General features: G+C 64.4%; 51 protein-coding genes, 1 tRNA gene and 1 pseudogene (2 of these 53 running past the window's edge). 33 read left to right on the top strand and 20 right to left on the bottom strand.

Annotated elements, in window-relative coordinates:
* The 9 genes from E8F06_RS24305 to E8F06_RS24265 form a co-directional block, all read left to right on the top strand.
* Positions 1-559 carry the 3' end of an aromatic ring-hydroxylating dioxygenase subunit alpha gene (locus E8F06_RS24305; RefSeq protein ID WP_280371894.1) on the top strand. The gene continues 653 nt to the left of window position 1, outside the view, so the window shows 559 of its 1,212 coding nt (coding positions 654-1,212); its start codon lies beyond the left edge, outside the window; the stop codon is at positions 557-559.
* A gap of 93 nt (positions 560-652) precedes the next feature.
* Positions 653-1,582 (top strand): DMT family transporter, encoded by a 930-nt coding sequence (locus E8F06_RS24300; RefSeq protein ID WP_280371838.1) that lies wholly within the window; start codon positions 653-655, stop codon positions 1,580-1,582.
* 242 nt (positions 1,583-1,824) lie between these two features.
* Positions 1,825-2,997, top strand: coding sequence for a glycine betaine/L-proline ABC transporter ATP-binding protein (locus E8F06_RS24295; protein ID WP_280371836.1), 1,173 nt, complete (start codon positions 1,825-1,827; stop codon positions 2,995-2,997).
* 51 nt (positions 2,998-3,048) lie between these two features.
* Positions 3,049-4,002 carry a glycine betaine/L-proline ABC transporter permease ProW gene (gene proW / locus E8F06_RS24290; RefSeq protein WP_280371834.1) on the top strand — a complete coding sequence of 318 codons (954 nt, stop codon included), beginning with the start codon at positions 3,049-3,051 and terminating at the stop codon, positions 4,000-4,002.
* A gap of 55 nt (positions 4,003-4,057) precedes the next feature.
* Positions 4,058-5,086, top strand: a complete 1,029-nt coding sequence (gene proX / locus E8F06_RS24285; protein WP_280371832.1) for a glycine betaine/L-proline ABC transporter substrate-binding protein ProX — start codon at positions 4,058-4,060, stop codon at positions 5,084-5,086.
* A 73-nt stretch (positions 5,087-5,159) separates the two neighbouring features.
* Complete coding sequence (locus tag E8F06_RS24280; protein ID WP_280371830.1) at positions 5,160-6,512, top strand: MmgE/PrpD family protein; 1,353 nt, start codon at positions 5,160-5,162, stop codon at positions 6,510-6,512.
* A gap of 72 nt (positions 6,513-6,584) precedes the next feature.
* The gene (locus E8F06_RS24275; RefSeq protein WP_280371828.1) at positions 6,585-7,622 is read left to right on the top strand and encodes a GlxA family transcriptional regulator; all 1,038 of its coding nucleotides are present in this window, start codon (positions 6,585-6,587) and stop codon (positions 7,620-7,622) included.
* 224 nt (positions 7,623-7,846) lie between these two features.
* The gene (locus E8F06_RS24270) at positions 7,847-9,523 is read left to right on the top strand and encodes an MFS transporter (RefSeq protein ID WP_280371826.1); all 1,677 of its coding nucleotides are present in this window, start codon (positions 7,847-7,849) and stop codon (positions 9,521-9,523) included.
* 137 nt (positions 9,524-9,660) lie between these two features.
* A tRNA-Leu gene (locus E8F06_RS24265) sits at positions 9,661-9,746 on the top strand.
* Between the two features lie 486 nt (positions 9,747-10,232).
* Here E8F06_RS24265 and E8F06_RS24260 read toward each other — a convergent pair.
* The 3 genes from E8F06_RS24260 to E8F06_RS24250 all read right to left on the bottom strand — a co-directional run bounded on the left by E8F06_RS24260 (position 10,233) and on the right by E8F06_RS24250 (position 12,334).
* A complete protein-coding gene (locus E8F06_RS24260) occupies positions 10,233-10,706 on the bottom strand; it encodes a hypothetical protein (RefSeq protein ID WP_280371825.1) in 474 nt (157 codons plus the stop codon).
* A gap of 379 nt (positions 10,707-11,085) precedes the next feature.
* Entirely contained in the window at positions 11,086-11,814 is a 729-nt protein-coding gene (locus E8F06_RS24255; protein ID WP_280371823.1) for a DUF3800 domain-containing protein, read from the bottom strand.
* Between the two features lies 1 nt (position 11,815).
* Positions 11,816-12,334, bottom strand: coding sequence for a hypothetical protein (locus E8F06_RS24250; RefSeq protein ID WP_280371821.1), 519 nt, complete (start codon positions 12,332-12,334; stop codon positions 11,816-11,818).
* A 799-nt stretch (positions 12,335-13,133) separates the two neighbouring features.
* Between E8F06_RS24250 and E8F06_RS24245 the strand changes: the two genes are divergently transcribed.
* The 3 genes from E8F06_RS24245 (at position 13,134) to galU (ending at position 15,777) form a co-directional block, all read left to right on the top strand.
* Positions 13,134-13,418, top strand: coding sequence for a hypothetical protein (locus E8F06_RS24245; protein WP_280371819.1), 285 nt, complete (start codon positions 13,134-13,136; stop codon positions 13,416-13,418).
* Between the two features lie 110 nt (positions 13,419-13,528).
* Positions 13,529-14,890: a UDP-glucose/GDP-mannose dehydrogenase family protein gene (locus E8F06_RS24240; protein WP_280371817.1), complete on the top strand. Its 1,362-nt coding sequence runs from the start codon at positions 13,529-13,531 to the stop codon at positions 14,888-14,890.
* Positions 14,891-14,937: 47 nt separating this feature from the next.
* Positions 14,938-15,777: a UTP--glucose-1-phosphate uridylyltransferase GalU gene (gene galU, locus E8F06_RS24235; RefSeq protein WP_028628025.1), complete on the top strand. Its 840-nt coding sequence runs from the start codon at positions 14,938-14,940 to the stop codon at positions 15,775-15,777.
* Between the two features lie 179 nt (positions 15,778-15,956).
* Here the strand turns inward: galU and E8F06_RS24230 are convergent, their stop codons facing one another.
* Positions 15,957-16,379 carry a VOC family protein gene (locus E8F06_RS24230; protein WP_280371815.1) on the bottom strand — a complete coding sequence of 141 codons (423 nt, stop codon included), beginning with the start codon at positions 16,377-16,379 and terminating at the stop codon, positions 15,957-15,959.
* Positions 16,380-16,475: 96 nt separating this feature from the next.
* On the opposite strand from E8F06_RS24230, the gene gorA reads away from it, so the two are divergent.
* The 6 genes from gorA to E8F06_RS24200 all read left to right on the top strand — a co-directional run bounded on the left by gorA (position 16,476) and on the right by E8F06_RS24200 (position 22,729).
* Positions 16,476-17,834 (top strand): glutathione-disulfide reductase, encoded by a 1,359-nt coding sequence (gene gorA, locus E8F06_RS24225; protein ID WP_280371813.1) that lies wholly within the window; start codon positions 16,476-16,478, stop codon positions 17,832-17,834.
* Between the two features lie 6 nt (positions 17,835-17,840).
* Positions 17,841-18,464, top strand: coding sequence for a trimeric intracellular cation channel family protein (locus tag E8F06_RS24220; protein ID WP_280371811.1), 624 nt, complete (start codon positions 17,841-17,843; stop codon positions 18,462-18,464).
* Between the two features lie 205 nt (positions 18,465-18,669).
* The gene (locus E8F06_RS24215; protein WP_280371809.1) at positions 18,670-19,476 is read left to right on the top strand and encodes a dienelactone hydrolase family protein; all 807 of its coding nucleotides are present in this window, start codon (positions 18,670-18,672) and stop codon (positions 19,474-19,476) included.
* Positions 19,477-19,526: 50 nt separating this feature from the next.
* A complete protein-coding gene (locus E8F06_RS24210; protein ID WP_280371807.1) occupies positions 19,527-20,918 on the top strand; it encodes an aldehyde dehydrogenase family protein in 1,392 nt (463 codons plus the stop codon).
* A gap of 8 nt (positions 20,919-20,926) precedes the next feature.
* Entirely contained in the window at positions 20,927-22,096 is a 1,170-nt protein-coding gene (locus E8F06_RS24205) for an iron-containing alcohol dehydrogenase (RefSeq protein WP_280371805.1), read from the top strand.
* 174 nt (positions 22,097-22,270) lie between these two features.
* Positions 22,271-22,729: a GFA family protein gene (locus tag E8F06_RS24200; protein WP_280371803.1), complete on the top strand. Its 459-nt coding sequence runs from the start codon at positions 22,271-22,273 to the stop codon at positions 22,727-22,729.
* Positions 22,730-22,744: 15 nt separating this feature from the next.
* Here E8F06_RS24200 and E8F06_RS24195 read toward each other — a convergent pair whose 3' ends face one another.
* The gene (locus tag E8F06_RS24195) at positions 22,745-23,620 is read right to left on the bottom strand and encodes a LysR family transcriptional regulator (protein WP_280371801.1); all 876 of its coding nucleotides are present in this window, start codon (positions 23,618-23,620) and stop codon (positions 22,745-22,747) included.
* A gap of 94 nt (positions 23,621-23,714) precedes the next feature.
* Here E8F06_RS24195 and E8F06_RS24190 point away from each other — a divergent pair, with 94 nt between their 5' ends.
* The 8 genes from E8F06_RS24190 (at position 23,715) to pcaC (ending at position 31,270) form a co-directional block, all read left to right on the top strand.
* A complete protein-coding gene (locus E8F06_RS24190; protein WP_280371799.1) occupies positions 23,715-24,764 on the top strand; it encodes a nitronate monooxygenase in 1,050 nt (349 codons plus the stop codon).
* 228 nt (positions 24,765-24,992) lie between these two features.
* Positions 24,993-25,493 carry a VOC family protein gene (locus E8F06_RS24185; RefSeq protein WP_280371796.1) on the top strand — a complete coding sequence of 167 codons (501 nt, stop codon included), beginning with the start codon at positions 24,993-24,995 and terminating at the stop codon, positions 25,491-25,493.
* Positions 25,494-25,648: 155 nt separating this feature from the next.
* Positions 25,649-26,497, top strand: a complete 849-nt coding sequence (locus tag E8F06_RS24180; RefSeq protein ID WP_077526576.1) for a CoA transferase subunit A — start codon at positions 25,649-25,651, stop codon at positions 26,495-26,497.
* Positions 26,497-27,279: a CoA-transferase subunit beta gene (locus E8F06_RS24175; RefSeq protein ID WP_280371795.1), complete on the top strand. Its 783-nt coding sequence runs from the start codon at positions 26,497-26,499 to the stop codon at positions 27,277-27,279. The genes E8F06_RS24180 and E8F06_RS24175 overlap by 1 nt, the downstream gene beginning before the upstream one ends.
* Complete coding sequence (gene pcaF, locus E8F06_RS24170) at positions 27,276-28,481, top strand: 3-oxoadipyl-CoA thiolase (RefSeq protein ID WP_280371793.1); 1,206 nt, start codon at positions 27,276-27,278, stop codon at positions 28,479-28,481. The genes E8F06_RS24175 and pcaF overlap by 4 nt, the downstream gene beginning before the upstream one ends.
* A gap of 162 nt (positions 28,482-28,643) precedes the next feature.
* Positions 28,644-30,005 (top strand): 3-carboxy-cis,cis-muconate cycloisomerase, encoded by a 1,362-nt coding sequence (locus E8F06_RS24165; protein WP_280371792.1) that lies wholly within the window; start codon positions 28,644-28,646, stop codon positions 30,003-30,005.
* Between the two features lie 9 nt (positions 30,006-30,014).
* Complete coding sequence (gene pcaD / locus E8F06_RS24160; protein ID WP_280371790.1) at positions 30,015-30,803, top strand: 3-oxoadipate enol-lactonase; 789 nt, start codon at positions 30,015-30,017, stop codon at positions 30,801-30,803.
* Positions 30,804-30,874: 71 nt separating this feature from the next.
* Entirely contained in the window at positions 30,875-31,270 is a 396-nt protein-coding gene (gene pcaC, locus E8F06_RS24155; RefSeq protein ID WP_028628006.1) for a 4-carboxymuconolactone decarboxylase, read from the top strand.
* Positions 31,271-31,904: 634 nt separating this feature from the next.
* On the opposite strand, the gene E8F06_RS24150 is transcribed toward pcaC, so the two are convergent.
* The 4 genes from E8F06_RS24150 to E8F06_RS24135 form a co-directional block, all read right to left on the bottom strand.
* Positions 31,905-32,729, bottom strand: a complete 825-nt coding sequence (locus E8F06_RS24150; RefSeq protein WP_280371788.1) for an aldo/keto reductase — start codon at positions 32,727-32,729, stop codon at positions 31,905-31,907.
* 10 nt (positions 32,730-32,739) lie between these two features.
* On the bottom strand, positions 32,740-34,461 hold the full coding sequence (locus E8F06_RS24145) for an FAD-dependent oxidoreductase (RefSeq protein WP_280371787.1): 1,722 nt from the start codon (positions 34,459-34,461) through the stop codon (positions 32,740-32,742).
* A gap of 193 nt (positions 34,462-34,654) precedes the next feature.
* Complete coding sequence (locus E8F06_RS24140; protein WP_280371785.1) at positions 34,655-35,923, bottom strand: OprD family porin; 1,269 nt, start codon at positions 35,921-35,923, stop codon at positions 34,655-34,657.
* A 96-nt stretch (positions 35,924-36,019) separates the two neighbouring features.
* Positions 36,020-36,190 (bottom strand): hypothetical protein, encoded by a 171-nt coding sequence (locus E8F06_RS24135; protein ID WP_280371783.1) that lies wholly within the window; start codon positions 36,188-36,190, stop codon positions 36,020-36,022.
* A gap of 276 nt (positions 36,191-36,466) precedes the next feature.
* Here E8F06_RS24135 and E8F06_RS24130 point away from each other — a divergent pair, with 276 nt between their 5' ends.
* The 3 genes and pseudogenes from E8F06_RS24130 (at position 36,467) to E8F06_RS24120 (ending at position 39,228) form a co-directional block, all read left to right on the top strand.
* Entirely contained in the window at positions 36,467-37,243 is a 777-nt protein-coding gene (locus E8F06_RS24130; protein WP_280371780.1) for an IclR family transcriptional regulator, read from the top strand.
* Positions 37,244-37,482: 239 nt separating this feature from the next.
* Positions 37,483-38,298 (top strand): sugar phosphate isomerase/epimerase, encoded by an 816-nt coding sequence (locus tag E8F06_RS24125; protein ID WP_280371778.1) that lies wholly within the window; start codon positions 37,483-37,485, stop codon positions 38,296-38,298.
* A 52-nt stretch (positions 38,299-38,350) separates the two neighbouring features.
* Positions 38,351-39,228 (top strand): annotated as a pseudogene (locus tag E8F06_RS24120) (DMT family transporter).
* Positions 39,229-39,774: 546 nt separating this feature from the next.
* Here E8F06_RS24120 and E8F06_RS24115 read toward each other — a convergent pair.
* Positions 39,775-41,151 carry an MFS transporter gene (locus tag E8F06_RS24115; protein WP_280371776.1) on the bottom strand — a complete coding sequence of 459 codons (1,377 nt, stop codon included), beginning with the start codon at positions 41,149-41,151 and terminating at the stop codon, positions 39,775-39,777.
* Positions 41,152-41,827: 676 nt separating this feature from the next.
* Here E8F06_RS24115 and quiC point away from each other — a divergent pair.
* Both quiC and E8F06_RS24105 read left to right on the top strand, forming a co-directional pair.
* The gene (quiC, locus tag E8F06_RS24110) at positions 41,828-43,738 is read left to right on the top strand and encodes a 3-dehydroshikimate dehydratase QuiC (protein ID WP_280371773.1); all 1,911 of its coding nucleotides are present in this window, start codon (positions 41,828-41,830) and stop codon (positions 43,736-43,738) included.
* Positions 43,739-43,834: 96 nt separating this feature from the next.
* On the top strand, positions 43,835-44,503 hold the full coding sequence (locus tag E8F06_RS24105) for a TetR family transcriptional regulator (protein ID WP_280371772.1): 669 nt from the start codon (positions 43,835-43,837) through the stop codon (positions 44,501-44,503).
* Here the strand turns inward: E8F06_RS24105 and E8F06_RS24100 are convergent.
* Genes E8F06_RS24100 through E8F06_RS24085 form a run of 4 tightly spaced genes read right to left on the bottom strand, consistent with a single transcriptional unit; the run spans position 44,445 to position 49,050 of the window.
* Positions 44,445-46,184: an FAD-dependent oxidoreductase gene (locus E8F06_RS24100; protein WP_280371770.1), complete on the bottom strand. Its 1,740-nt coding sequence runs from the start codon at positions 46,182-46,184 to the stop codon at positions 44,445-44,447. The two genes, E8F06_RS24105 and E8F06_RS24100, sit on opposite strands and share 59 nt — an antisense overlap.
* On the bottom strand, positions 46,181-46,501 hold the full coding sequence (locus tag E8F06_RS24095) for an NIPSNAP family protein (protein WP_280371768.1): 321 nt from the start codon (positions 46,499-46,501) through the stop codon (positions 46,181-46,183). The genes E8F06_RS24100 and E8F06_RS24095 overlap by 4 nt, the downstream gene beginning before the upstream one ends.
* A gap of 10 nt (positions 46,502-46,511) precedes the next feature.
* Positions 46,512-48,230 carry an FAD-binding protein gene (locus E8F06_RS24090; RefSeq protein WP_280371766.1) on the bottom strand — a complete coding sequence of 573 codons (1,719 nt, stop codon included), beginning with the start codon at positions 48,228-48,230 and terminating at the stop codon, positions 46,512-46,514.
* Positions 48,231-48,240: 10 nt separating this feature from the next.
* Positions 48,241-49,050: a shikimate dehydrogenase gene (locus tag E8F06_RS24085; RefSeq protein ID WP_280371764.1), complete on the bottom strand. Its 810-nt coding sequence runs from the start codon at positions 49,048-49,050 to the stop codon at positions 48,241-48,243.
* A 142-nt stretch (positions 49,051-49,192) separates the two neighbouring features.
* Here E8F06_RS24085 and E8F06_RS24080 point away from each other — a divergent pair, with 142 nt between their 5' ends.
* The gene (locus tag E8F06_RS24080) at positions 49,193-49,963 is read left to right on the top strand and encodes an IclR family transcriptional regulator C-terminal domain-containing protein (protein WP_280371763.1); all 771 of its coding nucleotides are present in this window, start codon (positions 49,193-49,195) and stop codon (positions 49,961-49,963) included.
* Between the two features lie 253 nt (positions 49,964-50,216).
* Here E8F06_RS24080 and E8F06_RS24075 read toward each other — a convergent pair whose 3' ends face one another.
* On the bottom strand, positions 50,217-51,074 hold the full coding sequence (locus E8F06_RS24075; protein WP_280371761.1) for a shikimate dehydrogenase: 858 nt from the start codon (positions 51,072-51,074) through the stop codon (positions 50,217-50,219).
* 5 nt (positions 51,075-51,079) lie between these two features.
* Positions 51,080-51,523 carry a type II 3-dehydroquinate dehydratase gene (gene aroQ / locus E8F06_RS24070; RefSeq protein WP_280371760.1) on the bottom strand — a complete coding sequence of 148 codons (444 nt, stop codon included), beginning with the start codon at positions 51,521-51,523 and terminating at the stop codon, positions 51,080-51,082.
* A gap of 242 nt (positions 51,524-51,765) precedes the next feature.
* On the opposite strand from aroQ, the gene E8F06_RS24065 reads away from it, so the two are divergent.
* Positions 51,766-52,566, top strand: a complete 801-nt coding sequence (locus E8F06_RS24065) for an aminoglycoside phosphotransferase family protein (protein ID WP_280371758.1) — start codon at positions 51,766-51,768, stop codon at positions 52,564-52,566.
* A 161-nt stretch (positions 52,567-52,727) separates the two neighbouring features.
* Here E8F06_RS24065 and E8F06_RS24060 read toward each other — a convergent pair whose 3' ends face one another.
* The 4 genes in view from E8F06_RS24060 to E8F06_RS24045 are tightly spaced (at most 23 nt apart) and all read right to left on the bottom strand, a layout consistent with a single transcriptional unit that may run on beyond the window.
* On the bottom strand, positions 52,728-53,699 hold the full coding sequence (locus tag E8F06_RS24060; RefSeq protein WP_280371756.1) for a methyl-accepting chemotaxis protein: 972 nt from the start codon (positions 53,697-53,699) through the stop codon (positions 52,728-52,730).
* Positions 53,700-53,722: 23 nt separating this feature from the next.
* Positions 53,723-54,622, bottom strand: coding sequence for a cation transporter (locus tag E8F06_RS24055; protein ID WP_280371754.1), 900 nt, complete (start codon positions 54,620-54,622; stop codon positions 53,723-53,725).
* A 15-nt stretch (positions 54,623-54,637) separates the two neighbouring features.
* Entirely contained in the window at positions 54,638-55,591 is a 954-nt protein-coding gene (locus tag E8F06_RS24050; protein ID WP_280371752.1) for a PDR/VanB family oxidoreductase, read from the bottom strand.
* Positions 55,588-56,580, bottom strand: partial view of a Rieske 2Fe-2S domain-containing protein gene (locus E8F06_RS24045; protein ID WP_179058877.1) — the 3' portion only. The gene runs 24 nt beyond the window's last position; only the last 993 of its 1,017 coding nucleotides appear in the window; its start codon lies off the right edge, out of view; it ends in the stop codon at positions 55,588-55,590. The genes E8F06_RS24050 and E8F06_RS24045 overlap by 4 nt, the downstream gene beginning before the upstream one ends.

The raw sequence follows: 56,580 nt of genomic DNA, 5'->3' as shown, positions 1-56,580 counted from the left end.
CCTGTCCGTGGCCGGCGTCGGTGGGGCGGAGGACCCGGAACTGGCGGCGCACTGGGATCGCTGCGAGGCGGCGGGCCTGCCCAGCCGGCTGGTGATGGACGAGGCCGGGCAGTACCGCATGACGCGCATTCCGCTCTCGACCGGTGCCGTCAGCTACACCATGGACGGCAAGCCTGCGGTGGCCAGACGCCTGGATCGCAGTGGCGAGGAGGACATCGGCGCGCTCCTGTACTTCAACTATCCGTCCACCTGGAACCACTTCCTGGGCGACCACGCGCTGAGTTTCCGCGTGCTGCCACAAGGGCCAAACGAAACCCTGGTCACCACCAAATGGCTGGTGCCCAAGGACGCCCAGGAAGGCATCGACTACGACATCGAGCGTCTGACCCGTGTCTGGATCGCCACCAACGACCAGGACCGACGCCTGGTGGAAGGCGCCCAGGCCGGCGTCAGTTCGCCCGCCTATGAGCCCGGCCCTTACTCGGAGATCGCGGAAAACGGCGTCTGCCAGTTCGTGGACTGGTACTGCACGACCATGATCAGCCGACTGGCCGACTGAGCCTTCATTCACCTTCGATCCAGCCTCGTCTCACCGATCCGGTGAGGCGGGGCTTTCGTCTGTCTGGATGGCCCTGCGGCCAAGGACCCGGTAATGCATTCGCTGAACTTCCTTTCTCGCCTCGACGGCCATGCCAGGGGCTTCTGCCTGGTGCTGCTGGCTGCGTTCTGCTACGGCCTGCAGCCGCTCTTCGCCCAATACGCCTACGCCGGTGGCGCCGACCCGGTGGGGTTGCTGCTGGCGCGCTTCACGCTGGCTGCGGTGGTACTGCTGGCGATCCTGCGCTGGCGGGGAATCGGCCTGCCGAAAGGGCGGCTGGTGTGGCAGAACCTGTTGCTGGGCTTCGGCTATGGACTGGCGGCGCTGGGTTACTACAGCGCCTGCCATTCCACCTCGGTCAGCCTGGCGATCATCCTGGTGTACACCTTCCCGGCGTTCGTCACGGTGGTGTCCATCGCCTGTCTGGGCGAGCGGCTCAGCGTGCTCAAGCTGGCAAGCCTGGCGCTTGCACTGGGGGGCGTGCTGATGGCCACCGGGCTCAGCATGTCGAGCGTGTCGGCAGGCGCCCTGTGGGCGTTGTTCGCCGCAATCTGTTACGGCGCCTCGATCATCTACGGCACCCACCGGATCACTCATGAGAACCCGTTGGCATCCGCCGCCATGCTGCTTCTGGGCTGCGCCCTGACCTTCGCCGTGGCCGCGCTGCTGCAAGGCGCCTCCCTGCCTTCGACGGCTTCGGCCTGGTGGGCGACCCTGGGCCTGGCCGTATTCGCCACGCTGGTGCCGGTGGCGGCATTCCTTGCCGGGTCCCCGCGCATAGGCCCGTCCACGGCGGCCACGCTCTCGACCGTGGAGCCGGTCGTGGCCGTGACCATTGCTGTGCTGCTCATGGGCGAGCCGTTCACCTACGCCATGTTCCTGGGTGGGGTGATGGTGATGCTTGCGGCGGTATTCCTGGCCCGCCAGGGGAGTGCGGAGCGGGAGCTGGCGCCCATGCAGGGCAGCGTCAGTCCCGACCAATAACATCAAGTTATGGTTTAGGGCGAACAAATGTCGTTGGACGCTGCGATAGCTAAATCCTAATTTGAAGTTGCAACGCGGCATCACATTTCGATGTCGTTTTTATGAAGCAGGAGTTTCTGCGCGCCGGTTTGCCAAAGTGATATTGCGACAGGATTCCGGCCTTTTTTCTCTGCACTTGTCATGGGCTGTTTAGTGACAGTGCGAAGTTCGTAATTGGTTATAAGCATAAGAATGAGGGTTGTATGAACCAGGCCGATGAGATTCTTTCGGTAAAGAACATCTTCAAGGTATTCGGACCCCATCCGGACATCGCCATGGAGATGTTGCGCAAAGGCGCCGACAAGAACGAAATATTTCGCAAGACGGGTCATGTGGTCGGCGTGTTCGACGCCAGCTTCTCGGTCAAGCGCGGTGAGATCTTCGTGATCATGGGATTGTCCGGCTCGGGCAAGTCCACCATGGTGCGGCTGTTCAACCGCCTGATCGAACCCACCTCGGGCAGCATCCATCTGAACGGACGCGAAATTACCGGCCTTTCCGACAAGGCGCTGCTCGATGTGCGTCGCAAGGAAATGGGCATGGTGTTCCAGTCCTTCGCGCTGATGCCGCACATGAGCGTTCTGGAAAACACCGCCTTCGGCCTGGAAATCTCCGGCGTCAGCGAGCGTGAGCGCCACGCCCGTGCCAGCGAAGCGCTCCGCCAGGTGGGTTTGGCTGGCCACGAGCACAGCTACCCGCACCAGCTGTCCGGTGGCATGCAGCAGCGTGTCGGCCTGGCCCGCGCGCTGGCGAACGACCCCGCCATCCTGCTTATGGACGAAGCCTTCTCCGCGCTCGACCCGCTGATTCGCAGCGAGATGCAGGGCGAGCTGATACGCCTTCAGGCGGAGCAGCAGCGCACCATCATCTTCATCTCCCACGACATCGAGGAAGCCATCCGCATCGGCCATCGCATCGCGATCATGGAAGGCGGCCGGGTGGTGCAGATCGGCACTCCGCAGGAGCTGCTGAACCAGCCCGCCAACGAGTACGTCGAGACCTTCTTCAAGGGCTTCGACAGCTCCCGGGTACTCAAGGCCGGCGACGTGGCCCAGCTGGATCCGGCGATGGTCTGCCGCGTGAACGGCAAGGCCCCGCACTTCCAGGCAGGGGTGCCCTACGGCTACCTGATCGACGAGCGCGACCAGTTGCTGGCCGTGGTTGGTGCGGACGAGGCGGGCGGTGTGTCCATCAGCCAGCCGGACGAGCAGTTCAGCCTGCACAAGCAGAACCCCGTCTACACCGACACGCCGCTTCATGACGTGCTGGATATCGTTGCGGCACTGCCTTACCCCGTGCCGGTCCTGGATCGCAGCGGTGCTCTGAAGGGCACCATTTCCAAGAATCTGCTGCTGCACACCCTGAGCCGCCACTGAGCGCGCCACGGACCACACAGCAGCCGCAACTTCGGAGAGTAGGTAGCCAGCATGTCAGAGTTCAGTCTTCTCGATCCTTTCCAGAGCGCAAACATTCCACTGGGTGACTGGGTGGAAACCACCCTGAATTTCCTGGTGCACAATTTCCGCGATGTATTCCGTGCCATCCGTTGGCCCATCGACCAGGTGCTCAATGGCATCGAGTACGTCCTGCAGAGCATCCCGCCGACGATCGGCATCATCCTGTCCTCCTTGCTTGGCTGGCAGTTGGCCGGCAAGCGCATGGCACTGCTTTGCTTCGTCACCCTGACCTTGCTCGGCCTGATCGGCGTCTGGTCGGAGTCCATGACCACCCTGGCGCTGGTGCTGACCTCGGTGTTCTTCTGCGCCGTGATCGGAATCCCGCTGGGTATTCTCTGCGCGCGCAGCGACCACATGGAGCGAGTGGTGCGGCCTGTGCTCGACGCCATGCAGACCCTGCCGGCATTCGTCTACCTGGTGCCCGTGGTAATGCTGTTCGGCATCGGCGACGTGCCGGGCGTGCTGGTGACCATCGTGTTCGCCCTGCCACCGCTGGTGCGCCTGACCAACCTGGGCATCCGCCAGGTGCCCGAAGACAAGATCGAGGCCGCCCGCGCCTTTGGCTGCACCCCACGGCAGATGCTGACCCGCGTGCAATTGCCGCTGGCCACCTCGACCATCATGGCCGGAATGAACCAGACCCTGATGCTGTCACTGTCGATGGTGGTGATCGCCTCGATGATCTCGGTTGGCGGCCTTGGACAGATGGTCCTGCGCGGCATCGGTCGCCTGGACATGGGGCTGGCCACCGTCGGCGGGGTAGGGCTGGTGTTGCTGGCCATTTTCCTCGACCGCCTGACCCAGGCCATGGGGGCGCGCACGAGCGCCGACCCGAGCCTGCGCTGGTACCACACTGGCCCCGTTGGCGCGCTGCTGCGTCTGTGCGGAGCCGGGCAAGCCTCCGGGCGGCGCAAGACTGCCTGAGCCGACTGATTCGATCTGCCGAACCCGACAACAAGCCACAAAAAGGTACGAGACGATGCATCGATCCAAGTTCTCCCGCAGCCTCCTGCAATGCGCCACCGCCCTGTCCCTGACGGTCGCCGCCCTGAGTGCCAGCGCTTCGGCCGACAAGCCCGGCGAGGGCGTCGAAGTCACGCCGATCTTCCCCTCCATCGCCGAAGAGCGCTTCCGCGGCGAGGTGGCGATGGAAGGCCTGCGTGAACTGGGCTACGACGTCCAGGAGCCGAAGGAAACCGAGTACGGCGTGATGATGGTGGCCCTGGCCAATGGCGATGCCGATTTCACCGTGCACCTGTGGGAAAAGCTGCACGACAAGTTCTACCAGCAGGCCGGCGGTGACGAGGTGATGGTCAAGACCGGCGACATCCTGCCGGGTGTCAGCCAGGGCTACCTGATCGATAAGAAAACCGCGGACCAATACAACATCAAGTACATCACCGACCTGAAAAAACCGGAGATCGCCAAGCTGTTCGACACCGATGGCGACGGCAAGGCCGATCTGACGGGCTGCAACCCGGGCTGGGGTTGCGAGTTGGTCATCTCCCACCACATGACGGCGTATGACCTGGACAAGAGCGTGCACGTCAACCAGGGCTCGTACTTCGCCCTGATGGCCGACACCATCACCCGCTACAAGGAAGGCAAGCCGATTCTGTACTTCACCTGGGTGCCGCAGTGGATCGCCAGCGTGCTGGTCGAGAACACGGACGTGGTCTGGCTGGAAGTGCCGAAGACCGACCTGCCGGATGGCAACAACGACGTGGACACCATGTACAAGGGCAAGAACCTCGGGTTTGCCGTGGACAAGGTCGTGGCCGTGCTGAACAAGGACTTCGCCGAGAAGAATCCGGCGGCTGTGAAGTTCCTCTCGCTGGTGCAGATCAGCACCGACGACGAGAGCGCACAGAACCTGAAGATGCAGCAGGGCGAGAAGAAGCCCGCCGACATCCAGCGTCATGCCAAGGAGTGGGTCACCGCGCACCGCCAGCAGTTCGATACCTGGATCCAGGCTTCCCGCGCCGCCGCCGCCCAGGCGTCCAAGTAACACAGGCAGCGGGTGCCCCGTAGCGGGCACCCCATTCCTTCAACCCGACAGAACCCGATTGTGGAGTGTCCACATGTCGCTCTATTCGTTCGTCCGTGATTTCCGTTTCAGTCAGGCGCCGTCCCACACCCGGGAACTGCTGCAGACCTGTCTGCTGGATATCCTCGGCGTCGCCGCCGGCGCCCGCGACAACCACACCAGCCAGGCACTCAAGCATTACGCCCTGGAGCACTATCCGGCCACGCGGCTCGCCAGCCGCCTGCTCTTCGACGGGCGCGCGGTCCATCCGTTGGGGGCCGCCTGGGCAGGGGGCTTCAGCGTGGACAGCCTGGATGCCCATGAAGGTCACTTCACCTCCAAGGGCCATGCCGGGGCGACCGTGGTGCCGGCCTTGCTGGCATTGGCCGATGCCTGCCGGGAACAGGGCAGGGCCATCAGCGGGGAAGAGCTGCTCAGCGCCATCTGCATCGGCTACGAGACCGCCCTGCGTGCTGGCGCCGCGCTGATGGCGACCGCACCCGAATATCACGCGTCCGGCGCGTTCTCCGGGATAGGTGTCGTCTGCGGTGGCGCACGCCTGCTGGGCCTCGATGAGGAGCGCTTCCGCCATGCCCTGGGCATTGCCGAATACTTCGGTCCGCGCTGCCCGATGATGCGCCTGGTGGACTATCCCTCGATGCTGCGCGATGCCCATGGGGCAGGGGCCTTCGCCGGCGTGAATGCCCTGCTGCTGGCAGAGGCCGGCGTTACCGGTGCACCGGCCGTATCCGTGGAAGCGACGGCAGTGGCCAGCCACTGGTGCAACCTGGGCGAGCGTTGGGAAATCGACGCCCAGTACTTCAAGCCCTGGCCTGTTTGCCGCTGGGCCCAGCCGGCCCTGACCGCCATGACCGCGCTGATGGCCGAGCATCCGCAAATCCGTGGCCAGAACGTCGAGCTGATCCAGGTGCAGACCTTCCATGAATCCATGCGCCTGCAGGGGCATACGCCGGCCAACGCCGACGAGGCCCAGTACGCGCTGGCGTTCCCGCTGGCGGCCCTGGTGGTGCGCGGCCAGGTCGGCCCGCTGGAAGTGACGGGCGACGCCATCCATGCGCCCGATATCCTGGCGGTCAGCCAACGCATTGAAATTGTCGAAAGCGACGAACTCTCCGCGCGTTTCCCCAACGAAATCCTTTCGCGCGTCCTGGTATGGCTCAAGGATGGGCAGACGTTCAGCAGCCCCATCACCGCGGCCAAGGGCGACCCGGAAACAGCCATGAGCCGGGCGGAGTTCCTGGCGAAGTTCGACCTGCTGGCGGGCATCAGCCTGGGGGTGGAGTCGCGGCGGGCTATCGAAGAGGCGGTTGCGGCACTGCCCGGCAGCCCGGACTGTGCGAAGCTGTTTGCGCTGCTGTTCGGCGCAACGGCCGTCAGCGCCTCGTAGGAAGGGCCTCAGCCCACCGGAGCCTGGAATCGGGCTCCGGCGGCAACCCGCAGAACTGCTGTGAGTCGAGCGATGAGAACGTCATTCGAAAGTGTCTTGAAGAGCAAGAACCTGGCCCACCTGGACAGGGCCAGTCGTGCTGGGCTGACGGTGCCGGTTCGCCGTGTGTCCTTCATCCTGCGCGAGCACTTTTCGATGATGGCGTTCACCGGCGCGGTGGATGCGCTGGTCACCGCCAACCTGATGAGTTCGATGCCGGTGTTCGAGGTTCAGGTGGTCGGCGGCGAGAACAACCTGGTGCTGAGCGACCTCGGGATCGCCATCGCTACCGACTGCCCCCTGGCCGAGCTGGACGAAAGGCAGCAGGACATCATCGTCGTGTGTGGCGGATTCCGAGTCCGCCTCGAAACCGATCCCCTCCTGCGGACCAAACTGCGCCATGCCGATGCGGCGGGTTCCGTGCTTGGCGGTCTCTGGAACGGCTGTTACTTCCTGGCTGACGCGGGCGTGCTGGATGGCCATGACTGTGCATTCCACCCGGATGGCCGGGCCATGATGTCGGAGCTCTTTCCTAAGGTGACGGTGACCAGCCATTCCCACGTGCTGGACCGCAAACGGATCAGCTGTGCCGGTGCCAACAGTTCGCTCGACATGATGCTCGAAGTGGTCAAGCACAGCGCGGGTCAGGAACTCGTGGACGCGGTCGAGGAGGTGCTGGGTTGCGACAAAATGCGGGAAATCGTTGACGTCTCGGTGGTTTCGATCGACTTCGATCCGACTCTGCCCAGAACCCTCAAGCTCGCGTTGGAGCTGATGCACAGCAACATCGAAGACCCCATCGAGATCAACGAGATCGCCCGCTACGCGCGCATCTCCCGTCGGCACCTGGAGCGCTTGTTCCGGCGCCATGTGAAGGCGACGCCCCCACGCTACTACCTGGAACTGCGGCTCACCCACGCGCGCCAGTTGCTGCAGCACACCAACAAGTCCCTGATCGAGATCGCCGTCGCCAGCGGCTTCGCCACGCTGCCGCACTTCCACCGCTGTTTCCGCGAGAAATTCGACATTTCACCGGGGCAGTTCCGCACGCGTACTCACTTCAAGGTCTGATCCGGCCGCTGCCAACAACCCCCAGCCCGTCATGATCCATGATGGCAAGTGGATATCCCTGCACGGGCGATTATTCTTTAATGGAAACTTGCAGCGATAAGCGTGGGTCAACCGTTCAACGTGCTTCGCGCAGGCTGTGATCCGATCACTTCAGCCCCCTGGGGCCTGGGTACGGTAACGGTAGTCATGTACTCCGGCCTTGAATAACAAGACGGAGAATACTCATGGCGGTAATCGTCGGTACATCCGCGGGGAGTGCGCCCAACCGCGGGATAACCAAAGAGGAGCGGAAGGTCATTTTCGCTTCCTCCCTGGGCACCGTTTTCGAGTGGTACGACTTCTACCTATACGGTTCTCTCGCCGCGATCATCGCAAAGCACTTCTTCGTCGGCGTCAACGAGACCACTTCCTTCATCTTCGCTCTGCTGGCCTTCGCCGCGGGCTTCGCCGTTCGCCCCTTCGGCGCCATCGTGTTCGGCCGACTGGGCGACATGATCGGGCGCAAGTACACCTTCCTCATCACCATCGTGATCATGGGTATCTCCACCGCCGTGGTGGGCTTCTTGCCCGGCTACGCGACCATCGGCGTCGCGGCGCCGATCATCCTGATCAGCCTGCGCCTGCTGCAAGGCCTGGCGCTGGGTGGTGAATACGGCGGCGCGGCGACCTACGTGGCCGAGCATGCGCCGCCAGGCAAGCGCGGCTTCTTCACCTCGTGGATCCAGACCACCGCGACCCTCGGCCTGTTCCTCTCGCTGCTGGTGATCCTCACCTGTCGCACCGTGCTCGGCACCGAAGCGTTCGAGGCCTGGGGCTGGCGGATTCCGTTCCTGCTGTCGATCCTGCTGCTGATCGTCTCGGTCTACATCCGCCTGCAGCTCAACGAGTCGCCGGTGTTCAAGAAAATGAAGGCCGAAGGCAAGGCCTGCAAGGCGCCGCTGACCGAATCCTTCGCCCGCTGGGACAACCTCAAGGTGGTGATCATGTCCCTGCTCGGCGGCACCGCCGGCCAGGCCGTGGTCTGGTACACCGGCCAGTTCTACGCGCTGTTCTTCCTGCTGCAGACGCTGAAGATCGACGCGCAGACGGCAAACCTGCTGATTGCCGGTTCGCTGCTGCTTGGTACGCCGTTCTTCATCCTCTTCGGCAGCCTCTCCGACAAGATCGGCCGCAAGAAGATCGTCATGGCCGGCTGCATCCTCGCGGCCTTGACCTATTTCCCGATCTTCAAGGGCCTAACCGAGTACGGTAACCCTGACGTGTTCGTCGCCCAGGAGCTGAACCCGGTCGTCGTCATGGCCGACCCTGACCAGTGCTCGTTCCAGTTCGACCCGGTAGGCAAGGCCAAATTCACCAGTTCCTGCGACCTCGCCAAGAGCCTGCTGGCGAAGAAAGCCATCCCCTACGAGAACGAACGGGCCGAGCCAGGCGCCCTGGCGCAGATTCGGATCGGCGAAAAGGTGATTGCGAGCTTTGACGGCACCGGCATGCCAGCGGCCGACTTCAAGACGCAGAACGAGGCCTTCACCGCCACCCTCGGCACCGCCCTGAAAGAAGCCGGTTATCCGGAGAAAGCCGACCCGGCCAAGACCAATTACCTGATGGTGCTGCTGCTCCTGACCATCCTGGTGATCTACGTGACCATGGTTTACGGGCCGATCGCCGCCTGGCTCGTGGAACTCTTCCCGGCGCGCATCCGCTACACCTCCATGTCGTTGCCGTATCACATCGGCAACGGCTGGTTTGGCGGCTTCCTGCCCACGGTGGCGTTTGCCATGGTGGCGGCTACGGGGGACATCTACTACGGGCTGTGGTACCCGATCGTCATCGCCGTGATGACGGCCATTCTTGGCACTTTCCTGTTGCCGGAAACCAAGGATCGGGAAATCCACCAAGCATAGAGCCAGCTTCCGCCCCCTCCCGCACGGGAGGGGGCGATCCTCCTGCGTGGTGATAACTGGTCATGGTTTGTCGCCTAAGTGATTGATTCGAAATTTTATTTCGGCTTAAATCAGCGCCCTGCACCAATGCCCCTCCAGCCCGGATGGCGAAATCGGTATACGCAGAGCACTTAAAATGCTTCGCCCTTTGGGCTTGCGGGTTCGAGTCCCGCTCCGGGCACCATTCAACAGTTTTCGTGGGCCTCTAGAAGTCTACGAAAGCCTTCTAGGACGGCACTTTAAGCCGTCCTTGTCGTTTCTGTTCGTCTCCCCATCTCTGTGCGTATTCCTGTTTTAGGAATACGAATCGAGGTACGCCGATTCGGCAAGGAGAACGTATTCCCATGGCGTGCACTGTAACGCCCCTGACGGATCCCAAGTGCGAGGCCGCCAAGCCTCGGGACAGAAATTACAAACTGTTCGACGTTGGCAGGTCCTGGAGAATGAAAAGTCCCGCTCGGTGGCGGGGCTACTTAGTGCAGTCTCGATACGAGATAGATCCCCAACGCTAGAGCAGCGATGATCGCTGCGCTGCCGGTCGCGAGGCACAGCCCGAACCAGTAGCTGCTCCGGCCAGGGAATCGACCGCGCGACAGAACTCCGAATATTCGGTGTCCGAGGCGATAGCACAGGTCATTGACGAAGAGATCGATCAGAGCATCAAGCATGCTCACCCCTTGGGTTGGTTGAATTCACCAGCAGCCCACTTCTGCTCGAACTCACGCTTGGCGCGCAGCTTGTGGTTCTGGCACTCGACCATGTGAGAGTCACTTTGCCAGTTGTCGCAGCCACGCATTGGCTTGTAGAAGCTCTCCCAGGCGGCGTCGTGCTGGCGCTGCTCATCGATACGAGCGCGCTGGGCTTCCACTGCCCGCCGTGAATCTGCGGCGGCCTGGCGTTTGGCTTCTTCTGACGACATGGTCTGGCGATGTTGGCGCTGTAGAGCCGGTTGGGCACGAGCAGCAACCTGCTGGGCCTGCTGTTCCTGCCGCTTTTGAAGAGCGGCTTGAGTGTGCGCAATCTGCCGCTGGCCCATCTGTTCGATGATCGCCACGCGTGCGTAGTAGACAACAAGGGCGGTGATGATGGTGCCAACCAGGCCAAGGGCCCAGGTCTGGAAAGTGAGGGGGCGGCGTCGTGCCATGAAGGTGCTCCATGCATTGGTGGCGCAATGCTATCCAGTGCAATGGCGGGAGGGAAGGGCAGCCAGAAACGAGAAAGCCCGCACTCGGCGGGCTTTCCTCAGGGGCAGAGTAGGGCAGGGCGCCGAGCTGGCGCTATCGGACGGTTCCGGTGCTCCAGTTGGAAAGAGCAGAAATGAGAAGCCCCGCTCGATGGCGGAATGTGTAGGGATTCACTCGGAAGGGTGAAATTGATTGCATTGTGGCACTATTCAAAGGAAAGGAATCTTGCTTTAATCCGCTCAAGCAGCTTGCAGATGCAGGCAAGATAAATGGGTTGCGACTACGCGGCCGGCGCTAGGCCTCTGAGACATTGACTCAGGGGCCTTTCGCTTTTTGGGGCTATGGAAAAACCTTGCGTCCGTACTTGCCTAGCTTGGGCTTCAGGATGTCGTATGCGCGGTTCGCTTGGTCTGGGCGCAGCACTGACAGACCGATCGGACGTGCCGTCAGGTCAGCCACCTGCAGGCCCTCTGAATTGGTCTTCTTGTCAGCGATCACGATCTTGAACGGATAGACTCTTTGTCCCCAATTGGCGCCATCACAAACGCGCCTGAACGCCAGTTCCAGTTCCTTATCTTCCTTCGAGCCCCGCGCTTCAAAGATAAAGTGCGTGTCCCTCTTTTCTTGCCCGCAGGCCGACAGAAATTTGTAGATCCGCTCTAGCCCGAACTGCATGGCCAAGTGATAAGGGTGCTCAGGCTCGGCGTAGCGCTGCTTATGGAGCTTCTTGTCGATAATGATGGCGAAGATCGAGAAATCCGTCTCAGCCATTATCTGCGACAGTTGCTCCAGAAGATGTTCGCGCGCCTCTTTGCCGAGTTGGGCGAAGGCTCCTTTTTTGCGAACGATTTCCGCCTCGTGAAAGATCACTAGGTCGTGTCCGAACAGGTCGAACTTCAGCGCTCTCACCCTGGGCGTGAGTCGTTCGATGTATTCCGCTTTGCGAATAACGCAGAAAGTGAGGGCGAAGATCGGATAGGTCTCGTCAATCGACGTGAGGCTGTGGTCGCCGCTTTCATCGACAAAAACGATCCACTCGCTGTGGTTCTCGAACGCCCCAGCTCTCATCTCACTGCCCCACAATCTCCCGGTACCGCCGCTGATACTCCTCGTAGCTCAGGCTGCCCTGTCGCTGCTGAAGTTGCTGAAGTTGCTGCTCCTGCGCACTGTAAGAGGGCGCAGGAGCCTGGGCGCCTTGGGCAGGGGCCGGCCGGTAGCCCTGATCGGCCACGCCACCACAGCCTGGCAGGGCTCGGTCCAGGATCAGGTTGCCTTCCACGTTGAGCTTCACGTAGCCGACTAGGAAGATGAAGAACTCCTGATCGATCACCACGTTGGACAGGCCAACAGCGCAGCGCTCTTTTTCAACTGCGCGGTCGATGGCTTCCTTAATGTTCGGTTCGCCCAGGGGGAGAAGCACGACGGCGATCGTGTCTGTGCCTTCGACGCGCCGGCCGGTTTCGAGCGCGGTCGAGTTCATATTGAAGTTCTTGGTGCTGGCGACAGTCAGGTCGGCGATACGGTTGGTGCAGCCAGTCATGGTAAGGGCCGCGGTCAGCGAGAGCAGAGCGAGGGAAATGGCGCGCACGGCGACCTCCTTGTCAGAAAATTCGCGGCATTCTGCCATTACCGGGAGAAGCAGGACTAGACAGATATAGATCCCAAGGGCACTTCCAGATTTAGGAATACGTTTAGGGATACGGAGTGGTAGGTGACTAATAGTGAAGTCAGTAAATGTGCGGACTTCAGATGGTAAGTTCTAGCCTCGCTCATGAACCATTAAAATCAAGCGCTTGTGAGCCATTGTTCGAGTAGATTCGTGATCTGCGCGATTGCTCGGGCGCGCCCGGCCCTCAAGCAGTCGAGAGGCTGAGTGCGTTCGGTTCCAGCTTGTCTTTTCGCTGAAAGAAATCGGTCTAAAAATGCGCTGGCCGTGGCGAAGGGCTTTGCTAGCCTCAATATCAGTAGGTGGATACGCAGACTGATGCGCAAGCGGATAGCGAGGAAACGTGGGGCGCGCTCCGAAGGGTACACGGTTAGAAAGATTTCCCCGATGAAATCCAGCCCTTACGCCGTGTGAAGCAGAAGAGTGACTTGCTTCTGTCAGATTCCCGATAAACCTCGTAAGCCGGAAACCAGCACCGGCCACCTACTACGAATTCCAGGCCCGCCATGTGCGGGCCTGTTCGTATCTGTCGATTTCTCGGCCACAACCCTTCCTATATGATCGCCAGGCCCACGTCGTCGAGCATTTGGCCTGACCGAACCTTTGACGCCCGTGAGCTGACTAACGCTGGAGTTGCGATGGAGCCTGATGGGCTGTTCATCGCGTAATTTCGGCTAGCTTTAGGGGAACCTGAATGGATCAGGTGAAAGAGAGGTATCGAATGGAATCGAAAGAGCAGCACCTGGTGCGATTGCTCAGCCTGACCACCCGGAGCCTCACGCATCTCACGGCGGCAATGAGCGAAATGTCGTTCGAGATGATGCGCAGCGAGGACCCATCGGTGAAGAGCGCGGGAAGGCGCATGATCGACCACCTGGCCGCCATCGGCGCCGGATTGGACCAGCACTGGGAAGCACTGGCCGTCTACAGCGACCAACCCATTCACCACGAGGGCAACGAAGCCCTGGTGGAGCTGGAACTGAACGAGCTCCCGCAGGAATCCTGACCGGACGGCCCGATCGGGCCGTCGCTGTTTCTCCGTACTGTCATGTCACTGTCACGGCACTGCCACGTGCCTTGGATGGAATCCGCCTATTACTGGCGGAGGGGCTCTCCATGCGGCTATGCGTGATTGGTGCGGGTTATGTGGGTTTGGTGACGGCTACCTGCTTTGCCGAAATGGGCAACCAGGTGAGCTGTGTAGAGCGTGATCCCTTCCGCCTGGCGCGCCTTTCCCGGGGCCAGGTACCCATCTACGAACCCGGCCTGGAGCCCATGCTTCAGTCCCATCTCGCCAGCGGCCAGCTGAGTTTCACCGCGAATATAGAAGAGGGCGTGCACCAGGCGGACGTCATCTTCATCGCCGTCGGCACCCCCAGCGGCGAAGACGGCTCGGCCGACCTCTCCCATGTGCTGGGCGTGGCCGACGAGCTGGGCGCCAGCCTCAGGCGCCCCTGCCTGGTGGTCGACAAGTCCACGGTGCCGGTGGGTACGGCGGAGCGCGTCGCCCAACGCATCCATGACGGTCTTGCCGCGCGCGGTCTGGGCTTCAAGGTCCAGGTCGCGAGCAATCCGGAGTTCCTCAAGGAAGGCTCGGCCATCGACGACTTCATGCGCCCAGACCGGGTCATCATCGGCTGTGACGACGCGGAAGCCACTGAACACCTGCGCCGCCTCTATGCGCCATTCCTGCGCAATCACGAACGGGTGCTGGCCATGAGCGTGCGTGCGGCCGAGTTCACCAAGTACGCCTCCAACGCCTTCCTCGCCACCAAGATTTCCTTCATGAACGAGATGGCCGGCATCTGCGCGCGGCTGGGCGTGGACATCGAGGACGTGCGCCGCGGCGTGGGCAGCGACAAGCGCATTGGCACCCATTTCATCTATGCGGGCTGCGGCTACGGCGGCTCCTGCTTCCCGAAGGACGTACGCGCGCTGATCCGCACTGCCGAGCAGGAGGGCATGGAGCCCGGCATCCTGCGCGCCGTGGAGGCCCGCAACGCGTTGCAGAAGACGCTGCTGTTCCAGGCACTGCGCGATCATTTCAGCGGCTTCCTGCAGGGCAGGGTGGTGGCGCTCTGGGGGCTGGCATTCAAGCCGGGTACCGATGATCTGCGCGAAGCCCCCAGCCTGGTGCTGCTGGATGCTTTGCTGCAGGCCGGCGCACGGGTCCAGGCCCATGACCCGGTGGCCAATGCGGGCGTGGCTGCGCGTTATCCGAAGGCGGTCGAATCCGGCCAGTTGCGTCTGGTGGATTCCCCCTACGATGCGGCGTCAGGCGCTGACGCGCTGGTGCTGGTCACCGAATGGAAGCAGTTCCGCCAACCGAACTTCGAGCGGATTCGCGGTCTTATGCGCATGCCCGTGATCTTTGATGGACGCAACCTCTACGAGCCGGCGCAGCTGGTCGAAGCGGGGTTCCTCTATCGGGGCATAGGACGGCCCGCAAGCGGCCATTGTAAGGCGAGTGCCGCGTGATTAGACTGCGCGGCAATTCGCCATAACACCCACCCCAAAGGATCGAAATGATCAAGAAATGCCTGTTTCCCGCCGCCGGTTACGGTACCCGCTTCCTGCCGGCCACCAAGGCGATGCCCAAGGAAATGCTGCCAGTGGTCAACAAGCCACTGATCCAGTACGGCGTTGAAGAGGCCCTGGACGCTGGCCTCAGCGAGATCTCCATCGTTACAGGCCGCGGCAAGCGCGCCCTGGAAGACCATTTCGACATCAGCTACGAGCTGGAGCACCAGATCAAGGGCACCGACAAGGAGAAATACCTGGTCGGCATCCGTCGCCTGATCGACGAGTGCAGCTTCTCCTATACCCGTCAGGTGGAAATGAAGGGTCTGGGCCACGCCATCCTCAGCGGCCGCCCGCTGATCGGCGACGAGCCCTTTGCCGTGGTCCTGGCGGACGACCTGTGCTTGAACCTGGAAGGCGATGGCGTGCTGACCCAGATGGTCAAGCTGTACAACCAGTTCCGCTGCTCCATCGTCGCCATCCAGGAAGTACCGCGCGAAGAAACCTCCAAGTACGGCGTGATCGCCGGCGAGATGATCCGCGACGACATCTTCCGCGTGAACAGCATGGTGGAAAAACCGAAGCCGGAAGATGCCCCGTCCAACCTGGCGATCATCGGCCGCTACATCCTGACCCCGGACATCTTCGATCTGATCGAGCAGACCGAGCCGGGCAAGGGCGGCGAAATCCAGATCACCGACGCCCTGATGAAACAGGCGCAGGACGGCTGCGTGCTGGCCTACAAGTTCAAGGGCAAGCGCTTTGACTGCGGTGGTGCGGAAGGCTACATCGAAGCGACCAACTACTGCTTCGAGAACCTGTACAAGACCGGCAAGGCCTACTGATCGGGCCAAACCCGTGAAAAGGCCGCCTTCGGGCGGCCTTTTTCATTTGTGGCACAAGGTGTTCGCTTTTTCCTGTGGGGGCGAATTCATTCGCTGAGGGCAGCCTAGCTGCCCCTTTTAAATGTTGAAGGGCGAACCTGCGGTCCGCATAGCGATTGAAATCGCCCCTACAACTGCCCCTACGGAATCGGCATCGCCTCCGACCCCGGCCCGAGCGGCTGGCCATAGCTGAACTCCACATAGTTTCCCGCCGGGTCGCGCAGGCCGCAGTAGTAGCCCACGGGATAGGGCTCGTCCCGGGGCGGCCAGATCAGGCAGCCTGCCGTCTCGGCCTGGGCGGCGATGGCGTCGACCCGTTCACGGCTGTCCACGGCGAAGCCGAAGTGGCTGTAGTCGTCCGCGGCGAGGTGGCGGTCGTGGCCCCCGGGCATGATCACGAAAATGAACTGGTGTTCCTTGCCGGGCTCGGCCATCCACACGATCTTCGAACCCTTGGCGGCACGCTCGTGGATGACGCGCATCCCGCAGAAGTCCGCATAGAAGCGAACGCAGGGTTCGAGCTCCGGTACATGAAGGGCCACATGGGTGAGGGTGGGGCGCATGGGGAATCTCCTTCTCGATGCCTCAAGAATAGGCCCGGCAACTGGTCAGAGACAGATCTTCCGGTATGCTGGCGGCTTGATTTATGGAGACTTGCCATGGCTTACGACTTCGACCTCTTCGTCATAGGTGCCGGTTCCGGCGGTGTGCGTGCGGCGCGCTTTGCGGCCGGCTTCGGAGCCCGCGTGGCCGTCGCCGAGAGCCGCTACCTGGGCGGCACCTGCGTCAACGTCGGCTGCGTGCCGAAGAAGCTGCTGGTCTACGGCGCCCACTTCGCTGAAGACTTCGAGCAGGCCAAGGGATTCGGCTGGAGCCTCGATGAAGCCGGTTTCGACTGGCCCACCCTGATCGCCAACAAGAACCGCGAAATCCACCGCCTCAATGGCATCTACCGCAACTTGCTGGTCAACAGCGGCGTCACCCTGCTGGAAGGCCACGCACGGCTTGTGGACCCGCACACCGTGGAAGTCGCCGGTCAGCGTTGCACCGCAAAGAACATCCTCATCGCCACCGGCGGCTGGCCGCAGATCCCGGATATTCCGGGGCGCGAATTCGCCATCAGCTCCAACGAAGCCTTCTTCCTCGAACAGTTGCCCAAGCGCGTGCTGGTGGTGGGCGGTGGCTACATCGCCGTCGAGTTCGCCTCCATCTTCCACGGCATGGGCGCCCAGACCACGCTGCTCTATCGTCGCGAGCTGTTCCTGCGCGGCTTCGATGACGCCGTGCGCACGCACCTGCGTGATGAGCTGGGCAAGAAGGGCATGAACCTGCAGTTCAACGCCGATATCGCCAGTATCGAGAAACAGCCAGACGGCAGCCTGCTGGCCACCCTGCGGGATGGCCGCCACCTGGAAACCGATTGCGTGTTCTACGCCACCGGTCGCCGCCCGATGCTCGACGACCTGGGCCTGGAAACGACCGGCGTCGAGCTGGACGAGCGTGGCTTCGTCAAGGTGGACGAGCAGTTCCAGACCACCGAACCGTCCATCCTCGCCCTGGGCGATGTGATCGGCCGCGTGCAGCTCACGCCAGTCGCCCTGGCCGAAGGCATGGCCGTCGCCCGCCGCCTGTTCAAGCCGGAGGAATACCGTCCGGTGGACTATCAGCACATTCCCACCGCCGTGTTCAGCCTGCCCAACATCGGTACGGTCGGCCTGACCGAGCAGCAGGCGCGCGCCAGCGGTCACAAGGTGAAGATTTTCGAGAGCCGCTTCCGGCCCATGAAACTGACCCTGACCGAGAACCAGGAACGCACCCTGATGAAGCTGGTGGTGGACGCCGAAACCGACCGCGTCCTCGGCTGCCACATGGTCGGGCCGGATGCCGGCGAGATCGTCCAGGGCCTGGCCGTGGCGATCAAGGCCGGCGCCACGAAGCGCATGTTCGACGACACCATCGGCGTGCATCCCACCGCCGCCGAAGAGTTCGTCACCATGCGTACCCCGGTGGGTGCCTGATCCCGAATGGAGAAACTCTTCTACCTTTCAGACCTGTTCGGCGTAGCGGTCTTCGCCATCACCGGCGCCCTGATGGCCGGGCGCAAATCCATGGACCTGTTCGGCGTGCTGGTGATCGCCATCATCACTGCGCTGGGCGGCGGCACGCTGCGTGATGTCATCCTCGGCAACCACCCGGTGAGCTGGATCAGGGACGACACCTACATCCTGGTCGCCTCCCTGGCTGCCGTGGGCACGGTGCTCTGGGTTCGCCTGACCCGGCCGATCAACGAAACCGGCCTGCTGCTGGCGGATGCCTTCGGCCTGGCGGTGTTCACCGTCTACGGCACCGAAGTCGCCCTGCAGCACCACCTGCAGCCGGGCACGGCGGTGATCATGGGGGTGATCACCGGCGTGGGTGGCGGCGTATTGCGCGACATTATCTGCAACGAGGTGCCGCTGATCTTCCAGAAGGAGATCTACGCCATCGCCTGCATCGCCGGTTCCCTGGTCTTCCTGGCCTTGCGCGAGTTGGCTCTGCCGGGCTGGCTGGTCTCTGCGGCGGCGATGCTGGTGGTCCTGCTGATCCGCCTCGCGGCCATCCACTGGAGGCTCTCGTTGCCGCGCTTCCACCTGCTGGACCGGGACTGACCTGTGGGAGCGAGCTTGCTCGCGAAGATCGTGCTTGGAGCTTTTTCGCGAGCAAGCTCGCTCCTACAAAACCGATGGCACTACCCGAGATACCCCTCTCAATTCGTATTCACCACGTTTCCTTCCCGGGATTGCTGGCGAAATCCGGCAAACGCGCGACACTGGATGCAGTCGTTCTTCTCACTTCCGGTTGGAGGAAAGCTGCATGTCCAGAATCGCCCTGTTGCTGGCGCTGCTCCTCGGCACCAGCCTCGCCCAGGCTGAAATCAAGACCAGTGAAATCCCCTACAAAGCCCCGGACGGCACCTCCCTGATCGGTTACTACGCCTACGACGACGCCATCACCGGCAAGCGTCCGGGCGTGGTAGTGGTCCACGAGTGGTGGGGGCTCAACGACTACAGCAAGCGCCGCGCCCGCGATCTCGCCGCCCTTGGCTACAGCGCCCTGGCCATCGACATGTACGGCGACGGCAAAAACACCGAGCACCCGGCCGATGCCCAGGCGTTCATGCAGGCCGCGCTGGCCAGTGCGCCGGCGGCCAAGGCGCGCTTCCTCGCCGGCCTCGATCTGCTGAAAGCCCAGCCCCAGACCGACCCCGACAAGCTCGCCGCCATCGGCTACTGCTTCGGCGGCAAGGTGGTGCTCGACATGGCCCGCGAAGGCGTGCCCCTGGCCGCAGTCGTCAGCTTCCACGGCGTGCTGGCCGCTACTTCGGCCGCCAAGCCGGGCGCGGTCAAGGCCAAGGTGCTGGTGGAGCATGGCGAGAAGGACACCCTGGTGCCCATGGCGTCGGTCAACACCTTCAAGGACGAGTTCGACGCCGCCCAGGTGGATTACCGGGTCGTGATCCAGCCCAAGGCCAAGCACAGCTTCAGCAACCCGGACGCTGATCGCCTGAGCCATGCCGGCCACGGCAGCGAGAAGGGGCCGGATCTCGGCTACAGCAAGGTGGCCGATGAAAACTCCTGGGCCGACATGCAGGCGCTGTTCAAGGAAGTCTTCGGCCAGTAGACGCGTTGGCTAGGCTGAATCAAGGCAGGCAATCCAGGGGGGATCGCTCCATGAGCAAGCTATTGCAGACCTTTTCACCCATCGATGGCTCGGTCTACGTCGAGCGGCCCTGGGCCTCCTCAGCGGAGGTCGCCGCCGCGCTGGGGCGAGCCGAAGCCGCGCGCGGGATGTGGAAGGGCGTGCCGGTTGCCGAGCGTGTGGCCATCACCCGACGCGCGATTGCTGCCTTCGCCGCCCGCGAGGCGCAACTGGCGGAAGAACTCTGCTGGATGATGGGCCGGCCGATCCGCTATGCACCCGGTGAAATTCGCGGCTTCGTCGAACGCGCCAACTGGATGGCTGACATCGCCGAAGACGCCCTGGCCGACATCCGCTTGCCGGACAAACCCGGCTTCACTCGGCTGATCCGGCGCGAGCCGCTGGGTCTGGCGCTGGTGATCGCGCCCTGGAACTACCCCTACCTGACCGCGGTGAACGCCGTGGTGCCGGCGCTGCTGGCGGGCAACTGCGTGCTGCTCAAGCATTCGGCCCAGACGCCGCTCTGCGCCGAACGCATGGTCGAGGTCTTCGCCGATGCGGGCCTGCCGGCCGGCGTGCTGCAGTACCTGCACCTGACCCACGGCGACACCGAGCAACTGATCCAGGCCGAGCCGGTTCGTCATGTCGCCTTCACCGGCTCGGTGGCGGGTGGCGCCATGGTCGAACGCGCTGCTGCCGGACGCTTCATCAGCACCGGGCTGGAACTGGGCGGCAAGGACCCGGCCTACGTGCGGGCGGATGCCAACCTCGCTCACGCGGTGGAGACCGCCATCGACGGCGCGTTCTTCAATTCCGGCCAGTCCTGCTGCGGTATCGAACGCATCTACGTGCATGCCGATCTCTTCGATGACTTCGTCGAGCAGGCCGTGGCGCTGGTGGGCCAGTACCGACTCGGGCGTTCCGACGATCCGGAAACCACCCTGGGGCCGCTGGTCCGGGCGGAAGCGGCGGAGTTCGTTCGGGCGCAGATCCGCGAAGCCGTGGGGCAGGGCGCCAAGGCCCATCTGGACCCGGCTGCCTTTGTGCGCGACGAGCCTGGCAGCGCCTACCTGGCACCGCAGGTGCTGACTGGCGTTCATCACGGCATGCGGGTGATGAACGAGGAATCCTTCGGCCCGGTGGTGGGCATCCAGAAGGTGCGCGACGACGAGGAGGCGCTGGCATTGATGAACGACAGTCCCTACGGATTGACCGCTGCCATCTTCAGCCAGGATGAAACCGCTGCCCTGGAGCTGGCCGACCGGGTGGAGGCGGGCACGGTGTTCCTCAACCGCTGCGACTACCTGGACCCGGCACTGGCCTGGACCGGCGTCAAGCAATCCGGGCGGGGCTGCACCCTGTCACGGGTGGGCTATGAGCACCTGACCCGGCCCAAGTCCTTCCACTTCAAGACCAGCCTGTGAGGCGTCCCATGGACCTGAGCCACTTCCGCATGAACTGGAACTACCCGACCTCGGTGCGCGTCGGCGCCGGGCGCATTGCCGAGCTGAACGCGGCGTGTCGCGAACTGGGCATGCGCGCGCCGCTGCTGGTCACCGACCCCGGCCTTGCCGCGATGCCGATGATCGACGCGGCCCTGCGCCTATGCCGCGACTCGGGGCTCAAGGCCGGGCTCTTCCACCAGATCAAGGGCAACCCCACCGGGCCGAACGTGATGGATGGCGTGGCCGCCTTCAAGGCCGGCGGGCACGACGGCGTGATCGCCTACGGCGGCGGCTCGGCGCTGGACGCCGGCAAAGCCATCGCGCTGATGGTGGGGCAGGACCGTCCGCTGTGGGACTTCGAAGATGTCGGTGACAACGCCTCTCGGGTCAACGTGGCCGGCATGGCGCCGGTGGTCGCCGTGCCCACCACCGCGGGCACCGGTTCCGAAGTGGGACGCGCGGCGGTCATTACCGACGACCAGGCACATATCAAGCGCATCATCTTCCACGCTCGCATGCTGCCGGCCATCGTCATCCTCGACCCGGAACTCACCGTCGGCCTCCCGCCGAAAATCACCGCTGCCACCGGCATGGACGCGCTGTCCCACAGCCTGGAAGCCTACTGCTCACCGCTCTACCACCCGATGGCCGAAGGCATCGCCCTGGAGGGCATGCGCCTGGTCAAGGACTACCTGCCACGGGCCTCCGCCAAAGGCAGCGACGTGGAGGCCCGGCTGCAGATGCTGGTGGCCTCCAGCATGGGCGCCACCGCATTCCAGCGCGGCCTCGGCGCCATGCATGCGCTGGCCCATCCCCTCGGCGCGCTCTACGACGCCCACCACGGCCTGCTGAATGCCGTGCTGATGCCTTATGTGCTGCAGGCCAATCGCGCCCATATCGAAGGCCCCATGGCTCGCCTTTCCCGCTACCTCGGGCTGCCCAAGGCGGGCTTCGCCGGCGTGCTCGACTGGGTGGTGAACCTGCGCAGCGAGCTGGACATTCCCCATAGCCTCGGGGACATCGGCATCGATGATGCGCGTATCGAACAGGTCGGGCGGATGGCGGAAGTCGATCCCTCGGCGGGCACCAACCCGGTGCCGTACGACGCGCAGACCTACAGCCGCATCTTCGAGAAGGCACTGCACGGCAGGCTCTGAACTAATCTGAACAGTGCAGCGGTGAGACCCACCTGATCCGTACCTGCGCGGGCATTTGCCCGCTCCGGGGCGGTTTCCCGGCGTTCTTCCCACATCCACGAACCAGGTCCTCGCCGGTGCACGCCGGCACGCTCCGGCGCGGGCGTCAGGTTCAACTTCGATGGGAGAATGGTCATGACCGAGTCATTCAAGGCGGTCGGCGGCTGCCGGTGCGACGACAACCCGGTGCGCTACGAATACAGCGCCCGACCTGCGGAAGTGCATTACTGCCTGTGCACCGATTGCACTGATACCTGCGGCGGCGCCATGGCGATCATCGCAGTGGTGGACCGAAGCGCCTTCAAGATCACCGCCAATGCCGGCAAGCTCAAGTGCTTCCATTCCAAGTCCACCTGCCACCGCTATTTCTGCTCCGAATGCGGTTGCCACATGTACCTGCACGTGGACAGCTTCCCGGATTTCGAACTGGTGCATGTCCCGACCCTGGACCGCGAGTGCGATGTCGGCGGCAAGCCGGATCGCTATGTGTTCGTGCGTTCCAAACACCCTCTACTGACCCTGCCGGAAGATGGCTTGCCACGTCACGAGGGTTGGGCCAACAGCGGTGAGCCGGTTGAGTGGCAGGCCGGGTGACCGCGCCGTCGAGTGTCAGTCGACGCTGGGCAGTGCCTCGCGGAACGCCTCGAAGGAAGCAGTTGCGTAGCCTTGGCGCCAGACCAGCAGGGTAGGGACCTGCATCAGCGGCAATTGGCGCAGGCGAGATGGCTCGCGCTGCAACTCCAGCACCGAGCGGGGCAGGATGCCGACACTGGAGCCGGCCGCCACGCAGGCGAGGATGGCGTGGTAGGAGCCCACCTGCTGCACCTTCGGCTGCGGGCGCCCATCGGCGGACAACCAGTTCTCGGCGATCTGCCGGTAGGTGCAGCCCTCGGCAAAACCTGCCAGGCCGTTCACCTGGACATCGGCAGGGTTTTCCACGGGCGGATGACCCGTAGGCAGTACCAGCAGCAGCTCCTCCTCGAATACCGGCAGGGCTTCCAGCCCAAGGGAAGAGACTTCCTCGTGCCATGGCCCCTTGCCCTCTGGCCAGGCCACCAGGGCGCAATCGAGACGGCGGGCGAGCACGCCTTCCAGCAGCGCCTGGCTGGTGCCGGTGCTCACTTCCAGTTCCACCTCCGGGTACTGGGCGTGGAAGCGCGACAGTGGGCCGGGCAGGCGACTGGCGGCAGTGCTTTCCATGCTGCCCAGGCGCAGGCGCCCGCCGGGTTGTTGCGGGTGCATGGCCTGGCGCGCTTCGTCCGCCAGGGCCAGCAGGCGCTCGCTGTAGTCGAGGAAAGCCTGGCCGCGATCGGTCAGGGTCATGCGCTTGCCCTCACGGAGGAAGAGGGGCGTGCCCAGTTCTTCCTCAAGCTGGCGAATCCGCGTGGTGACGTTGGACTGCGCCCGCTGCAGGCGCTGGGCCGCGCGGGTCACGCTGTGCTCTAGGGCCACGGCGCGGAATATCTCCAGGCTGGATAGATCCATGGCTAATAATCTCTAATAGAGAATGAATGCTTAAAATTATTCTTTATTTGAGATAGATTGGCCAGGATTTCACGTACAACGGAGTTGCGGCGTCATGTCCATCACCCAACTGCTCGGTATCGAATACCCCATCATCCAGGCCCCCATGGTGGGTGTTTCCACCCCGGCCCTCGCGGCTGCCGTGTCCAACGCCGGCGCCCTGGGCTCCATCGGCATCGGTGCCAGCACGCCGGCCCAGGCCCGCGCCATGCTGGCGGAAACCCGAGCCCTGACCAGCCGCCCCTTCAACGTCAACCTGTTCTGCCATCGCCCAGCTGTGGCCGACGCCCAGCGCGAGGCTGCCTGGCTGGAACACCTGCGACCGCTGTTTGCCGAGTTCGGCGCCGAGCCGCCAGCCAGCATTCGCGAGATCTACAAGAGCTTCCTCGCCGACCCGGAGATGGTGCAGATGCTGCTGGACGAGCGTCCGGCCGTGGTCAGCTTCCACTTCGGCCTGCCGTCTCGCGACTGGATCGATGCGCTCAAGGCGGCCGGAATCCGTCTGCTGGCCAGCGCCACGAGCCTGGAAGAAGCTCGTCTGGTGGAGGCTGCGGGCGTCGACGCCATCGTGGCCCAGGGCATCGAAGCCGGCGGCCATCGTGGCGTGTTCGAACCCGAGAAGGGCGATGCCGGGATCGGCACCCTGGCGCTGGTGAGACTGATTGCCCGCAACTGCCGCCTGCCGGTGATCGCTGCCGGCGGCATGATGGATGGGCAGGGCATCCGCGCCGCACTGGCGCTGGGTGCCCAGGGCGCGCAACTGGGCACCGCCTTCGTACCTTGCCCGGAATCGGCCGCCAATGCCGCCTATCGCGCGGCCCTGAAAGGCGAGCGCGCCCACCAGACGCGCATCACCGCCGCCATTTCCGGCCGCGCCGCCCGTGGCATGGTCAACCGCCTCTGGACCGATCTCGACACCGCCGATGCCCCGGCCCTGCCGGACTACCCGAATACCTACGATGCCGCCAAGGCCCTGCACGCCGCCGCCAGCGCCAAGGGCTGCAACGACTTCGCCGTGCAATGGGCGGGGCAGGGCGCTCCCCTGGCGCGGGAGATGCCCGCAGCGGAACTGGTGAAAGTACTGGTGGAGGAGATGAAGGGCTGAGTCTTCGGCTCCCTGGCGCACTACGTTTCCTGTGGGGGCGAATTCATTCGCGAAGGGCAGCGCAGCTGCCCCCTGAAATCCCTTAGGGCGAACCTGCGGTCCGCATCGCGATTGAAATCGCCCCCACAGAAAGGCGACGAAGGGAGTCGCCTGGATGTCGATCCGATAGCTCGTCCATCGACAAAGGGATGATTAGCTATCGTCATCCCACCCACCAGGAGGTGCGCCATGAGCAAGCGGATTCATACCATCGTCCCGTGTCTATGGTTCGACGACCAGGCGGAGGCTGCTGCCAACTTCTACGTCGGCATCTTCCCCAACTCAAAGATCACCACCATGAGTCGCTATGGCGAGGCGGGCCGGGACGTCCATGGCCGGGAGCCGGGATCGGTACTCACCGTGGACTTCGAACTGGACGGCCAGCGCTTCACCGCCCTGAACGGTGGACCGATCTTCAAGTTCAACGAGGCGGTGTCCTTCCAGATCCACTGTGACGACCAGGAAGAGCTGGACTACTACTGGGACCGGCTTTCCGCCGGTGGCGACCCGAATGCCCAGCAGTGCGGCTGGCTCAAGGACCGCTACGGCCTGTCCTGGCAGGTGGTGCCCATCGCGATGATCAAGATGCTCGAGGACTCGCTGTCGGCGCCGTCCCAGCGCGCATTCGCGGCCATGATGCAGATGAAGAAGCTGGATATCGCGGCATTGAAGAAAGCCTTCGACGGTTGAGGCCGTTGCGGCCCGGAACGGATTCGGTAGCAACATACACATCCGTTCGATAACCGCACGAATAGTCGATTATCGGATTGTTCGGGGTGGGGCCGGGGAGTACTTTTTGCTCACCCGGCGCCCCAAACGCCCTGGATAACAACACGAGATCGACCATGGCTGAAATCATTTCCCTCCGCGAAGCCGTCGAGCGTTTCATCAACGACGGCGACAAAGTAGCCCTAGAGGGCTTCACCCACCTGATTCCTACTGCCGCTTCCCACGAAATCATTCGCCAGGGCAAGAAAGACCTGCACGTGGTGCGCATGACCCCCGACCTGGTCTATGACCTGCTGATCGGCGCCGGCTGCACCCGCAAGCTGACCTTCTCCTGGGGTGGCAACCCCGGCGTGGGCTCGCTGCACCGCCTGCGTGACGCCGTCGAGAAGCAGTGGCCGAATGCCCTGGAAATCGACGAGCACAGCCATGCCGACCTGGCCAACTCCTATGTAGCCGGTGCCTCGGGCCTGCCGTTCGCCGTGCTGCGCGCCTACGCCGGTTCCGACCTGCCCAAGGTCAACCCGAACATCAAGTTCATCCAGTGCCCGTTCACCGGCGAGCAACTGGCTGCCGTGCCTTCGGTTCGCCCGGACGTCACTGTGATCCACGCCCAGAAGGCTGACCGCAAGGGCAACGTGCTGCTCTGGGGCATCCTCGGTGTGCAGAAGGAAGCGGCCCTGGCGGCCAAGCGTTGCATCGTCACCGTCGAAGAAATCGTCGACGACCTGAACGCGCCGATGAACGCCTGCGTCCTGCCCACCTGGGCCCTGACCGCTGTTTGCCACGTTCCCGGTGGCGCCCATCCGTCCTACGCCCACGGCTACTACGAGCGCGACAACCGCTTCTACCAGGCCTGGGACCCGATCGCCCGCAACCGCGAAACCTTCACTGCCTGGATCGATGAGTACATCCGTGGCACCAAGGATTTCAGCGAGTTCCAAGCCAAGATTGCGGAGGCCAAGTGATGAGCTCCTATACCACCAATGAAATGATGACCGTGGCGGCTGCCCGCCGCCTGAAGAATGGCGCCGTCTGCTTCGTCGGCATCGGCCTGCCGTCCAAGGCCGCCAACCTGGCGCGCCTGACCTCGTCCCCGGACGTGGTGCTGATCTATGAGTCCGGCCCCATCGGCGCCAAGCCGAGCGTGCTGCCGTTGTCCATTGGCGACGGCGAACTGGCCGAAACCGCTGACACCGTGGTGCCCACCGGCGAAATCTTCCGCTACTGGCTGCAAGGTGGCCGTATCGACGTCGGCTTCCTCGGTGCTGCCCAGGTAGACCGCTTTGGCAACATCAACACCACCGTGATCGGCGACTACAACAACCCGAAAGTACGTCTGCCGGGTGCCGGCGGTGCTCCGGAGATCGCCGGTTCCGCCAAGGAAGTGCTGATCATCCTCAAGCAGTCCCATCGCACCTTCGTCGACAAGCTGGCCTTCATCACTTCCGTGGGCTTTGGCGAAGGCGGCGACCACCGCAAGCAGCTGGGCCTGCCTGGCAAAGGCCCGGTCGCGCTGATCACCGACCTCTGCATCATGGAGCCGGAAGCCGGCACCAACGAATTCATCGTCACCTCGCTGCACCCGGGCGTAACCCGCGAGCAGGTGATCGAGAACACCGGCTGGGCCATTCGCTTCGCGCCGAATGTAGTCGAAACCCCGGCCCCCAACGACACCGAGCTGACCGCTCTGCGTGCCCTGGAAGCCCGCACTGCTGCCGCCCACGGCCAGCTGGGGGGTGAGGAATGAGTCGCGAGGTCTACATCTGCGACGCCATCCGTACGCCCATCGGCCGCTTTGGCGGCTCGCTGGCGCCGGTTCGCGCCGACGACCTGGCCGCTGTCCCGATCAAGGCCCTGGTGGAACGCAATCCCCAGGTCAAATGGGATCAACTGGACGAGGTATTCCTCGGCTGCGCCAACCAGGCCGGTGAGGACAACCGTAACGTCGCGCGCATGGCGCTGCTGCTGGCCGGCCTGCCGGACAGCATTCCCGGCGTGACCCTGAACCGCCTGTGCGCTTCGGGCATGGATGCGGTGGGCACCGCCTTCCGCGCCATCGCCTCGGGCGAAATGGAACTGGCCATCGCCGGCGGCGTGGAATCCATGTCCCGCGCGCCCTATGTGATGGGCAAGGCCGACAGCGCGTTCGGTCGCACCCAGAAAATCGAAGACACCACCATTGGCTGGCGCTTCATCAACCCGCTGATGAAGGCCCAGTACGGCGTCGATGCCATGCCGCAAACTGCGGACAACGTGGCCGACGACTACCAGGTTTCCCGTGAAGACCAGGACCTGTTCTCCCTGCGGAGCCAGCAGCGTGCCGGTCGCGCCCAGGCCGAAGGTTTCTTCGCCGAGGAAATCGTCCCGGTGGTGATCAAGGGCAAGAAGAGCGAGACCGTGGTCGACCAGGACGAGCACCCGCGTCCGGACACCACCCTCGAAGCCCTGGCCAAGCTGAAGCCGGTCAACGGTGAAGGCAAGACCGTCACTGCCGGCAACGCTTCCGGCGTGAACGACGGCTCGGTGGCGCTGATCCTGGCGTCCGCCGAGGCGGTGAAGAAGCACGGCCTGACCCCGCGCGCGAAAGTGCTCGGCATGGCCAGCGCCGGCGTTGCCCCGCGCGTGATGGGCATCGGCCCGGTGCCGGCGGTGCGCAAGCTGATGGAACGCCTGAACCTGGCCATCGGTGACTTCGACGTGATCGAACTGAACGAAGCCTTCGCTGCTCAAGGCCTGGCCGTGATGCGCGAACTCGGCATCGCCGACGACAGCGACAAGGTCAACCCGAACGGCGGCGCCATCGCCCTCGGCCACCCGCTGGGTGCCAGCGGCGCACGCCTGGTCCAGACCGCACTGCACCAACTGGAGAAATCCGGCGGCAAGCTGGGTCTGGCGACCATGTGCGTGGGGGTAGGCCAAGGCCTCGCTCTCGCCATCGAGAAGGTGTAATCGAGACGTAGGATGGGTAGAGCGGAGCGAAACCCATGCTGTGCATTGATGGGTTTCGCAGGCTCTACCCATCCTACGGATTGCTCATTTGATTGCACCACTGGCCCCACACGGCCGGCTGCTATAAAACGAAACACCATCCTGATTTTGCGGAGCACTGGCTTGAACAGCCCGAGCAACCAACTCTTCGATGCCTACTTCACGGCGCCTGCCATGCGTTCGGTCTTCTCCGACCAGGGCCGGGTGCAGGGCATGCTGGACTTCGAGGCCGCACTGGCCCGCGCCGAAGCGAGCGCGGGGCTGATCCCCGCTGATGCCGTCGCACCCATCGAGGCGGCCTGCAACGCCGAACTCTACGACTTTGCCGCTCTGGCCCAGGCCATCACCAGCGCCGGCAACTCCGCCATTCCACTGGTCAAGGCCCTGGGCAAGCGCGTTGCCGCCCAGAGCAGCGAAGCTGAACGCTATGTGCATCTGGGCGCCACCAGCCAAGACGCCATGGACAGCGGCCTGGTACTGCAATTGCGTGCCGCCACCGAACTGCTGGAACAGGACCTGGCCGGCCTGGCCGAAGCCCTGGCGGTCCAGGCCGAGCGCTTTGCAGATACACCGCTGGCCGGTCGTACCTGGCTGCAACAGGCCACGCCCGTCACCCTGGGCATGAAGCTGGCCGGCGTGCTGGGTGCCGTCACCCGTCATCGCCAGCGCCTGGCCGAACTCAAGCCGCGCCTGTTCTGCCTGCAGTTCGGCGGCGCGTCCGGCAGCCTGGCCGCTCTGGGTGAACAGGCCTGGCCGGTGGCCGAAGCGCTGGCCCGCGAACTGGACCTGAACCTGCCGGACCAGCCCTGGCATACCCAGCGCGACCGCCTGGTGGAATTCGCCAGCCTGCTCGGCCTGATCGCCGGCAGCCTCGGCAAACTGGGGCGTGACCTCAGCCTGCTGATGCAGACCGAAGCGGGTGAAGTCTTCGAGCCTTCCGAGCCCGGCAAGGGTGGCTCGTCCACCATGCCGCACAAGCGCAATCCGGTGAGTGCCGCTGTGCTGATCGGTGCCGCCACTCGCGCGCCGGGCCTGGTGTCGACCATGTTCGCCGCCATGCCCCAGGAGCACGAGCGCAGCCTCGGCCTGTGGCACGCCGAATGGGAAACCCTGCCGGAGCTTTGCTGCCTGGTTTCCGGTGCCCTGCAGCAGGCGCTGCTGGTGGTGCCCGGTCTGGAAGTGGACGCAGCACGCATGCGCCGCAACCTCGACCTGACCCAGGGCTTGGTGCTGGCCGAGGCGGTGAGCATCGCGCTCGCCCAGCGCATTGGCCGCGACGCCGCCCATCACCTGGTGGAGCATTGCTGCCGTCAGGCAGTGAAGGAGGGCGCTCACCTGCGTGCTGTGCTCGGTGCCAATGCCGACGTCAGCGCACAACTTTCCGCCGCCGAGCTGGACCGCCTGCTCGATCCGGCCCATTACCTTGGCCAGGCCCGCCGCTGGGTGGACCGCGCACTGGCCGAACACAACGCATTTTCGCGCTAGGAGTTTTCCATGCCTGCCGTACGACTCGCCGATGGCGACCTGAACTACCTCCTCGAAGGCCCGGCCGGTAAGCCGGTGCTGGTGTTGTCCAACTCCCTGGGCACCGATCTGCACATGTGGGACGCGCAGATTCCCGCCTTCACCCAGCACTTCCAGGTGCTGCGCTACGACACCCGTGGCCACGGCAAATCCCTGGTCAGCGAAGGTCCCTACAGCATCGAGCAACTGGGCGGTGACGTGCTGGCGCTGCTGGATGCCCTGGACATCGAGAAGGCGTATTTCTGCGGTCTGTCCATGGGCGGCCTGATCGGCCAGTGGCTGGCCATCAACGCCCCCGCGCGCATCGAGCGCCTGGTGCTGTGCAACACCGCTGCCAAGATCGGCGCCCCCGAAGTCTGGAACCCGCGCATCGACACCGTGCTGTCCGGCGGCGCCCAGGCCATGCGCGACCTGCGCGATGCCTCGATCTCCCGCTGGTTCACCCCGGATTTCGCCGAGGCCGAACCGGCCAAGGTCGAGCCCATCGTCGGCATGCTGGCGCAGACCTCGCCCGAGGGTTACGCCGCCAACTGCGCCGCCGTGCGTGACGCCGATTACCGCGAGCAGCTTGGTCGCATCAGCGCCCCGACCCTGATCGTCTGCGGCAGTGGTGACCCGGTGACCACCACCGAACATGGCCGCTTCATGCAGGAGCGCATCGCCGGTGCCGAACTGGTGGAGTTCCATGCCGCGCACCTGTCCAACGTGCAGGCTGGCGATGCCTTCAGCCAGCGCGTGCTGGCGTTCCTCACTGCCTGACTATTGATGTAGGAGCGAGCTTGCTCGCGAAGCGGTTCGCGAGCAGAGCTCGCTCCTACGAGGACTTCGAGATGGACGAGAAAGAACGCTACGAAGCCGGCATGAAAGTGCGCCGCGCGGTGCTGGGCGACGCCCATGTGGACCGCAGCCTGCAGAACCTGACGCCGTTCAACGAAGAGTTCCAGGAAATGATCACCCGCCACGCCTGGGGTGACATCTGGACCCGCCCGGGCCTGCCGCGCCACACCCGCAGCCTGGTCACCATCGCCATGCTCATCGGCATGAACCGCGAGGGCGAGCTGAAGCTGCACCTGCGTGCCGCGAAGAACAACGGCGTGACGCGCGACGAGATCAAGGAAGTGATCATGCAGAGCGCGATCTACTGCGGCATCCCCGCGGCCAACGCCACCTTCCACCTGGCCGAAGCCGTGTGGGACGAGCTTGGGGTGGAATCGCTGCAAGGCTGATCCGCCGCAAGACCCGAACGCCGCCCGGACCACGCATCCGGGCGGCGTTTTTTATTGGGTCGGGAAATGCGGACGTAGGGGCGAATCCATTCGCCAAGGGCGACGCAGTTGCCCCAACTGGGCAGACCTTCGGCCTGCTTGGCGATTGAAATCGCCCCCACAGGAAAGGTGTCGGACCGTGAGTCGGAACAGGCTTCCACCTTGTGGGGGCGAATTAATTCGCCAAGGGCAACGCAGTTGTCCCAACTGGGGCAGACCTTCGGCCTGCTTGGCGATTGAAATCGCCCCCACAGGACAGGTGCCGGACCGTGAGTCGGAACAGGCTTCCACCTTGTGGGGGCGAATTCATTCGTCAAGGGCAACGCCGTTGCCCCAAACTGGGCAGACCTTCGGCCTGCGTTGCGATTGAAATCGCCCCCACAGGACAGGTGCCGGGCCGTGAGTCGGAACAGGCTTCCACCTTGTGGGGGCGAATTCATTCGCCAAGGGCAACGCAGTTGCCCCAACTGGGCAGATCTTCGGCCTGCCTCGCGATTGAAATCGCCCCCACAGGATAGGTGCCGCACCTTACATCGAAGCAGGCTTCTACCTTGTGGGGGCGAATTCATTCGCTAAGGGACGCGCAGCGTCCCCATCAGACATCCCACTCCGGCGCGAAGTCCGGGCTGACCACTCGGCGGTCCTTCGGCAGGGCGGCGATCAGGGCGCGGTCCTCATCATCGAGCTGCACCTTGAGGGCATCCAGGTTCGACTGCTGGTTCGCCTGGCTAGAAGCCTTTGGAATCGCGGCTATGCCGTCCTGCTCCAGCAGCCACTTCAACGCCACCTGGCTGGGCAGGGCACCGTGCTTTTCGGCGATTTGCCGAATCGCCGCCTGCTCCGCCGCTTGGCCGCGAGCCAGCGGGGTGTAGGCGGTCAGCGCCAGGCCTTTGCTACGGGCATAGTCCAGTAGGCGCTGCTGGTCGAGCAGGACGTGGTACTCCACCTGGATCGCCGACAGCGGCGCTTCCAGTTCCTCCACCACCCGGCGCAACAGGCCGAGCGGGAAGTTGGCGACGCCAATGCTGCGTGCCTTGCCTTCATCGCGCAGGGCCACCAGGGTTTCGATGCTGCGCGGCAGATCCCAGTCCTTCGTCGGCCAGTGGATCATGAACAGGTCTACCTGATCGGTGCCCAGGGCACGCAGGCTGTCTTCCAGGGACTGGCGCATGGCGGCTGGTTGCAGCTTGTCCCACCAGACCTTGGTGGTCAGGTGGATGGCTTCGCGGGGGACGTGGCTCTGACGCAATGCCTCGCCCACGGCCGCTTCGTTTTCGTAGGCGGGTGCTGTGTCGATGTGGCGATAGCCCAGTTCCAGCGCCTGGCGCACGGCGAGCGTGCATTCCTCGCCCTTCATCGGCCAGGTGCCGAGACCGAGCTGGGGCATGTCGAGTCCATGGCGAGTGGTGAGGTTCCGCATGTGCTGCTCCTTATGCATCAAGGGTAGTGCCTGCCGCATGGCGGCCGGCGATGTAGCCGAAGGTCATGGCGGGTCCCAGGTTGATCCCGCCGGACGGGTAATGGCCGCCCAGTACGCTGGCCATATCGGTGCCAGCGGCATAGAGCCCGGGAATCGGTTGGGCGTGCTCGTCCAGTACCCGTGCCTGGCCGTCGGTGCGCAGGCCGGCGAAGGTGCCGAAACAACCCGGTTGTACTTTCACGGCGTAGAAGGGGCCCTGTTCGATGGGGGCCACGCAGGGATTGGGGCCGTCGTGCAGGGCGTCACCGTTGCGGCGGTTGAACGGGGTACTGCCCCGGCCGAACTCTGGGTCTTGGCCCTGGCGGGCATGGTGGTTGAACTCGACGACAGTGGTTGTCAGGCCCGCCGGGTCGATGCCGCAGGCGTGCGCCAGTTCGACCAGGGTCCTGCCGCGCTTGAGGTAGCCGTTGCGCAGGTGCGGCCACAGCGGTATGGGAGCGGGGCGGGCGAAGCCCAGGCCATAACGGCGCTGGAATCGGTGATCGCAGACCAGCCAGGAACAGCTTTCCTCGCCTTCCGGCACGGCCCGGTTCATGGCGTCGACGTAGTCGTAGTAGCCACCGGCTTCGTTGACGAAGCGCCGGCCATTCTGCAGAACGCCGATGATGCCGGGCTTGCCGCGATCGATGATGTGGGGGAAGTGGCCGAAGGTGCCGTTGGGGTAGGGCACCTTCGAAACCGGTGCCCAGGCCACCGGGGAACGCAGGTCGTCGGCTACAACGCCGCCGGCGGATTCGCCCAGGCGCAGGCCGTCCCCGGAGCAGGAGGCTGGAGGCAGGGCGAGGTTGTCGTGGCCACTGGCATCGCGAGGGAACAGCGCCTTGCGCCGCACCGGATCGTTGGGGAAGCCCCCGGCCGCCAGCACCACCGCCTTGGCGTGGATCGCAACTTCGTGGCCGTCCTGTTCGACCACTGCGCCGCGAACGGTGCCATCTTCAATCAGCAATCGGCGCGCCGGTGCCGACTCCAGCAATTGGACACCCAGGTCATTGGCCGATTTGACCAGGCGCGCCACCAGCGCCACGCCGTTCACCAGGTGCATGGCGCGGCCGTAGCGAGCCAGGTGGTAAAGGTGGGTGAGGAAGCGCCGGGTCACATAGGCGAAGGCCTTCAGCGAGCGGGTCATGCCGAGAAACGCGGCCAGATCGGCGCCGGCCATGATCGGCATGCCCATGAATGAGGTTTCGCGCATGGTCTTGCGCAGACGCGGCAGCAGCTCGCCGACCTCACGGGCATCGTAGGGCGCTGCGATCACCTGGTGGCCGCCGGTAGCTGCGCCGGGCGTGTCGCCATGCATGTCGGGGATGCCGTTGCCGTCGACGAATTGCAGGGCGGTGTGTTGCTCGAAGAACGCGACCATATCCGGGCAGGCTTCGAGGAAGGCGTCCACCAGCTCCGGGCGGAAGTGCTCGCCCAATTCGTTGCGCAGGTAGGTGCGCGGTTGCTGGATGTCCTCAATGATTCCGGCGCGCCGGGCCAGCGGGTTGCGCGGCACCCACATCCAGCCACCGGACCAGGCGGTAGCGCCGCCGAAGACCGGCTCCTTCTCGACCAGAATCACCTTCTCTCCGTGGTGGGCCGCTGTTACCGCCGCAGCCAGGCCCGCAGCGCCGGAGCCGATGACCAGAAGGTCGCAGTCGAGGTGGTTCGGTGTTGGGTTTTCGGCAGGCATGTCGGGGAATCCTTAAATACTGGAACCATGTTCCGTATTTTATGAGCGCTGTTCGCCGCGACCAAGGGCAGGGGGACGCAAGTGGCCGGTCAGCGAACGGAAATCGGGCGTGCCGTTAGAGAGGTTTTGCCCAGCCATAAAAAAAGCCCGCCAGAAGGCGGGCCAAGGTAGTCAAAGCACGCTTACCAAAGGATCAGAGGATCGACAGCGGATAGCTGATGATCAGACGGTTTTCGTCGAATTCGTTGTTGCTGTAGTCGCGGCGGATGCTCGAATTGCGCCACTTCACGTTGAGTGCCTTGAAGGCGCCGGACTGGACCACATAGGCCAGTTCGGTTTCGCGGATCCATTCCTTGCCGTCGGTCACGCTGCCTACGTGGGCGTCCTCGCCGCTGATGTACCGGTTCATAAGGGTCAGGCCGGGAACGCCGAGGGCGGCGAAGTTGTAGTCGTGGCGAACCTGCCAGGACTTCTCGTCGGCGTTGTCGAAGCTGGAGTTGTAGCTGTCGTTGGCCAGGGTGCCGCCGCTGGTGCCGTTGACGCGCATCCAGGCGTCGTCGCCGGTGACTTTCTGCAGGCCGACGTAGAAGGTGTTGCCGCCGTACTTGGCCGACAGCAGGGCGGACCAGGTCTGGTTGTCCAGGTCGCCGGCCAGCGCCGAGCCGTCTTCCTTGCCGGTGAAGTAGCCGAGGTTGGCGCCCAGGGTCCAGTCGCCCACGGGCTGGCTGTGCACCACCTGCAGGTATTGCTGCTGGTAGATGTCTTCCAGCTCGGCGTACCACAGGCCAACCAGGGTGCGCTTCTCGTTGAAGGCGTATTCGCCGCCGGCGAAGTTGAAGCGGTCCGAGGTGAAGGCCGCTTTGCCGTTCATGGACAGGTCTTCCATGCTCGCGTCGTTGCGCGGGCTGTTCTGGCGGAACTGGCCGCCGTAGAGGGTCAGGCCGTCGATCTCCTGGGAAGTCACCTGGCCGCCCTGGAAGGTCTGCGGCAGGGAGCGGCCGTCATCGGAACGCAGGATCGGCAGCACCGGCATCCACTCGCCCACCTTCAACTCGGTCTTCGATACGCGCATCTTTCCGGCCACGGCCAGGCGGCCGAAGTCGTCGGCCGGGCGGCCATCGTCATGCACCGGAAGCAGTTGGGTGCCCTTGGTGCCCTTGCCGCCGTCGAGCTTGACCGACAGCAGGCCGAGCATGTCGACGCCAAAGCCCACCGGGCCTTCGGTGAAGCCCGAGCGGGCATCGAGGATGAAGTTCTGGGTCCATTCCTCGGCCTTGCCCTGCGGGTTAGTCGGGTTCACGAAGTTGCGATTGATGTAGAAGTTGCGCAGGTTCAGCGTGGCGGTGGCGTCTTCGACGAAGCCGTGCTCGTCGGCGGCCTGGGCGGGCAGGGCGGCCAGGGCGACGGCGGCGGAGAGGATGCACGGGACAAAGGTTTGGACCTGGCGGCGGCTGGAATTCATGCTCGTTCTTGCCTCTTTGATTGTTGTTTTCGGGTGCGCAAAAGCCCCTTCGCGGCGGTTGCGCGAATGCAGGTGGGGGTTGGAGCTATGGGGGCGTCAGCGGACTTTGCGGCGCTCGATCAGACGGGCGAGACCGCGTTGCAGCCGGTTGCCCAGATGCTCGCCGTTGGCCAGCTGGACCAGGGCAATGGAGGCGAACGGCGACGCGCAATCGAAGAGTGGCCCGGGTATGGGCGGCAAGGCATCGGAGGTGCGGGGCTGGAACATCGTTTCGACCTTTCTTGTATTTATGTCGGTAAAAGGCGAGGCGTTGCTGGGATCGCAGGCTGGTTGCGGCAACGCCTCGCGCCTGGAACCGATAGTGAAATCCGCAGGTCCCGCGTTCAATCCGCCGGAAGCGCTTTTGTTCGATTATCGAACTAAAACTAACCATTCCGTACATTTCTCGTGCCGATCTGCATGAATGCGCTGTCGCAGTTCCAGGTTTCGTAAGACGGGTGTTGTCTTCTAGAATCGGCGCACACTCAGGAGGACCTATCCCCCATGGCCGGTAGCCAGATCGAACGCGCCTTCAACCTGATCGAACGTCTTACCAGCGACCCTCGCGGCCTGCCCATGCAGACCTTGGCCGATGAGCTGGATATTCCCAAGAGCGCCACCCACCGCATGCTGGCCGAGCTGATCCGCCTGGGCTACGTGCGCCAGAACCAGGAGAACAGCCGCTACCAGTTGTCCACCCGGCTGGTGGCAATGGCGTTCCGCTACCTGGCCAGCAGCGGCGCCGACATCGTCCAGCCGATCCTCGATCGCCTGGCCGGGGAGACTGGTGAGCTGGTTCGCCTGGGGGTGATCGAAGGGGATCGCCTGACCTGGATCGTCAAATCCCAGGGCGCGCGTTCCGGCCTGCGCTACGACCCCGACATGGGGCGCGATGCGCCGCTGTTCTACACCGCTTCCGGCCATGCCTGGCTGGCCAGCCTGAGCGACGCCGAGGCGCTGGGTCTGGTGGAGCGCCAGGGAGTGGGCGACCCGGCCAGCTTCGGGCCCAACGCGCCGCGCTCCAACATCGAACTGCTGGAACGCCTGCGTATGGCTCGCGAGCATGGTTATGCCTGGGTCGTGGAAAGCTCGTCGGTGGGCATGTCAGCCCTGGCTGCGGTGGTGCGCGATCCGCGTACCGACAAGGCCATCGGTGTACTCAGCGTCGCCGGCCCGACCGCGCGCCTGCCGGTGGAGCGCATGCATGAAGTGGCGCCGCTCCTGCTGGAAGCCGTGGCGGAACTCTCGGCAGCCAGCCAGGCGTCCGAGTTCTTCGTTTGACTGCATTCCTGTAGGGACGAATTCATTCACCAAAGGGCCGCGCAGCGGCCCCATGCTGGTCCGCAGGGCATCCCTTCGGGCTGCCTGGCGATTGAGATCGCCCCTACCGATTTCTCCTCCCTCCTACAAATTCGCGAATCCCGCGTTCGTCGCGTCGGTCGAATTTACTTCTTGAGATTATTTGGAACTACGTTCTAAATATTGCGAATCCAATTGTGGAACTGGATTCCGAGAAGATCATGACTGAACGCGTTTTCTCCCTCGCCGCTCTGACTGTCCTCGAACTCTCGCCGCCAGAAATGGTGGAAGTGGCCGCGAGCACCGGCTACAGCCACGTCGGGCTGCGTCTGGTACCGGCTACCCCTGAAGAGCATCACTTCCCGCTGGTGGCCGACGTCGGGCTTCGTCGCCAGACCCTTGAGCGCCTGCGCGATACCGGCGTACAGGTGTTGGATATCGAGATCCTGCGGCTAAAGGCGGAAACCCACGTGCCCGACTTCGAGCCGATCCTCGCGGCTGGTGCCGAGTTTGGTGCCACTGAGGTGCTGGTGGCAGGCAACGACGCCGACGAGGCGCGCCTGACCGACAATTTCGCCGCCTTCTGCGACCTGGCCGCGCAATTCGGGATTCATCCGAGCCTGGAATTCATGCCCTGGACCGACGCCCGCAATCTCACCCAGGCGGTACGCATCGTGGAGAACGCGGGGCGGAAGAACGGCGGCGTGCTGGTGGATGCCTTCCACTTCAACCGTTCGGCGTCGTGCCTGGGCGACCTGGCGCGGGTCGCGCCGGCCCGTCTTCGTTACGTCCAGCTCTGCGATGTGGCCGGGCCGCGTCCGGACGACATGGAGGAAATCCTGCGTCAGGCGCGCAATGAACGGCGTTTCCCAGGCGATGGCGACAGCGACCTGATCGGCCTGCTGCGTGCGCTGCCAGCGAACATTCCCCTGAGCCTGGAAATCCCCACGCGACAGCTGATGGAGCAGGGCGTCAGTGCCCGGACGCGCGCGCAAATGGCCATGGACAAGGCGCAGGCACTGCTCCAACGCCTCTGAGATTTCACCCTTCGCGCGGCCGGCTGGGCCGCGTTCTTTTTTCGAGCAACCCATGAGCGCCAGTACTCCGCTGTCCGGTACCAACCAACCGCTGCGGGGATCCTGCTTGTGCTGTTGGCCACCTTCCTTTTCGCCGGGCATGACGCCCTGTCCAAGTTCCTCGGCGGCCTCTATCCGGTGGTGATGGTGGTGTGGGCCCGGTACCTGGTGCACACACTGCTGATGGCCGGGATATTCCTGCCCCAGGCGGGTCTGCGCGTATTGCGCACCAGGCGTCCGTTGCTCCAGGTGCTGCGGGCGTTGAGCCTGCTCAGCACCAGCCTGCTGTTCACTGCCGGCCTGCAATACATTCCGCTGGCGGAGGCCACGGCGGTCAACTTCCTCGCTCCTGTCCTGGTGACGGCGCTGTCAGTACCGCTGCTCAAGGAAAAGGTCACCAGGGGACAGTGGGCGGCGGTGGTGATGGGGTTCGTCGGCGTTCTGGTGGTCGTCCATCCCGGCGGCGACCTGTTTACCCCGGCCATCCTGTTTCCCTTCGGTTCGGCCCTGGGTTTCTGCTTCTACCAGCTGCTCACACGCAAGGTCGCGGCCCACGACAGCCCCACCACCAGCAACTTCTTCGCCGGCCTGTGCAATACCCTGGCGATGAGCGCCTTGGTGCCGTTCTTCTGGCAGGTGCCGAACCTGGGCCACGGCTTGCTGATGCTGGCCCTGGGCGGTGCCGGGATGACCGCCCACCTGCTGCTGACCCAGGCCTTTCGCCTGGCGGCTCCGGCCCTGCTGGCGCCCTTTGGCTACTGCCAGATCGTGTTCGCCGGCCTGCTGGGTTTCCTGATCTTCTCCCACACGCCGGACGCCACCAGCCTGGCCGGCATCGCCATCATCTGCCTGAGTGGCCTTGGCGCGGCCTGGATGCAGCGAGGCAGGTGAGGGCTGCGCGCTGGCTTTCACAAGGAAGGGCAGGACTGCGTCCTGCTTGGCGATTGAAATCGCCCCTACGGGAATGTGCCGGAGGTGGACCGAGAGTCACCCCTCGCCCGCTGGGAGAGGGGCCGGGGGAGAGGGTGGTCACCGGCTGGCTTGGTGGCCGGTCCTTTCGCGAATAAGTTCACTCCCACAGGGCAGGACTGCGTCCTGCTTAGCGATTGAAATCGCCCCCACAGGACTGTGCCGGAGGTGGGCCGAGAGTCACCCCTCGCCCTCTGGGAGAGGGGCTGGGGGTGAGGGTGGCCACCGGCTGGCTTGGTGCCGACCATTTCGCGAATAAATTCGCCCCCACAGGACTGTGCCGGAGGTGGGCCAGAAGTCACCCCTCGCCCGCTTGCGGGAGAGGGGCCGGGGGTGAGGGTTGCCACAGGCTGGCTTGATGCTCAGCTACTTTGCGAATGAATTCGCTCCCGCTGGTCAATCGAACTCTGTCCGATAGAAAGAGAAAAGGCCCCATACGGGGCCTTCTCTCTTTAGCAACTGGCGCGATCAGTGGCTGACGGCGCGCATGCTGTTCTGGCGGCTGGACTCGTACTGGTTCTTGTCCATCGGCTTGGCGTTCGGGTTGCCGAGGTCTTCCATGGCCAGGCGGTGGGTTTCCGGTGCCACGTAGGCGGCCAGGGCGCACACGCAGGTGATGAGGAAGGCCAGGCTGCCGATCACCACCGGGATGTTGTCCGAACCGGGCGGGGCGACGGCGGCGAACAGAGCCGGCAGCATGGCGGTGAGCATGGTGCCGATGTTCTGTGCAATGGCCATGGCCGATACGCGGTAGCGGGTCTGGAACAGCTCCGGGTAGAAGCTCGGGAATACCGCGTTGTAGCCCTGGTAGACCATGCCCCACATCAGGATCGAGGTGGCGAAGGCCAGCGGCACGTTCTGGATGCTGATGGCGTAGAGGTAGACGAAGGCCAGGAGGCCGGAGCCCAGGCAGCCGGCGATCATGGTCGGGCGACGGCCGATCTTGTCGGAGAGGTTGCCGACGAAGGGGATGACCAGTACGGCGACGATGTTGCCCACCACCGGAATCCACAGGTAGACGCTCTTGTCGAAGCCGATGCCGTAGGCCGGCTGCACCGCGTAAGCGGCACCGAAGATGGTGGCCACCACCGGGATCACGTTCATCAGGGCCATGAACATCACCAGCACCATGCACTTCCAGCTGTGGCGGAAGGCTTCGGTTACAGGCGACTTGGCGACTTTCTGCTGGTTCTCTTCATTGACGAAGGCCGGGGTCTCATGGACTTCGCGACGGATGATGAAGCCGGCCACCAGGACGAAGGCGCTCATCAGGAACGGAATCCGCCAGCCCCATTCGTTGAAGGCCTCACTCGGCATGAAGTAGGCCAGCGGCAGGAACACGGCAGCCGCCATCACCTGGCCGGCCTGTACGCCTTGCAGGGTGAAGCTGGCGTAGTAGCCACGCCGCCCGAATGGCGCATGTTCGAGGATCATCGAGCTGGCACCGGAAATCTCACCGGCCACGGCGAAGCCCTGGACCAGGCGCAGCAGCACCAGCAGCACCGGCGCGAGCATGCCGATGTCGTGGTAGGTCGGCAGCAGGCCGACGGCCATGGTGGAGAGCCCCATCAGGAACATGCACAGCAGCAGCACATTCTTGCGACCGCGGGTGTCACCCCAGTGGCCCAGCACGAAGGCGCCTACCGGGCGGGCCAGGTAGCCGACGCCGTAGGTGGCCAGCGAGGCGATGATGGCCATTTTCGGATCGGTGTTGGGGAAGAAGATCTGCGGGAAGATCAGGGCTGCCGCCTGGGCATAGATGAAGAAGTCGTAGTACTCCAGGGCGGAGCCTATCCATCCGCTGGCAGTTGCTTTCTTGGCTTGGGAGCTGGAGGTGGTGGCCATCGATGTCTCCGTTGTTTTTGTTAGGTAGCCGGACGCACATCCCATCGGCGCGGGGCCTGGCTGGAATGTGTGCACGCTGGCGCGGCGCTGCTCGTGGGGAGCTGGCCGGTTATCGCCGTCCGAGTTGTGTCAGGGAGTCAGTTCAGAGTGGCGACGATCGCGTCGCACTCGATCTGGGGGCCGTGGCATGCCGGCTGTAGGAGGGGGCTTCAATCAGGTAGCTGGTGATGTGCATGAGCTGTTACCCGTTTCTTGAAATTGTTATGTCGTGACACTTGGTTGCCATCGCAGGGCCTGCCGGGTGACTGGGCTGGGCAGTGATGCCACCCGGTGGGTTGCCTGCAACATGGGGTTCATGTTGCGCAGTGATCGAAAAAGCGTCAATTCGATAACCGGCCTTCTGTTCGCTGATCGAACACAAAACTAACTGGTTCGTACATATTGAATTGATGGGCTGACTTTACGCGCGAATAATCGATCCAGCTACGAAAACAAGCCGTGCGGGTGGCTTTTTGTGGGGGCGAATTCATTCGCTGACCGGACCGAAGGTTCGGCATCTCGATGACGGCAGCTGCGCTGCCGATAGCGAATGAATTCGCCCCCACAGGTGAACTGCCGCCCTGCCTGACCCCGCCGATGACCGCAGAGCCGGCGCCCACCCACCAGGAGCTGAAGCATGCAGCGTTCCATTGCCACCGTCTCCCTGAGCGGTACCCTGCCGGAAAAACTCGAGGCCATCGCCGCCGCCGGCTTTGACGGCGTCGAGATCTTCGAGAACGACCTCCTTTACTACGCCGGCAGCCCCCGCGAAATCCGCCAGATGTGCGCGGACCTCGGCATCGCCATCACCCTGTTCCAGCCGTTCCGTGATTTCGAAGGCTGCCGCCGCGACCGCCTGCAGAAGAACCTCGACCGCGCCGAACGCAAGTTCGACCTGATGCAGGAGCTCGGTACCGACCTGGTGCTGGTGTGCAGCAACGTCCAGCCCGATGCACTGCCGGACGAGGAAATTCTGGTCGACGACCTGCGCCTGCTGGCCGAACGCGCCGGCGCGCGTAACCTGCGTATCGGTTACGAGGCTCTGGCCTGGGGCCGTCATGTGAACAGCTGGCAGCAGGTCTGGAATCTGGTGCGCCAGGCCGATCATCCGGCTCTGGGCGTATTGCTGGACAGCTTCCACACCCTGTCGATCAAGGGCGATCCGAGCGGTATCGCTGAGATTCCGGGCGACAAGATCTTCTTCGTGCAGATGGCCGACGCGCCCCTGCTGGCCATGGACGTGCTGGAATGGAGCCGGCATTTCCGTTGCTTCCCCGGCCAGGGCGAGTTCGATCTGGCGGGCTTCCTCGCGCCCATCATCCGCAGCGGCTACACCGGCCCGCTGTCCCTGGAAATCTTCAACGACGGCTTCCGCGCCGCGCCACCCCGTGCAAATGCCGCCGATGGCCTGCGCTCCTTGCTCTATCTCGAAGAAAAGACCCGCAAGCTGCTGGAAAAAGACGCAACTCCCCCAGCCAACCGGGACATCCTCTTCGCGCCACCGCCGGCCAGCCGCTACGACGGCGTGGAGTTCCTCGAGTTCGCCGTGGACGAGAACCAGGGCGCGAAGCTGGCCGGCTGGCTGGAGCGCCTGGGCTTCGCCCGCGCCGGCAAGCACCGCTCCAAGGACGTGAGCCTGCTGCGCCAGGGCGACATCAATATCGTGCTGAACGCCGAACCCTATTCGTTCGCCCATGGCTACTTCGAGGCCCACGGCCCGTCGCTGTGCGCCACCGCGTTGCGGGTCAAGGACAGCGCGAGCGCCCTGGAGCGTGCCCGCGAATTCAAGGGCCAGCCCTATCGTGGCCTGGTCGGCCCGAACGAACGCGAGATTCCCGCCGTGCGCGCGCCGGATGGCAGCCTCATCTATCTGGTGGAGCAGGCCCAGGCCGGGCAGACCATCTATGACAGCGACTTCGTCCTCGACGCGGGCGCCGCGCAGACTGGTCAGCTCGACCGCATCGACCACATGGCGCTGGCGCTGCCGGCCGATGGCCTGGACAGCTGGGTGCTGTTCTATAAGAGCGTGCTGGATTTCGAGGCCGACGACGAAGTGGTGCTGCCGGACCCGTACGGGCTGGTGAAGAGCCGTGCCATCCGCAGCCGCTGCAGCAGCATCCGCCTGCCGCTGAACATCTCGGAGAACCGCAACACGGCCATCTCCCACGCGCTGTCCAGCTACCGCGGCTCGGGCGCACACCACATCGCCTTCTCCTGCGAGGACATCTTTGCCGAGGTGAGTCGCGCCAAGGACGCCGGCGTGCCGCTCCTGGATATCCCGCTGAACTACTACGACGACCTGGCCGCGCGCTTTGACTTCGACGACGAGTTCCTCAGCGAGCTGGCGTACTACAACGTGCTGTATGACCGTGACGCCCAGGGTGGCGAGCTGTTCCACGTCTACACCGAGCCGTTCGAGGGGCGCTTCTTCTTCGAAATCCTCCAGCGCAAGAACGGCTACGCTGGCTACGGCGCGGCCAACGTCGCGGTGCGCCTGGCGGCCATGGCCAAGGCGCGCAGCGGCGCCCTGGCCAAGGCCAAGCTGTAGACCGCGTGGAAGCCTGGCGCCACGTCCGCGCCAGGCTTCCTTACGGCCGCTGCCCAGCCCATAATCGACCCAGTTTCCGCTGGCCGTGAGCCCAAAATGACAATAACTGCCGAAGTCCAAGACCTGCCCGCAGAGGCCCCTCGTAAAGGGCGCAAGAACAACCCGGAGAAAACCCGAGAGAACATCCTTCAGGCGGCCATCACCGAATTCGTCCAGCAGGGCCTTTCCGGCGCCCGCGTGGACGCCATCGCCGAGCGCATGCACACCTCCAAGCGGATGATCTACTACTACTTCGGCAGCAAGGAGCAGCTCTACGTCGAGGTGCTGGAAAAGCTCTACGGCGATATCCGCAGCACCGAAGGCAAACTCCACCTGGCCGAACTGGAACCCCGCGAAGCGATCCGCCGCCTGGTGGAATTCACCTTCGACCACCACGACCGTAACGTGGACTTCGTGCGCATCGTCAGCATCGAGAACATCCACCACGGCGAGTACGTGAAGCAGTCCAAGGCCATCCGCTCCATGAGCACCACCATCCTCGATGCCCTCGGTGAAATCCTCCGCCGTGGCGAAGCCGAAGGCCTGTTCCGTCCGGGCCTGGACGCACTCGACCTGCACCTGTTGATCAGCTCCTTCTGCTTCTACCGCGTCTCCAACCGCAACACCTTCGGCGAGATCTTCCAAATTGATCTGGTGGACGAGCAGATCAAGGCGCGGCACAAGGAGATGATCTGCGAGTCTGTCCTGCGCTTCTTGCAGGCGTGACCTCCTGACGAGCCAGGTCCAGCCCGGCGAGGTAACCGAAGGTCATGCCCGGCCCCAGGGTGATTCCGCCACTGGGGTAACGCCCACCCATCACGCTCGCCATATCGTTGCCCACCACATAGAGACCGGGGATGATTTCGCCCCGGTCATCCAGCGCCCGTGCAGACGCATCGGTGCGCAGTCCGGCGAAGGTGCCCAGGCTGCCGGGTACCAGTTTCAGCGCATAGAAGGGGCCTTTGGCCAGTGCGCCCAGCGACGGGTTAGGTCCGTGCAAGGGTTCGCCCTGCGCCTGGTTGTAAGCCGAGGCGCCGCGCTGGAATTCCGGGTCTATCCCCCGTTCTGCATCGGCGTTGAACGCGGCCACCGTGGCTTGCAGTCGTTCCCCGTCGATTCCGCAAAGACGGGCCAGTTCTGCAAGGCTGGCCGCCTTCTTCAGGTAACCGTTACGCACGTAGCGTCCCGTCGGGAACGGAAAAGGGCGCGCCCAGCCGATGCCGTAGCGGCGTTGTGCACGGTGGTCGCAGACCAGCCAGGCGGCGGGTTCTTCCCCGGCCGGGGTGGTGCGGAACAAGGCATTCATGAAGTCGTGATAGGAGTCGGCCTCGTTGGTGAAGCGCCGGCCATGACGCGTCACGGCGATGAACCCCGGCTTGGCCCGCTCCATCAGGTGGGGGAAGCCGCTGAAGCGGCCATCGCTTCGGGGCACGCGTGACACCGGCGCCCAGGCCGCTGGGCTCGACAGGTCTTCCGCCACCTGCGCCCCCACGGTTTCGCCCAGGCGCAGACCGTCGCCGGTATTGGTGTCCGGTGCGGCGGAGAGATGCTCGTGGCCGAACAGCCTGGCAGTGCGCAAGCGGTCATGGGGAAAACCACCGCAGGCCAGTACCACGCCCCGACGCGCCAGCACCTTGAAGTTACGGCCATCCTGCATCAGCTCCGCACCCACGACGCGTTGGCCATCCTGCAGAAGCTGCGTGGCGGCGGCCACGGTTTCCAGGCTCACGCCGAGGTCGAGGGCGCTGCGCAACAGCCGCGCCACCAGGGCATTGCCGTTGACCAGATGCAGACCACGGCCATGCAGCAGGCGATCGCGCCAATGCCGCAGCAGGCGTCCGGCGACATACAGGGCCGAGCGCGGCGAGCGGCTGGCATTGAGGAAGTGCGCGAGGTCGGCGCCGCCGGCGATGCCCATGTCGCCCAGGCTGATCAGATCCAGCGGTGGACGCAGCGCTTGGAGCCAGGGGCCGAGCTGGCGACCGTCGAAGGGCAGGGCGCAGAGGGAGCGGCCGCCGCGCGCGGCACCAGGGGAGTCGTGCATGTCCGGCATACGGCTACCGGACTGGAACTGCACCTGGGTGTAGCGCTGGAAGAACTCGACCATCTCCGGCCCGTGGCGCAGAAAGGCCCGTTGGCGCCCATCCAGCGCATCGACGCCCAGTTCGGCGCGCAGGTAAGTCTCGACGGCTTGTTCGCTGTCCTCGATACCTTCGGCCCGGGCCAGCGGGTTGCGCGGTATCCATAGCCAGCCGCCGGACCAGGCGCTGGTGCCGCCGAGCTGGTCGGTCTTTTCCGCCACCAGCACATCGAGGCCCTGATGGGCGGTGGTGACCGCCGCCGCCAGGCCCGAGGCGCCGGAGCCGATCACCAGCACATCGCAGTGACGCTCGTTCGCCGTGTTCATTGCAGGGGAGAGAAACCGGTGGGGCGCATCAGGCGCGACTCCAGATGCACCACGGCGTCCAGTTCCTTGTTCAGCCGGCCGAATTCGGCCCATCGCGGGTCCGCAGCCATCTTCGCGCGGCGTTCGATGCGGTCGTCGAGGCTCTCGTAGGCCCAGATGTGCACCACCTGGTTGGCTTCGCCGAATTCGGTGGTAAAGAAGCCCACCAGTTGGCCGAGGTGCTCGGTCTGTAGTTCCAGGCAATGGCTGCGGTAGAGGGCCAGCCAGTCGGCCATTTTGGTGGGCTTGAGGGTGTAGGTGCGCAGTTCGTAATACATGGTGATTGCCTCAGGCGTTGGATTGCAGGTGTTCGGCGGCATGGCTTGCGGCGAGGTAGCCGAAGGTCAGGCCCGGGCCCAGGGTGATTCCGGGGCCGGGGTAGGTGCCGTCCATGATCGAGTTCATGTCGTTACCGGCGGCGTACAGGCCGGCGATGGGCTGGCCCTGATGGTCCAGCACGCGGGCCGTGGCGTCGGTGACCAGGCCGCGTGCCGAGCCCAGGTCTCCGGTGTGTACACGCACTGCGTACCAGGGGGCGCGAGTCAGCGGCGCCAGGCAGGGGTTGGGCTTGTGGTGTGGGTCGCCGAGGGACTGGTTGTAGCGGGTGGCGCCCTTGCCGAACTGGCTGTCCTGCCCACTGCGAGCATCCTCGTTGTGGCGCGCCAGCGTTGCGGCAAGGCCCTGCGGATCGACGCCAATGACGCGGGCCAGCCCTTCGGCCGAGTCGGCGCGGAACAGGTAGCCGGCTTCTATCAGACCGCTGTTGTCCACGGGGTTCGGCCGAGCCAGGCCCATGCCGTAGCGGCCCATGGCCTCGGCGTCACAGATCAGCCAGCAGGTGGCGATGCCTTCCTGGTGCATGGCCTGGACGAAGCTGTGGTAGGAGTTGGCTTCGTTGGTGAAGCGTTGCCCGGCGCCGTTCACCGCAATGATTCCCGGCTTGGCGCGGTCGGTGACCAGGTGGGGGAAATGCTCGATTTCGCCGTTGGGCCGGCGCAATTTCGATACCGGCGCCCAGAAGAAGTTGGCCGCCATGCTCGCTCCGGTTGCGGCATTCACTTCGGCGCCCAGGCGTAGCGCAGCACCGTCGTTGGTGGTGGGGGACATGGTCAGGTGTTCGCTGCCGGCATCCGGGCGAAAGCGGGCGGCCAACTTTCCGGCAGCGAATCCGCCCATGGCGCAGACCACACCACCTCGGCTGCGCACTTCGACTGGGCGGCCATCCTTGAGCAGGCGAACGCCGACAACTCGGCCTGATTCGATCACCAGCGACTCGGCGCTGGTCCGCAACCAGAGGTCCACGCCTTTTTCGAAGGCCGTGGTAGCCAGCCGCGCGATCATCGCGTTGCCCACGGTCAGGCGGGTGCCGCGTTCATGGCTGAGACGGTCCAGGCCGTAGCGGGCCATCAGTTTCAGGCAATGCCAGAGGGACCGGGGCGAGCGGCGGAAACTGAGGAAGTGCTGGATATCGACGCGGTTCACCATCATGCCGCCGAACAGCAGCATGCCTTCGGGCGGGCAGCGCAGGTCCTTGAAGCGCGCGCCCAGGTGGCGCCCGTCGTACTCCAGCATTTCCAGGGCGCGTCCCCGGTCGGTGGCGCCGTCTTCCAGCGGGTAGTAGTCCGGCGAGAAGGGACGCAGGGCGTAGGCCAGCTCGGTGTGTTGTTCGAGAAAGCGCAGCGCCTCGCGACCCTTGCTGATAAAGGCGTCCACCAGGTCGGGCCGATAGCCGGGGCCGATGGTCTTCTTCAGGTAGGTGCGGATGGCTTCCGGGCTGTCCTGGACGCCGGCGGCCCTTGCCTGGTCGCTATCGAAGATCCACACGGCGCCGCCGGAGATGGCCGAGGTGCCGCCGAACTGCGGCGCTTTCTCCAGCATCAGCACGCTGAGGCCCTTGCAGGCGGCGGTGGTGGCTGCGGCAAAAGCGGCGGCACCGCTGCCCAGCACCACCAGGTCCCAGGTGCCCGCGAGGTTTTCGGGGGCTTGTGTCTGCACGACAGAGTTCATGGGCGGCTCCTCAGGCGTCCTGCGGCATCACGCCCATGTGGGCGCCAAGGTTGCCCATCTGTGCGCGGGCCATTTCCGGACCAGTCTGGATGCGGCAGCCCAGGCTCCGGGCGAGTTCCAGCAAGGGCGTTACCACCGGGCTCGTCACCACGTCGGCCACCAGGGCGTCAGGAGAAAGGGTTTCCAGCAGCACGCCGGGCAAGGGCATTTCACCGGTTCCGCCCATGCCCACAGGCGTGGCGTTCGCCACCAGGTCGAAGGCACCCAGGCTTTCGTATTGGTTGCCGATGTCGATCTGGGGGAACGCCTGGCTCAGGCGTTCGGCCAGGGCTTCGGCGCGGGGCTCGTCGAGGTCGGCGATCACCAACTGGCGCACGCCGCCTTCGCACAGCGAGTAGGCGATGGCCGCACCGACGCCGCCGGAGCCCACCACCAGCGCACGGCGTCCGTCCGGCTGGAAGCCGTGGGAGCGGGCGGCCTTGAGGAAGCCCTCGCCATCGACGTTGTCGCCCAGCAGGCGGCCGTTGGCCTCGCGGCGGATCACGTTCACCGAACCCAGGGCAGCGGCGCGGGGGCTGAGCTGGTCGAGCAGGCTGGCGAGCACTTGTTTGTAGGGCACGGTGACGACACAGCCACGCAGGTTCTTCCAGCCGCGCAGGGACTGGATGAAGGTGGCGAGATTCTGCTCGGCCATGTCCACGGCGATCATCGCCAGGTCCTGGCCGTTCTCGGTGAACCAGGCGTTGAAGTTTTCCGGCGATTTCACCTGGGCGATGGGGCTGCCGATGATGGCCACCAGCGCGGTCGAACCACGGATCATGCTGATCTCCTGGGCTTGTTGTTGTGCCGGCAGTATTGCCAGCGCCCAGGAAGCGGCCAATGAAACAGAAGGGCATTTAGGTTGTTTATCGCAACGACGCTGCGATAATCGCAGTCTTTGGCGAAATCAACGGAGTGAAGGAATGAAGACGCCGGTCATTCACCAGCGAGACCTGATTGCCGGACTGCAGAAAGGCCTGGCGCTGATGCAGCTGTTCAGCGTCGACCACCCGCGCCTCAGCGTGCCGGAAGCGGCGGCCATGTCCGGGATGACGTCCAGCGCAGCGCGACGTTTCCTGCTGACCCTGGTGCACGAAGGCTTCGCCGAAACTGATGGGCGCCATTACTGGCTGACCGCCAAGGCCTTGCGCATCGGCCAGGCCTATGTGGACTCGGCGCAATTGCCGCGCATGCTGCGGCCCATCGTCGAGCAGGTGGCGCGGACCACCCAGGAGCACGTCTCGGTAGGGCTGCGCGACGGCGATGACATCGTGCATATCGTCCGCAGCCGCTACAGCCACATCGCCTCGCTATCGATCCGCCCCGGCTCGCGGATGCCGATGTACTGCACGGCCAGCGGACGTATCTGGCTGGCAGCGTTTTCCGAAGGGGAACTGGAGGCTTATTTCTCGCGGGTCGCGCTTCGCCAGCTGACGCCTTTCACGCGCACCGGTATCGACGAGCTGAAGGCGGAATTGAAGAAGGTCGCGGCCCAGGGCTTCGCCGTGGTGGACCAGGAATACGAGGCGGGCATGTGCGTGCTGGGCGTGCCGCTGACCAATCGCAAGGGTGAACTGAAGGCCAGTCTCACCATCACCACCCACGCTTCACGGATGAGCGGCGACGAGATGCGACAGCGTTACCTGATGCCGCTGTACGAGGCGCAGGCGCTACTCAAACCGGTGCTGGATTGATGCCTTGTAGGGGCGAATTCATTCGCTGTGTATTGCCAGTAGGAGCTGGCTTGCCAGCGAATGGCCCCTTTTCGCTAGCAAGCTAGCTCCTACAAGGCACCTGGACCGATGGTCGATCTCTGGCAACAGCTAACGCAGACATAGCCAATTCATTCGCCGAGGGAGGCGCAGCCGCCCCCTATCTGGTGGCCGGACCTGCGGCCCGGTTGGCGACTGAAGTCGCCCGTACAGTGGGAATGATGCTCGGTTCGAATCAGCCATTCATACTGGCGAAGTGCGCCATCATCCGCTCGGCATCGGCGCTGCGGCCGCTGATCAGCTCGAAGGCTTTCACGGCCTGGAACACCGCCATGGTGCCGCCGTCCAGGGTGCAGCAGCCGATGGCGCGGGCATCGCGCAGCAGTTCGGTTTCCAACGGGAAGTAGATAATCTCCGCCACCCACAGCTCGGGGCGCAGCAGCTCAGCCGGCACCGGAGTGCCGGGCAGCTTGGCCATGCCGATGGGCGTGGTGTTCACCAAGCCGTCAGCCTCGGCCATGGCGTTGGGCAGGTCCGTACCAAGGGCGGCACGACCGGCACCGAAATTCGCGTTGAGGCTGTCCACCAGGGCCTGACCGCGAACGGCGTCCACTTCGAACAGGGTTAGGCGCTCGACGCCTTCTGCAAGCAGGGCATGGGCCACGGCGGAACCCGCGCCACCGGCGCCCATCTGCACCACCTGGCGGCGCTGAACGTCTGGCAGGCCACGGCGGAAACCTTCGCCGAAGCCCAGGCAATCAGTGTTGTGGCCGACACGCTTGCCGTCCTTGAGCACCACGGTGTTCACCGCGCCGATACCGGAAGCTTCGGGCGAGAGTTCGTCCAGCAGCGGGATGATCGCCTGCTTGCAGGGGAAGGTGATGTTCAGCCCGGTGTAGCCCATGTGCTCGGCGGCGCTGAGCAGGTCGGGGAGGGCGCTGATGTCGAGTTTCAGCTGGTCGAGGTCGATCAACCGATAGAGGTAGCGGATGCCCTGGGCGTCGCCTTCATGCTCGTGCATGGCGGGCGTGCGGGAAGCCTGGATACCCGCGCCGATCAGGCCGGCAAGGATGGATTGATTGTGTTGGGACATGGCGCTCAACCCCTGGAGAACAGTTGGCCGAGGTGCTGCAAAGCCAGGCTGTAGCCCTGGCTGCCGAGGCCGCAGATCACACCGACGGCGATGGCGGAAACGAAGGAGTGATGACGGAATTCCTCGCGCTTGTGCACGTTGGAAAGGTGCACCTCGATCACCGGCAGCTCGCTGGCTACCAGGGCATCACGAAGGGCGACCGAGGTGTGGGTCCAGGCGGCGGGGTTGATGACGATGCCGGCGCAACGACCGCGAGCCTGGTGGATCCAGTCGATCAGCTCGCCTTCATGGTTGGTCTGGCGGAAGTCCACCTCGAAACCCAGGCCGGCGGCAGTGCGACTGCACTGGGCGGCGATGTCGGCGAGGGTTTCGTGGCCATAGGTGGCGGGTTCGCGGGTGCCGAGCATATTGAGGTTCGGACCGTTGAGAACCAGGACGGTGCGGGTCATTACAGCGGTATCTCCATTGTTGTTCTGGCTCCGTCCGGATAGCCGGAGCGGGATGACAATGAAAATGTACTAACCAGTTAATTACGTCAATTTGTCGCTCGGGGTTTTGTGCGGTAATCGGACGGGTAAAGCGATAATGACCATGCCAGGACGGTGGCAACCGACAGGGGAATTCTGGCTACCATGGCGCACCCGGTCCGAGATGGCTGGGTCTGACGATCACCCGCAAGGAGCACAAGGCCGTGTTCGAGCCCTACCTGACGAAATGGAACCTGCAACCCGACGGCGAGCCCATCCGTACGCCCGGCAGCGATCTGCTGCCCGTACGGTTCGACGGATTGCCGGCGATGTTGAAGATCGCCCGGGACAGTGAAGAGAAAGTAGGCGCGCAGGTGATGCGCTGGTGGGATGGCGAAGGCGCGGCGCAGGTCTATCGGCTCGAGGGCGATGCCTTATTGATGGAGCGGGCAACCGGCCCCGGATCGCTGATACGCATGGCCCTGGAGGGACAAGACGACGAGGCCTGCCGGATCGCCTGCGCCACCATTGCCCGGCTGCATGCACCGAGGCCGACCCCAGCGCCGGAGCTGGCCACCCTGGAAGAATGGTTCCGTTCGTTGTGGCCGGCGGCGCGGCAACGGGGAGGGCTGTTCGCCGAAGCTGCCGGTGTCGCCCGCGAACTACTGGGTTCCCAGCGCGAAGTGGTGGTGCTGCATGGCGACATCCACCACGAGAACGTGCTGGATTTCGGCGCGCGCGGCTGGCTGGCCATCGACCCGAAACGAGTGATCGGTGATCGCGGTTACGACTACGCGAACATGATCTGCAATCCCGAGCTGCCCACCGTGACCCGTCCCGAGCGCTTCGCCCGTCAGGTGGCGGTGATCGCCGAAGCCTCCGGTTTGGGGCGGGAGCGGCTGCTGCGCTGGGTGCTGGCCTATGCGGGGCTCTCCGCCGCCTGGTTCCTGGAGGATGGGGATGCCACATCCGCAGAGTCGGACTTGGCTGTGGCGCGATTGGCGATCGAGGCACTTGGTAGCTGAACGCGAAATTCGCTCCCACAGAAACACCGGCACTCCACTCTGTGGGGGCGATTTCAATCGCAATGGGATGCGCAGCATCCCCCGACAGCATCGACAGCCGGACCTGCGGCCCGGTTAGCGAATGAATTCGCCCCCACAAAGAGCTGACACTCCGTAAAGGCCTATCGCCGCTTCAGCATGTCCTGGATCTCCTGGGTGGCGACTCGGGTTCGGCGGGCCAGGTTCTTCACTTCGTCCGCCACCACCGAGAAGCCCCGCCCGACTTCCCCGGCGCGGGCCGCTTCGATGGCTGCGTTGAGGGCCAGCAGGTTGGTCTGGTCGGCGATGGCCTTGATCACGCCCACCACCTGGGCGATCTGGTCGTAGGTGGCTTGCATCGCCGCCTGTTCCCGTTGGCGCGCGGCTTCGGCCTGCTTCTCATCGCTGATGTCGCGTACCGCGCCGGTCACTCTCAGCAGCACACCACGCTCGTCCCGCAGGCAGCGGGCCCGTTCACGGAACCAGATATCGCCACGGGTCTTGTGGCGCATGCGGTACTCGGCCACGTAGGAAGCGTCTGGCGAAGGATCGCGGACCAGCTCGCCGAAGTGCCGCATCACCACCTTCAGGTCATCCGCGTTGGTGATCTGGTTGTAGCTGTCCCAGCCATCGGGCAGTTCGCTGCGGCTATGGCCGACCAGCGCGCAGAACTGCTCGGACCAGCGTATGCGGCTTTGCGGATGGTCCGGGTCGCCGTTTGCCACCAGCAGGTCCCAGCTGCCTTCGGTGAGGGTCTGGCGGGTCAGCTCCCAGGCGCGCTGTTCCTGGTCCCAGCCCGCGAGGCGCTGTTGCTGTTCACCCAGGAGCTGGCGCGCGGCGTCGAGCTGAGCCTGGAGCAGCACCTGCTGGTCGAGGCCGACATCGAGCTGACGCTGCAGGGTGGTGAATTCTTCTTCCGTGCAGGGCGGCGGTTCGTGGTTGTCGAGCGCCGCGCGCTGTTGCCGCCAGGCCAGTTGCAGGCGTTCCAGCGACTGGCGCAGCGAGGGGTGAACGGCCAACTGCCCACTGGGCTCGATGGGCTGGCCGTTGAGCAGGCGGGCGATCCATTCGGACAGCTGCGGCACCAGCCGCGCGGATTCAGTCTGGAACCACATGGTCAGTTCTCGATGGGGTTGATTCAGATCCAGCGGCGGTCGCGGGTAAAGGCGATCGCCAGCCAGCGGTTGGGGCCTTCACGGCCAATGGCGGCGGCAATCTCAGCGCGCAAGGCGTCCAGCTCGGAAACGCGCCAGCGGTCCATGGCCTCGGGCAGCACGATCTGGATTTCCACGAACAGCCCCCGGCCAATCTGGGCCACGGAATGGGAGCTGCACTCGAAGCCATAGCGCCGCGTCATGCCCGTCATAAGCCCGGTGATTTCCTCGTCCAGTGACTCGGGGGTGATTCGCAGGACCTGCTTCACCGCTTTCACCACGGTGCGCAGCGGGCCGGGGATCAGCAGCAGGGAGAGCAGGGCGAGGATGGCCGGATCGATATAGGGCGTGAGCCATTGCCAGGGCGTGCCTTGCAGGGCGAACCCCGTGGCAAAGGCCAGCAGCAGTGCGGCGGTGATCAGGGTGGAAATCAGCCAGCTCTGGATGTCGAGTTGGATCAATTCGGACTTCAGGCTGCGGTTGCGACGCCGCTGGTAGCCGAGCATCAGGGCCGAACAGGCCAGGGTGATCAGGGCGTAGATCAGCGCCGCGTCGAAGGCCAGCGCATGCCCGCCGCGCAACAGTCCGCTGACCGAGTTGATCAGCGCATAGACGCACAGCAGCACCAGTACGCTGCCGTTGAGCGCCAGTACCAGCGGTTCGAAATGCCAGTAACCCTGCTGGAACCGCCGGCCCGGTTGCTTCACCAGAAGCCGCGAGACCATCAGCGACAGCATCGCCATGCAGGAGTCGATGGCGTTGAACAGCCCATCGAAGACGATGGACTGCGAGCCGGCCCAGAGACCGAAGGTGATGCCGCCACAGGCCACCAGGGCGGTGGCCAGGATCGACACCTTGAGCACGTGTTGTTCGATCCCGGCCATCCCGAGATGCCTCCTTCAAAGGTCCAGGGTGAGGGTCGGGGTCCGTGCGCGGGAGACGCAGACCATCATGACGTTGTTGCGCTCGCGCTCGGCGTCCGTCAGCAGCATGTCGCGGTGATCGATTTCACCGGCCAGTACGCGGGTTTCGCACATGCCGCACACGCCCTGTTCACAGGAGGACGACACGTTGCAGCCGGCTTCGCGCAGGGCCTGCATGACCGAAAGCTCGTCCGGCACCACGACTTCGCGACCGCTGCGGGCGAGGATCAGCGTCAGGCCCTGGCCATTGCCGGCACAGGGCGCGGGCGCTGCCGGGGCGAAGCGCTCCAGATGCAGACGGTCGGCCAGGCCGTCCACTTTGAAGCGCTCGGTCAGCGCATCCAGCAACGGCGCCGGGCCACAGCTGTAGACATGACGACCGTCGGCTGCGCGGGCGGCAATTTCTTCCAGGTCCAGCAGCCCGGTTTCATCCGCCGGCTGGATGGATACGCGATCACCGCCGAGGGCCAGCAATTCATCGATGAAGGCCATGGAGCGCCGCGAACGACCGCCATAGATGAGCTGCCAGTCGGCACCGGCGCGCTGGACCTCGCGGGCCATGGCGAGGATCGGCGTGATGCCGATCCCCCCTGCAACGAAGAGGTAGCGCTGGCCAGCGGCGAGCGGGAAGGCATTGCGCGGGCCGCGAATGGCGATGCGTTGACCCACCCGCAGGTGCTCGTGCACTTCCCGCGAGCCGCCACGTCCCTTGGCTTCCAGCAATACGCCGATGGACAGCCGCGAGCGGTCGCGCGGGTCGCCCTGCAACGAGTACTGGCGCACCAGGCCGGAGGGCAGCAGCAGGTCGATGTGTGAGCCCGCGCTCCATTCCGGGAACGGGGTGCGCTCCGGTGTTTGCAGTTCGAGGGAGATCACGCCTTCGGCCTCCAGCCGCATGCAGGTGATCAGGACCTCGACCTGCCCGTTCACGACGCCACCTGCGGTGCCACCGGCTGGTTGGCGCGTTCGATGAACTCGCGGAAGGCACGGCGGTAGTTGAGGGTGAAGAGGTCGGCCGGTACCGAGTGCTCGACGAAGACGCCGTCCCAATCGATCTCGCGCGGCCAGATGCCGGCGGCGATGGGCATGTCTTCGAGGTAGACCATCTCCTCGATGCGCAGGCATTCCTCGAGACCCAGGCCTTTGTAGTCGCGCTCGTTGGCCACGCCCCAGAAAATCTTCACTTCGTCATAGGCCACCGGACTGGGGAAGCCGGCGACGATGCGCTTGCCGAGGCGCTCGTAGTCATAGGTGATGCTGGCCAGGCCCGGTGCGACGCAGTGGTAGAACATCATGCAGTCGCCATCGTTGGCCCAGTCGCCGTCGCCGGCATCCAGCGGACGCTGCATCCAGATATCCAGGCCTTCGCGCTTGACGTTCAGCGGCTCGACCACGTGCTTGCTGGGGCCCATGGAGACTTCGTGGACGAAGGGAAAGTGCGCCACGTCGCGGAAGTTCTCGATGGCCACGGCCACGCCGGTTGGGGATTCCAGCGGCGTGGCGGCCAGCCAGTCCAGCTCCAGATTGCTCCATTGCTCGGGGGCGTAGAGCTCGGTGGCGGGCTCTTCCAGCACGGTCCAGACATGGGCGAAGCGCTCGATGGCCGGGTAGGTCTTGATGGCCGCCTGGGGCGGAATCTTGCACTGGTCTTCCAGGGATGGGATGTGGCTGCACTTGCCGCTCTCGGCGCTGAACTGCCAGCCGTGGTAGGGGCAGGCGATGTTCTCGCCATGCACCTTGCCCAAGGCGAAGTCGGCGCCACGGTGCGGGCAGCGGGCGTCCTGCACCACCGCCTTGCCGGACTCGGTGCGGTACACCACCAGACGCTGCCCCAGCAGGGTGGCGGATTGCGGGGTGGCCAGGTCGGCCGAACGGGCGACCGGGAACCATTGGCGGCGCATGGCCTGTTCGGCGCGTTG

The sequence above is a fragment of the Pseudomonas sp. BN411 genome, from assembly GCF_029871235.1.
Classification (GTDB): Bacteria; Pseudomonadota; Gammaproteobacteria; order Pseudomonadales; family Pseudomonadaceae; genus Metapseudomonas.
The sequence above is the reverse complement of the archived record's forward strand: the minus strand, read 5'-3'. Positions and strand labels throughout refer to the sequence as shown.

Excerpts from the sequence above, each read along its gene's own strand:
- E8F06_RS24300 (WP_280371838.1), top strand. The coding sequence starts at position 653 with ATGCATTCGCTGAACTTCCTTTCTCGCCTCGACGGCCATGCCAGGGGC.
- E8F06_RS24295 (WP_280371836.1), top strand. The coding sequence starts at position 1,825 with ATGAACCAGGCCGATGAGATTCTTTCGGTAAAGAACATCTTCAAGGTA.
- proW (WP_280371834.1), top strand. The coding sequence starts at position 3,049 with ATGTCAGAGTTCAGTCTTCTCGATCCTTTCCAGAGCGCAAACATTCCA.
- proX (WP_280371832.1), top strand. The coding sequence starts at position 4,058 with ATGCATCGATCCAAGTTCTCCCGCAGCCTCCTGCAATGCGCCACCGCC.
- E8F06_RS24280 (WP_280371830.1), top strand. The coding sequence starts at position 5,160 with ATGTCGCTCTATTCGTTCGTCCGTGATTTCCGTTTCAGTCAGGCGCCG.
- E8F06_RS24275 (WP_280371828.1), top strand. The coding sequence starts at position 6,585 with ATGAGAACGTCATTCGAAAGTGTCTTGAAGAGCAAGAACCTGGCCCAC.
- E8F06_RS24270 (WP_280371826.1), top strand. The coding sequence starts at position 7,847 with ATGGCGGTAATCGTCGGTACATCCGCGGGGAGTGCGCCCAACCGCGGG.
- E8F06_RS24260 (WP_280371825.1), bottom strand. The coding sequence starts at position 10,706 with ATGGCACGACGCCGCCCCCTCACTTTCCAGACCTGGGCCCTTGGCCTG.
- E8F06_RS24255 (WP_280371823.1), bottom strand. The coding sequence starts at position 11,814 with ATGAGAGCTGGGGCGTTCGAGAACCACAGCGAGTGGATCGTTTTTGTC.
- E8F06_RS24245 (WP_280371819.1), top strand. The coding sequence starts at position 13,134 with ATGGAATCGAAAGAGCAGCACCTGGTGCGATTGCTCAGCCTGACCACC.
- E8F06_RS24240 (WP_280371817.1), top strand. The coding sequence starts at position 13,529 with ATGCGGCTATGCGTGATTGGTGCGGGTTATGTGGGTTTGGTGACGGCT.
- galU (WP_028628025.1), top strand. The coding sequence starts at position 14,938 with ATGATCAAGAAATGCCTGTTTCCCGCCGCCGGTTACGGTACCCGCTTC.
- E8F06_RS24230 (WP_280371815.1), bottom strand. The coding sequence starts at position 16,379 with ATGCGCCCCACCCTCACCCATGTGGCCCTTCATGTACCGGAGCTCGAA.
- gorA (WP_280371813.1), top strand. The coding sequence starts at position 16,476 with ATGGCTTACGACTTCGACCTCTTCGTCATAGGTGCCGGTTCCGGCGGT.
- E8F06_RS24220 (WP_280371811.1), top strand. The coding sequence starts at position 17,841 with ATGGAGAAACTCTTCTACCTTTCAGACCTGTTCGGCGTAGCGGTCTTC.
- E8F06_RS24215 (WP_280371809.1), top strand. The coding sequence starts at position 18,670 with ATGTCCAGAATCGCCCTGTTGCTGGCGCTGCTCCTCGGCACCAGCCTC.
- E8F06_RS24210 (WP_280371807.1), top strand. The coding sequence starts at position 19,527 with ATGAGCAAGCTATTGCAGACCTTTTCACCCATCGATGGCTCGGTCTAC.
- E8F06_RS24205 (WP_280371805.1), top strand. The coding sequence starts at position 20,927 with ATGGACCTGAGCCACTTCCGCATGAACTGGAACTACCCGACCTCGGTG.
- E8F06_RS24200 (WP_280371803.1), top strand. The coding sequence starts at position 22,271 with ATGACCGAGTCATTCAAGGCGGTCGGCGGCTGCCGGTGCGACGACAAC.
- E8F06_RS24195 (WP_280371801.1), bottom strand. The coding sequence starts at position 23,620 with ATGGATCTATCCAGCCTGGAGATATTCCGCGCCGTGGCCCTAGAGCAC.
- E8F06_RS24190 (WP_280371799.1), top strand. The coding sequence starts at position 23,715 with ATGTCCATCACCCAACTGCTCGGTATCGAATACCCCATCATCCAGGCC.
- E8F06_RS24185 (WP_280371796.1), top strand. The coding sequence starts at position 24,993 with ATGAGCAAGCGGATTCATACCATCGTCCCGTGTCTATGGTTCGACGAC.
- E8F06_RS24180 (WP_077526576.1), top strand. The coding sequence starts at position 25,649 with ATGGCTGAAATCATTTCCCTCCGCGAAGCCGTCGAGCGTTTCATCAAC.
- E8F06_RS24175 (WP_280371795.1), top strand. The coding sequence starts at position 26,497 with ATGAGCTCCTATACCACCAATGAAATGATGACCGTGGCGGCTGCCCGC.
- pcaF (WP_280371793.1), top strand. The coding sequence starts at position 27,276 with ATGAGTCGCGAGGTCTACATCTGCGACGCCATCCGTACGCCCATCGGC.
- pcaD (WP_280371790.1), top strand. The coding sequence starts at position 30,015 with ATGCCTGCCGTACGACTCGCCGATGGCGACCTGAACTACCTCCTCGAA.
- pcaC (WP_028628006.1), top strand. The coding sequence starts at position 30,875 with ATGGACGAGAAAGAACGCTACGAAGCCGGCATGAAAGTGCGCCGCGCG.
- E8F06_RS24150 (WP_280371788.1), bottom strand. The coding sequence starts at position 32,729 with ATGCGGAACCTCACCACTCGCCATGGACTCGACATGCCCCAGCTCGGT.
- E8F06_RS24145 (WP_280371787.1), bottom strand. The coding sequence starts at position 34,461 with ATGCCTGCCGAAAACCCAACACCGAACCACCTCGACTGCGACCTTCTG.
- E8F06_RS24140 (WP_280371785.1), bottom strand. The coding sequence starts at position 35,923 with ATGAATTCCAGCCGCCGCCAGGTCCAAACCTTTGTCCCGTGCATCCTC.
- E8F06_RS24135 (WP_280371783.1), bottom strand. The coding sequence starts at position 36,190 with ATGTTCCAGCCCCGCACCTCCGATGCCTTGCCGCCCATACCCGGGCCA.
- E8F06_RS24130 (WP_280371780.1), top strand. The coding sequence starts at position 36,467 with ATGGCCGGTAGCCAGATCGAACGCGCCTTCAACCTGATCGAACGTCTT.
- E8F06_RS24125 (WP_280371778.1), top strand. The coding sequence starts at position 37,483 with ATGACTGAACGCGTTTTCTCCCTCGCCGCTCTGACTGTCCTCGAACTC.
- E8F06_RS24115 (WP_280371776.1), bottom strand. The coding sequence starts at position 41,151 with ATGGCCACCACCTCCAGCTCCCAAGCCAAGAAAGCAACTGCCAGCGGA.
- quiC (WP_280371773.1), top strand. The coding sequence starts at position 41,828 with ATGCAGCGTTCCATTGCCACCGTCTCCCTGAGCGGTACCCTGCCGGAA.
- E8F06_RS24105 (WP_280371772.1), top strand. The coding sequence starts at position 43,835 with ATGACAATAACTGCCGAAGTCCAAGACCTGCCCGCAGAGGCCCCTCGT.
- E8F06_RS24100 (WP_280371770.1), bottom strand. The coding sequence starts at position 46,184 with ATGAACACGGCGAACGAGCGTCACTGCGATGTGCTGGTGATCGGCTCC.
- E8F06_RS24095 (WP_280371768.1), bottom strand. The coding sequence starts at position 46,501 with ATGTATTACGAACTGCGCACCTACACCCTCAAGCCCACCAAAATGGCC.
- E8F06_RS24090 (WP_280371766.1), bottom strand. The coding sequence starts at position 48,230 with ATGAACTCTGTCGTGCAGACACAAGCCCCCGAAAACCTCGCGGGCACC.
- E8F06_RS24085 (WP_280371764.1), bottom strand. The coding sequence starts at position 49,050 with ATGATCCGTGGTTCGACCGCGCTGGTGGCCATCATCGGCAGCCCCATC.
- E8F06_RS24080 (WP_280371763.1), top strand. The coding sequence starts at position 49,193 with ATGAAGACGCCGGTCATTCACCAGCGAGACCTGATTGCCGGACTGCAG.
- E8F06_RS24075 (WP_280371761.1), bottom strand. The coding sequence starts at position 51,074 with ATGTCCCAACACAATCAATCCATCCTTGCCGGCCTGATCGGCGCGGGT.
- aroQ (WP_280371760.1), bottom strand. The coding sequence starts at position 51,523 with ATGACCCGCACCGTCCTGGTTCTCAACGGTCCGAACCTCAATATGCTC.
- E8F06_RS24060 (WP_280371756.1), bottom strand. The coding sequence starts at position 53,699 with ATGTGGTTCCAGACTGAATCCGCGCGGCTGGTGCCGCAGCTGTCCGAA.
- E8F06_RS24055 (WP_280371754.1), bottom strand. The coding sequence starts at position 54,622 with ATGGCCGGGATCGAACAACACGTGCTCAAGGTGTCGATCCTGGCCACC.